Annotated in this window: 69 protein-coding genes (1 of these 69 only partly in view); 31 read left to right on the top strand and 38 right to left on the bottom strand. The window is 57.5% G+C overall.

Annotated elements, in window-relative coordinates:
• Positions 1-491: 491 nt before the first annotated feature.
• Positions 492-599: a hypothetical protein gene (locus ACR0EL_RS18485; RefSeq protein WP_480501517.1), complete on the top strand. Its 108-nt coding sequence runs from the start codon at positions 492-494 to the stop codon at positions 597-599.
• 1 nt (position 600) lies between these two features.
• On the opposite strand, the gene ACR0EL_RS18490 is transcribed toward ACR0EL_RS18485, so the two are convergent.
• On the bottom strand, positions 601-2,229 hold the full coding sequence (locus ACR0EL_RS18490; protein WP_480501518.1) for an acyl-CoA synthetase: 1,629 nt from the start codon (positions 2,227-2,229) through the stop codon (positions 601-603).
• Positions 2,230-2,451: 222 nt separating this feature from the next.
• On the opposite strand from ACR0EL_RS18490, the gene ACR0EL_RS18495 reads away from it, so the two are divergent.
• A complete protein-coding gene (locus ACR0EL_RS18495) occupies positions 2,452-3,843 on the top strand; it encodes an aminotransferase family protein (RefSeq protein WP_480501519.1) in 1,392 nt (463 codons plus the stop codon).
• Between the two features lie 113 nt (positions 3,844-3,956).
• Here ACR0EL_RS18495 and ACR0EL_RS18500 read toward each other — a convergent pair whose 3' ends face one another.
• Complete coding sequence (locus ACR0EL_RS18500) at positions 3,957-4,349, bottom strand: GFA family protein (protein WP_480501520.1); 393 nt, start codon at positions 4,347-4,349, stop codon at positions 3,957-3,959.
• A 186-nt stretch (positions 4,350-4,535) separates the two neighbouring features.
• On the opposite strand from ACR0EL_RS18500, the gene ACR0EL_RS18505 reads away from it, so the two are divergent.
• The gene (locus ACR0EL_RS18505; protein ID WP_480501521.1) at positions 4,536-4,994 is read left to right on the top strand and encodes a hypothetical protein; all 459 of its coding nucleotides are present in this window, start codon (positions 4,536-4,538) and stop codon (positions 4,992-4,994) included.
• Positions 4,995-5,115: 121 nt separating this feature from the next.
• Here the strand turns inward: ACR0EL_RS18505 and maiA are convergent, their stop codons facing one another.
• The 4 genes from maiA to hmgA are packed head-to-tail and all read right to left on the bottom strand — an operon-like array spanning position 5,116 to position 9,061.
• Positions 5,116-5,751, bottom strand: coding sequence for a maleylacetoacetate isomerase (maiA, locus tag ACR0EL_RS18510; RefSeq protein WP_480501522.1), 636 nt, complete (start codon positions 5,749-5,751; stop codon positions 5,116-5,118).
• 44 nt (positions 5,752-5,795) lie between these two features.
• The gene (gene fahA / locus ACR0EL_RS18515; RefSeq protein WP_480501523.1) at positions 5,796-7,052 is read right to left on the bottom strand and encodes a fumarylacetoacetase; all 1,257 of its coding nucleotides are present in this window, start codon (positions 7,050-7,052) and stop codon (positions 5,796-5,798) included.
• A gap of 22 nt (positions 7,053-7,074) precedes the next feature.
• Positions 7,075-7,698, bottom strand: coding sequence for a LysE family translocator (locus ACR0EL_RS18520; RefSeq protein ID WP_480501524.1), 624 nt, complete (start codon positions 7,696-7,698; stop codon positions 7,075-7,077).
• A 7-nt stretch (positions 7,699-7,705) separates the two neighbouring features.
• Positions 7,706-9,061 carry a homogentisate 1,2-dioxygenase gene (hmgA, locus tag ACR0EL_RS18525; RefSeq protein WP_480501525.1) on the bottom strand — a complete coding sequence of 452 codons (1,356 nt, stop codon included), beginning with the start codon at positions 9,059-9,061 and terminating at the stop codon, positions 7,706-7,708.
• Between the two features lie 56 nt (positions 9,062-9,117).
• Here hmgA and ACR0EL_RS18530 point away from each other — a divergent pair, with 56 nt between their 5' ends.
• The 4 genes from ACR0EL_RS18530 to ACR0EL_RS18545 all read left to right on the top strand — a co-directional run bounded on the left by ACR0EL_RS18530 (position 9,118) and on the right by ACR0EL_RS18545 (position 12,874).
• Positions 9,118-9,570, top strand: a complete 453-nt coding sequence (locus ACR0EL_RS18530) for a MarR family winged helix-turn-helix transcriptional regulator (RefSeq protein ID WP_480501526.1) — start codon at positions 9,118-9,120, stop codon at positions 9,568-9,570.
• Positions 9,571-9,630: 60 nt separating this feature from the next.
• Positions 9,631-10,866, top strand: a complete 1,236-nt coding sequence (locus tag ACR0EL_RS18535) for an adenylate/guanylate cyclase domain-containing protein (protein ID WP_480501527.1) — start codon at positions 9,631-9,633, stop codon at positions 10,864-10,866.
• Positions 10,867-11,012: 146 nt separating this feature from the next.
• Positions 11,013-12,224, top strand: a complete 1,212-nt coding sequence (locus ACR0EL_RS18540; protein WP_480501528.1) for a GTP-binding protein — start codon at positions 11,013-11,015, stop codon at positions 12,222-12,224.
• Complete coding sequence (locus ACR0EL_RS18545; protein ID WP_480501529.1) at positions 12,221-12,874, top strand: DUF1826 domain-containing protein; 654 nt, start codon at positions 12,221-12,223, stop codon at positions 12,872-12,874. The genes ACR0EL_RS18540 and ACR0EL_RS18545 overlap by 4 nt, the downstream gene beginning before the upstream one ends.
• 29 nt (positions 12,875-12,903) lie before the next feature.
• Here ACR0EL_RS18545 and ACR0EL_RS18550 read toward each other — a convergent pair whose 3' ends face one another.
• Entirely contained in the window at positions 12,904-13,713 is an 810-nt protein-coding gene (locus tag ACR0EL_RS18550; protein WP_480501530.1) for a division plane positioning ATPase MipZ, read from the bottom strand.
• A 218-nt stretch (positions 13,714-13,931) separates the two neighbouring features.
• Here ACR0EL_RS18550 and ACR0EL_RS18555 point away from each other — a divergent pair, with 218 nt between their 5' ends.
• Positions 13,932-14,819: an AEC family transporter gene (locus ACR0EL_RS18555; RefSeq protein WP_480501531.1), complete on the top strand. Its 888-nt coding sequence runs from the start codon at positions 13,932-13,934 to the stop codon at positions 14,817-14,819.
• Positions 14,820-14,882: 63 nt separating this feature from the next.
• On the opposite strand, the gene ACR0EL_RS18560 is transcribed toward ACR0EL_RS18555, so the two are convergent.
• The 3 genes from ACR0EL_RS18560 to rplS form a co-directional block, all read right to left on the bottom strand.
• The gene (locus ACR0EL_RS18560; RefSeq protein ID WP_480501532.1) at positions 14,883-15,104 is read right to left on the bottom strand and encodes a hypothetical protein; all 222 of its coding nucleotides are present in this window, start codon (positions 15,102-15,104) and stop codon (positions 14,883-14,885) included.
• Between the two features lie 161 nt (positions 15,105-15,265).
• Positions 15,266-15,487, bottom strand: coding sequence for a 50S ribosomal protein L31 (gene rpmE / locus ACR0EL_RS18565; protein ID WP_267366773.1), 222 nt, complete (start codon positions 15,485-15,487; stop codon positions 15,266-15,268).
• A gap of 11 nt (positions 15,488-15,498) precedes the next feature.
• A complete protein-coding gene (rplS, locus tag ACR0EL_RS18570) occupies positions 15,499-15,882 on the bottom strand; it encodes a 50S ribosomal protein L19 (protein ID WP_170531453.1) in 384 nt (127 codons plus the stop codon).
• 373 nt (positions 15,883-16,255) lie between these two features.
• On the opposite strand from rplS, the gene ACR0EL_RS18575 reads away from it, so the two are divergent.
• On the top strand, positions 16,256-17,059 hold the full coding sequence (locus ACR0EL_RS18575) for a glycoside hydrolase family 25 protein (protein WP_480501533.1): 804 nt from the start codon (positions 16,256-16,258) through the stop codon (positions 17,057-17,059).
• 59 nt (positions 17,060-17,118) lie between these two features.
• On the opposite strand, the gene trmD is transcribed toward ACR0EL_RS18575, so the two are convergent.
• From trmD to ACR0EL_RS18635, 12 genes are all read right to left on the bottom strand, one after another.
• Positions 17,119-17,928, bottom strand: a complete 810-nt coding sequence (trmD, locus tag ACR0EL_RS18580) for a tRNA (guanosine(37)-N1)-methyltransferase TrmD (protein WP_480501534.1) — start codon at positions 17,926-17,928, stop codon at positions 17,119-17,121.
• Positions 17,925-18,740 carry a hypothetical protein gene (locus ACR0EL_RS18585; protein ID WP_480501535.1) on the bottom strand — a complete coding sequence of 272 codons (816 nt, stop codon included), beginning with the start codon at positions 18,738-18,740 and terminating at the stop codon, positions 17,925-17,927. The genes trmD and ACR0EL_RS18585 overlap by 4 nt, the downstream gene beginning before the upstream one ends.
• On the bottom strand, positions 18,740-19,243 hold the full coding sequence (gene rimM, locus ACR0EL_RS18590; RefSeq protein WP_480501536.1) for a ribosome maturation factor RimM: 504 nt from the start codon (positions 19,241-19,243) through the stop codon (positions 18,740-18,742). Before rimM ends, ACR0EL_RS18585 begins: the two co-directional genes overlap by 1 nt.
• Complete coding sequence (locus ACR0EL_RS18595; RefSeq protein WP_480501537.1) at positions 19,236-19,385, bottom strand: hypothetical protein; 150 nt, start codon at positions 19,383-19,385, stop codon at positions 19,236-19,238. The genes rimM and ACR0EL_RS18595 overlap by 8 nt, the downstream gene beginning before the upstream one ends.
• A gap of 3 nt (positions 19,386-19,388) precedes the next feature.
• Positions 19,389-20,024, bottom strand: a complete 636-nt coding sequence (gene bluB / locus ACR0EL_RS18600) for a 5,6-dimethylbenzimidazole synthase (RefSeq protein ID WP_480501538.1) — start codon at positions 20,022-20,024, stop codon at positions 19,389-19,391.
• Between the two features lie 12 nt (positions 20,025-20,036).
• Positions 20,037-20,432, bottom strand: coding sequence for a 30S ribosomal protein S16 (rpsP, locus tag ACR0EL_RS18605; protein WP_480501539.1), 396 nt, complete (start codon positions 20,430-20,432; stop codon positions 20,037-20,039).
• Between the two features lie 42 nt (positions 20,433-20,474).
• Positions 20,475-20,771 (bottom strand): chorismate mutase, encoded by a 297-nt coding sequence (locus ACR0EL_RS18610; RefSeq protein ID WP_039541590.1) that lies wholly within the window; start codon positions 20,769-20,771, stop codon positions 20,475-20,477.
• Complete coding sequence (locus ACR0EL_RS18615; protein WP_353013289.1) at positions 20,768-21,307, bottom strand: GNAT family N-acetyltransferase; 540 nt, start codon at positions 21,305-21,307, stop codon at positions 20,768-20,770. Before ACR0EL_RS18615 ends, ACR0EL_RS18610 begins: the two co-directional genes overlap by 4 nt.
• Positions 21,304-21,894, bottom strand: coding sequence for a GNAT family N-acetyltransferase (locus tag ACR0EL_RS18620; RefSeq protein WP_480501540.1), 591 nt, complete (start codon positions 21,892-21,894; stop codon positions 21,304-21,306). The genes ACR0EL_RS18615 and ACR0EL_RS18620 overlap by 4 nt, the downstream gene beginning before the upstream one ends.
• Positions 21,891-22,427, bottom strand: coding sequence for a GNAT family N-acetyltransferase (locus ACR0EL_RS18625; protein WP_480501541.1), 537 nt, complete (start codon positions 22,425-22,427; stop codon positions 21,891-21,893). The genes ACR0EL_RS18620 and ACR0EL_RS18625 overlap by 4 nt, the downstream gene beginning before the upstream one ends.
• Position 22,428: 1 nt before the next feature.
• Positions 22,429-23,931: a signal recognition particle protein gene (gene ffh / locus ACR0EL_RS18630; RefSeq protein WP_480501542.1), complete on the bottom strand. Its 1,503-nt coding sequence runs from the start codon at positions 23,929-23,931 to the stop codon at positions 22,429-22,431.
• A gap of 160 nt (positions 23,932-24,091) precedes the next feature.
• On the bottom strand, positions 24,092-24,610 hold the full coding sequence (locus ACR0EL_RS18635; protein WP_480501543.1) for a hypothetical protein: 519 nt from the start codon (positions 24,608-24,610) through the stop codon (positions 24,092-24,094).
• A gap of 89 nt (positions 24,611-24,699) precedes the next feature.
• On the opposite strand from ACR0EL_RS18635, the gene ACR0EL_RS18640 reads away from it, so the two are divergent.
• Entirely contained in the window at positions 24,700-25,230 is a 531-nt protein-coding gene (locus ACR0EL_RS18640) for a prolyl-tRNA synthetase associated domain-containing protein (RefSeq protein WP_480501544.1), read from the top strand.
• Here ACR0EL_RS18640 and ACR0EL_RS18645 read toward each other — a convergent pair whose 3' ends face one another.
• Positions 25,231-25,971: an aspartate/glutamate racemase family protein gene (locus tag ACR0EL_RS18645; protein ID WP_480501545.1), complete on the bottom strand. Its 741-nt coding sequence runs from the start codon at positions 25,969-25,971 to the stop codon at positions 25,231-25,233.
• A 69-nt stretch (positions 25,972-26,040) separates the two neighbouring features.
• On the bottom strand, positions 26,041-26,622 hold the full coding sequence (locus ACR0EL_RS18650; RefSeq protein WP_480501546.1) for an FMN-dependent NADH-azoreductase: 582 nt from the start codon (positions 26,620-26,622) through the stop codon (positions 26,041-26,043).
• A 117-nt stretch (positions 26,623-26,739) separates the two neighbouring features.
• Here ACR0EL_RS18650 and ACR0EL_RS18655 point away from each other — a divergent pair, with 117 nt between their 5' ends.
• From ACR0EL_RS18655 to ACR0EL_RS18670, 4 genes are all read left to right on the top strand, one after another.
• Positions 26,740-27,621 (top strand): LysR family transcriptional regulator, encoded by an 882-nt coding sequence (locus tag ACR0EL_RS18655; RefSeq protein WP_480501547.1) that lies wholly within the window; start codon positions 26,740-26,742, stop codon positions 27,619-27,621.
• Positions 27,614-28,528, top strand: coding sequence for a DMT family transporter (locus ACR0EL_RS18660; protein ID WP_480501548.1), 915 nt, complete (start codon positions 27,614-27,616; stop codon positions 28,526-28,528). Before ACR0EL_RS18655 ends, ACR0EL_RS18660 begins: the two co-directional genes overlap by 8 nt.
• Before the next feature lie 65 nt (positions 28,529-28,593).
• Positions 28,594-28,866, top strand: coding sequence for a hypothetical protein (locus ACR0EL_RS18665; RefSeq protein WP_480501549.1), 273 nt, complete (start codon positions 28,594-28,596; stop codon positions 28,864-28,866).
• An 85-nt stretch (positions 28,867-28,951) separates the two neighbouring features.
• Positions 28,952-29,365, top strand: a complete 414-nt coding sequence (locus ACR0EL_RS18670) for a universal stress protein (RefSeq protein WP_480501550.1) — start codon at positions 28,952-28,954, stop codon at positions 29,363-29,365.
• Here the strand turns inward: ACR0EL_RS18670 and ACR0EL_RS18675 are convergent.
• Positions 29,358-29,699: an ArsR/SmtB family transcription factor gene (locus tag ACR0EL_RS18675; RefSeq protein ID WP_480501551.1), complete on the bottom strand. Its 342-nt coding sequence runs from the start codon at positions 29,697-29,699 to the stop codon at positions 29,358-29,360. The two genes, ACR0EL_RS18670 and ACR0EL_RS18675, sit on opposite strands and share 8 nt — an antisense overlap.
• A 231-nt stretch (positions 29,700-29,930) precedes the next feature.
• On the opposite strand from ACR0EL_RS18675, the gene ACR0EL_RS18680 reads away from it, so the two are divergent.
• From ACR0EL_RS18680 to ACR0EL_RS18700, 5 genes are all read left to right on the top strand, one after another.
• Entirely contained in the window at positions 29,931-30,263 is a 333-nt protein-coding gene (locus ACR0EL_RS18680; RefSeq protein ID WP_170531415.1) for an AtpZ/AtpI family protein, read from the top strand.
• A gap of 2 nt (positions 30,264-30,265) precedes the next feature.
• A complete protein-coding gene (locus ACR0EL_RS18685) occupies positions 30,266-31,024 on the top strand; it encodes a F0F1 ATP synthase subunit A (protein WP_480501552.1) in 759 nt (252 codons plus the stop codon).
• A gap of 69 nt (positions 31,025-31,093) precedes the next feature.
• A complete protein-coding gene (locus tag ACR0EL_RS18690) occupies positions 31,094-31,318 on the top strand; it encodes a F0F1 ATP synthase subunit C (RefSeq protein WP_005981269.1) in 225 nt (74 codons plus the stop codon).
• A gap of 86 nt (positions 31,319-31,404) precedes the next feature.
• Positions 31,405-31,956, top strand: a complete 552-nt coding sequence (locus tag ACR0EL_RS18695; protein WP_480501553.1) for a F0F1 ATP synthase subunit B' — start codon at positions 31,405-31,407, stop codon at positions 31,954-31,956.
• Positions 31,957-31,961: 5 nt separating this feature from the next.
• A complete protein-coding gene (locus tag ACR0EL_RS18700) occupies positions 31,962-32,522 on the top strand; it encodes a F0F1 ATP synthase subunit B (protein ID WP_353013313.1) in 561 nt (186 codons plus the stop codon).
• Positions 32,523-32,596: 74 nt separating this feature from the next.
• Here the strand turns inward: ACR0EL_RS18700 and ACR0EL_RS18705 are convergent, their stop codons facing one another.
• Both ACR0EL_RS18705 and ACR0EL_RS18710 read right to left on the bottom strand, forming a co-directional pair.
• Positions 32,597-33,076, bottom strand: a complete 480-nt coding sequence (locus ACR0EL_RS18705; protein ID WP_480501554.1) for a metal-dependent hydrolase — start codon at positions 33,074-33,076, stop codon at positions 32,597-32,599.
• Positions 33,076-33,846, bottom strand: coding sequence for a FadR/GntR family transcriptional regulator (locus tag ACR0EL_RS18710; RefSeq protein WP_480501555.1), 771 nt, complete (start codon positions 33,844-33,846; stop codon positions 33,076-33,078). The genes ACR0EL_RS18705 and ACR0EL_RS18710 overlap by 1 nt, the downstream gene beginning before the upstream one ends.
• A gap of 146 nt (positions 33,847-33,992) precedes the next feature.
• On the opposite strand from ACR0EL_RS18710, the gene ACR0EL_RS18715 reads away from it, so the two are divergent.
• The 5 genes from ACR0EL_RS18715 to ACR0EL_RS18735 all read left to right on the top strand — a co-directional run bounded on the left by ACR0EL_RS18715 (position 33,993) and on the right by ACR0EL_RS18735 (position 40,556).
• A complete protein-coding gene (locus ACR0EL_RS18715; protein WP_480501556.1) occupies positions 33,993-35,186 on the top strand; it encodes an aminotransferase-like domain-containing protein in 1,194 nt (397 codons plus the stop codon).
• A gap of 44 nt (positions 35,187-35,230) precedes the next feature.
• Entirely contained in the window at positions 35,231-35,626 is a 396-nt protein-coding gene (locus ACR0EL_RS18720; RefSeq protein ID WP_480501557.1) for a hypothetical protein, read from the top strand.
• A 140-nt stretch (positions 35,627-35,766) separates the two neighbouring features.
• Entirely contained in the window at positions 35,767-39,222 is a 3,456-nt protein-coding gene (locus tag ACR0EL_RS18725; RefSeq protein WP_480501558.1) for a chromosome segregation SMC family protein, read from the top strand.
• A 54-nt stretch (positions 39,223-39,276) separates the two neighbouring features.
• Positions 39,277-39,627, top strand: a complete 351-nt coding sequence (locus ACR0EL_RS18730; RefSeq protein ID WP_480501559.1) for a hypothetical protein — start codon at positions 39,277-39,279, stop codon at positions 39,625-39,627.
• A 131-nt stretch (positions 39,628-39,758) separates the two neighbouring features.
• A complete protein-coding gene (locus ACR0EL_RS18735; protein ID WP_480501560.1) occupies positions 39,759-40,556 on the top strand; it encodes a class II glutamine amidotransferase in 798 nt (265 codons plus the stop codon).
• 10 nt (positions 40,557-40,566) lie between these two features.
• Here ACR0EL_RS18735 and ACR0EL_RS18740 read toward each other — a convergent pair whose 3' ends face one another.
• The 3 genes from ACR0EL_RS18740 to ACR0EL_RS18750 are packed head-to-tail and all read right to left on the bottom strand — an operon-like array spanning position 40,567 to position 43,617.
• Positions 40,567-41,730 (bottom strand): lytic murein transglycosylase, encoded by a 1,164-nt coding sequence (locus tag ACR0EL_RS18740; protein WP_480501561.1) that lies wholly within the window; start codon positions 41,728-41,730, stop codon positions 40,567-40,569.
• Positions 41,731-41,740: 10 nt separating this feature from the next.
• The gene (gene cbiB / locus ACR0EL_RS18745) at positions 41,741-42,661 is read right to left on the bottom strand and encodes an adenosylcobinamide-phosphate synthase CbiB (RefSeq protein WP_480501562.1); all 921 of its coding nucleotides are present in this window, start codon (positions 42,659-42,661) and stop codon (positions 41,741-41,743) included.
• Positions 42,658-43,617 (bottom strand): threonine-phosphate decarboxylase, encoded by a 960-nt coding sequence (locus ACR0EL_RS18750; RefSeq protein ID WP_480501563.1) that lies wholly within the window; start codon positions 43,615-43,617, stop codon positions 42,658-42,660. Before ACR0EL_RS18750 ends, cbiB begins: the two co-directional genes overlap by 4 nt.
• Before the next feature lie 183 nt (positions 43,618-43,800).
• Between ACR0EL_RS18750 and ACR0EL_RS18755 the strand changes: the two genes are divergently transcribed.
• Positions 43,801-44,163 (top strand): response regulator transcription factor, encoded by a 363-nt coding sequence (locus tag ACR0EL_RS18755; RefSeq protein WP_353013332.1) that lies wholly within the window; start codon positions 43,801-43,803, stop codon positions 44,161-44,163.
• On the opposite strand, the gene ACR0EL_RS18760 is transcribed toward ACR0EL_RS18755, so the two are convergent.
• Positions 44,145-45,134: a glutathione S-transferase family protein gene (locus ACR0EL_RS18760; RefSeq protein ID WP_480501564.1), complete on the bottom strand. Its 990-nt coding sequence runs from the start codon at positions 45,132-45,134 to the stop codon at positions 44,145-44,147. The genes ACR0EL_RS18755 and ACR0EL_RS18760 overlap by 19 nt on opposite strands.
• Positions 45,135-45,349: 215 nt before the next feature.
• Between ACR0EL_RS18760 and ACR0EL_RS18765 the strand changes: the two genes are divergently transcribed.
• On the top strand, positions 45,350-45,703 hold the full coding sequence (locus ACR0EL_RS18765; RefSeq protein WP_170531387.1) for a hypothetical protein: 354 nt from the start codon (positions 45,350-45,352) through the stop codon (positions 45,701-45,703).
• 80 nt (positions 45,704-45,783) lie between these two features.
• Here ACR0EL_RS18765 and ACR0EL_RS18770 read toward each other — a convergent pair whose 3' ends face one another.
• Positions 45,784-46,956, bottom strand: coding sequence for a MalY/PatB family protein (locus ACR0EL_RS18770; RefSeq protein ID WP_480501565.1), 1,173 nt, complete (start codon positions 46,954-46,956; stop codon positions 45,784-45,786).
• 97 nt (positions 46,957-47,053) lie between these two features.
• On the opposite strand from ACR0EL_RS18770, the gene def (ACR0EL_RS18775) reads away from it, so the two are divergent.
• The 5 genes from def (ACR0EL_RS18775) to ACR0EL_RS18795 are packed head-to-tail and all read left to right on the top strand — an operon-like array spanning position 47,054 to position 49,462.
• On the top strand, positions 47,054-47,572 hold the full coding sequence (def, locus tag ACR0EL_RS18775; protein WP_480501566.1) for a peptide deformylase: 519 nt from the start codon (positions 47,054-47,056) through the stop codon (positions 47,570-47,572).
• Positions 47,569-48,063: a peptide deformylase gene (gene def / locus ACR0EL_RS18780; protein ID WP_353013340.1), complete on the top strand. Its 495-nt coding sequence runs from the start codon at positions 47,569-47,571 to the stop codon at positions 48,061-48,063. Before def (ACR0EL_RS18775) ends, def (ACR0EL_RS18780) begins: the two co-directional genes overlap by 4 nt.
• A 2-nt stretch (positions 48,064-48,065) precedes the next feature.
• Complete coding sequence (gene fmt / locus ACR0EL_RS18785) at positions 48,066-48,980, top strand: methionyl-tRNA formyltransferase (protein WP_480501567.1); 915 nt, start codon at positions 48,066-48,068, stop codon at positions 48,978-48,980.
• A gap of 7 nt (positions 48,981-48,987) precedes the next feature.
• Entirely contained in the window at positions 48,988-49,224 is a 237-nt protein-coding gene (locus ACR0EL_RS18790) for a hypothetical protein (protein ID WP_480501568.1), read from the top strand.
• A 1-nt stretch (position 49,225) separates the two neighbouring features.
• Positions 49,226-49,462, top strand: coding sequence for a GlsB/YeaQ/YmgE family stress response membrane protein (locus tag ACR0EL_RS18795; protein WP_170531376.1), 237 nt, complete (start codon positions 49,226-49,228; stop codon positions 49,460-49,462).
• 46 nt (positions 49,463-49,508) lie between these two features.
• On the opposite strand, the gene ACR0EL_RS18800 is transcribed toward ACR0EL_RS18795, so the two are convergent.
• The 6 genes from ACR0EL_RS18800 to ispH form a co-directional block, all read right to left on the bottom strand.
• Positions 49,509-50,105, bottom strand: coding sequence for a COG3904 family protein (locus tag ACR0EL_RS18800; protein ID WP_480501569.1), 597 nt, complete (start codon positions 50,103-50,105; stop codon positions 49,509-49,511).
• Between the two features lie 65 nt (positions 50,106-50,170).
• Complete coding sequence (locus ACR0EL_RS18805) at positions 50,171-50,794, bottom strand: trimeric intracellular cation channel family protein (RefSeq protein ID WP_353013348.1); 624 nt, start codon at positions 50,792-50,794, stop codon at positions 50,171-50,173.
• Positions 50,791-51,258, bottom strand: a complete 468-nt coding sequence (rnhA, locus tag ACR0EL_RS18810) for a ribonuclease HI (RefSeq protein ID WP_480501570.1) — start codon at positions 51,256-51,258, stop codon at positions 50,791-50,793. Before rnhA ends, ACR0EL_RS18805 begins: the two co-directional genes overlap by 4 nt.
• Positions 51,251-51,844, bottom strand: coding sequence for a class I SAM-dependent methyltransferase (locus tag ACR0EL_RS18815; protein ID WP_480501571.1), 594 nt, complete (start codon positions 51,842-51,844; stop codon positions 51,251-51,253). Before ACR0EL_RS18815 ends, rnhA begins: the two co-directional genes overlap by 8 nt.
• On the bottom strand, positions 51,841-52,293 hold the full coding sequence (locus ACR0EL_RS18820; RefSeq protein WP_353013353.1) for a DUF3429 domain-containing protein: 453 nt from the start codon (positions 52,291-52,293) through the stop codon (positions 51,841-51,843). The genes ACR0EL_RS18815 and ACR0EL_RS18820 overlap by 4 nt, the downstream gene beginning before the upstream one ends.
• Positions 52,290-53,142, bottom strand: partial view of a 4-hydroxy-3-methylbut-2-enyl diphosphate reductase gene (gene ispH / locus ACR0EL_RS18825; RefSeq protein WP_480501572.1) — the 3' portion only. Its footprint extends 98 nt past the window's final position; only the last 853 of its 951 coding nucleotides appear in the window; its start codon lies off the right edge, out of view; the stop codon is at positions 52,290-52,292. Before ispH ends, ACR0EL_RS18820 begins: the two co-directional genes overlap by 4 nt.

Raw genomic sequence — 53,142 nt, forward strand, 5'->3', positions numbered from 1 at the left:
AGACGCGACTTCTGCTCGTCGCTCAACCAGAATAGATTGCTCATGATATACCCCTCAAAACTCAGGAGCTTTGAATCACGCAGCCGAGATGACGGCAACCAAATTAATGGGTCCAGAACCTAGCGGCTAAGTCCGACTGATCGCGAAATATTTTCCCCAAGCGCTTTCCGTTCGATTGATCTCGAAGAGGTTTCGGAATCTTGTATTTTTCGATGAAGTCGTGGAACTTACTTCCAATAGCTTTGTCTGTCCTAGAGTAGCTTATGAAAGCAGTATAAAACAAAACTCACCCCATCAAAAAAGCACCCACACGGCCGCGCTTTGAGGATATGACAGAAAAAAATCCAATTTGAGCATTCTATCAAAAAAGCCAACTCAGGTCTATTGACGGCTGGAACGCCTTTTCGGGCGAAAAAGGAAAACCTTTGGGGGTCGAGCCACCAAGATAGCCATAGAAACAAGTAACTTGGGCAAAATGAAATCGTCATGGATTGACAGTGTTGGCCCAACCTGACAACGGACTTCGCCTTGCTGATCACCGCGATCGCGCCTTGTGGATGGGTGAGGTTTTGCCGTTCAACCTATCGCTCTTTGATTGACCTACTTCAACGCCCGCGCCTGATCACGTAAGATAAATTTCTGGATCTTTCCGGTAGAGGTCTTTGGTAAGGCTCCAAACACAAGCGTTTTGGGTGCTTTGAAATGGGCCATGTTATCCCGACAGAACGCTATCAGTTCCGCTTCGGTCGTGCTGGCATCTGGCTTCAGCTCGACGAAGGCACAGGGTGTTTCACCCCACTTTTTGTCCGGGCGCGCAACGACCGCTGCCTCCATCACCGCAGGGTGCTTGTACAAAACGCCCTCCACCTCGACGGATGAGATATTCTCTCCCCCCGAGATGATGATGTCCTTGGACCGGTCTTTCAGCGCGATGTAGCCGTCTGGATGCATCACTCCCAGATCGCCTGACGCAAACCACCCGCCGTTGAACGCCGCATCAGTGGCATCCGGGTTTTTCAGATACCCTTTCATCACCACATTACCTTGCATGAAGATCTCACCCATGGTTTCGCCATCTGCCGGAACAGGCTCCAGCGTCTCGGGATTGGCTACCATCAGCCCAGATAGCGCCGAATAGGGTACGCCCTGTCGCACCTTCAGCGCCGCCCGATCCTCGGGACCTTGCGCATTCCATTCTTCTTTCCAAGCGCAGACAACTGAAGGACCGTATGTCTCGGTCAAGCCATAGACATGGGTCACCTCAACCCCCATCGCCTCCATCGCTTCGATGACTGCGGCGGGGGGCGGCGCACCTGCTGTCATCACCTTGATCTGATGATCGAACTTTTTCAGATGATCCGGCGCATGTGCCAGCATATTCAAAACAATCGGAGCCCCGCAAAAATGGGTAACCTTCTCATCCCGGAATGCGGCATAGATCGGTTCTGCCCGAACGGCGCGCAGACAGACTGACACCCCCGCATTCGCAGCCATCGCCCAGGGGAAACACCAACCGTTGCAATGGAACATCGGTAGGGTCCACAGATAGACAGAATGGCGCGGCATGTTCCAATCGAGCAGATCAGACTGCGCGTTCAACGCCGCACCGCGGTGGTGATAGACCACTCCTTTAGGGTTACCCGTGGTCCCGGATGTGTAGTTCAGCGTAATCGCGTCCCATTCATCTCCGGGCAACTGCCAATCATAGTCCGGGTCACCTTCTGCCAGCAGCGCCTCGTAGGTTAAATCTGCCAGTCTTTCGCCGCCGTCAAAGCCGGGGTCTTCGATGTCGACAACCAGAATGTCGCGCTCGACCTGCGACAGCGCCTCTTTAACCACCGCTGAAAACTCTGGATCAACCAGCAGAACCTTTGCCTCGGCATGGGTCAGGATAAAGGCAATGATCGGGGCATCCAGCCGTGTGTTGATCGCGTTCAGAACAGCCCCTGCCATCGGCACCCCAAAATGTGCCTCATAAAGTTCGGGGACATTCGCGGCGATGATAGATACTGTGTCGCCTTTTCCAACACCCCGCGTCACCAAGGCCGAGGCCAACCTGCGGCAGCGGCTATAGGTTTGCGCCCAGGTATACCGGCGATCTCCATATACGACGGAGGGGTAATCCGGATAGACGGCCGCCGTCCTTTGAATGAAACTGAGCGGGGACAGGGGCGTATAGTTCGCGCGGGTCTTATCCAGATGACGCTCGTATATGTTGGTTGCTTGCATACGCCAATCCTCCCCATTCGCGTGTTGGCTGACTTGAGCACAAACATGCGCCGCTGACAAACCCGTAGAAATACGCCAAACCTGCGTTCTGGATGTATGCTAACATGCGATCTGGCCCTATATTCCAGCGGTCATTCGCGGTGATCTGAGCCATCTTGAACACATGCTATTGTGGGACCTAACCCCCACCCTACACACCGCACTTGATTGAAAGGACATGTCATGGACGGAACGTTCAGCGAAAACGATCTTTCCCGCGTGGTTGAAGCTGACCGCGCCCATATCTGGCATCACCTGATCCAGCATAAACCCTTTGAAACCAATGATCCCCGCATCATCGTCGAAGGCAAGGGCATGCGTGTCTGGGACCAGAAAGGCAAAGAGCATCTGGATGCGGTCTCCGGTGGCGTGTGGACCGTGAATGTTGGCTATGGTCGCGAATCGATCTGTAAGGCTGTCTATGACCAGCTGATGAAGCTATGCTATTTTGCCAATTCGGCGGGCTCGATTCCCGGTGCGCTGTTTGCGGAAAAACTGATTGAAAAGATGCCGGGCATGAGCCGGGTGTATTACACCAACTCAGGCTCTGAGGCGAACGAGAAAGCCTTTAAGATGATCCGTCAAATTGCGCATAAGCGCTATGGCGGCAAGAAAACCAAAATTCTGTATCGTGACCGCGACTATCACGGCTCGACCCTGGCCGCGATGTCGGCTGGCGGGCAGGATGAGCGCAACGCGCAATACGGACCGTTCGCACCCGATTTCATCCGCGTGCCGCACTGCATGGAGTACCGCAAGCACGAGTTGGACGGCGCGCCCGAAGAGAATTTCGGTGAATGGGCAGCGGATCAGATAGAAGAGGTGATCCTGCGCGAAGGCCCTGACACCGTAGGTGCGCTATGTCTTGAGCCGGTCACCGCCGGGGGTGGCGTGATCGAAGCGCCCGAAGGTTACTGGCAGCGCGTGCAAGAGATCTGCAAGAAGTACGACGTGCTGCTACACATTGACGAGGTCGTCTGCGGCGTTGGTCGGACTGGCACTTGGTTTGGCTACCAGCAATACGGCGTAAAACCCGATTTTGTCACCATGGCTAAGGGTGTTGCTTCGGGCTATGCAGCCATTGCTTGCCTCGTGACCACCGAGAAAGTCTTTGACATGTTCAAGGACGATGCGGCTGACCCCATGAACTACTTCCGTGATATCTCAACCTTCGGGGGCTGCACCGCTGGTCCGGCGGCTGCAATCGAGAACATGCGGATTATCGAGGATGAGAACCTACTTGGCAATTGTGCGGCCATGGGTGACCGGATGACAGGCAACCTTCAGGCGCTGATGGAGAAGCACAAGGTCATCGGCGACGTCCGTGGCAAAGGCCTGTTCCTGGGCGCCGAGCTGGTCGCAGACCGTGGTAGCAAAGAGCCGGTGGACGAAAAACTCGCACAGGCCGTGGTTGCCGATTGCATGGCGCAGGGCGTGATCATCGGCGTCACCAACCGCTCGGTCCCCGGTCGGAACAACACGCTGTGCTTCTCGCCCGCGCTGATTGCGACGGCAGATGATATCGACCAGATCACCGATGCGGTCGATGGCGCATTGGGGCGTGTGTTCGGCTGATATCTCGCCACAGTCGCCTACAGTAAACGCTTAGAAACCGGCGCTTCTGGCGCCGGTTTTTTCGTTCACATTTGTTTCAAATATAACCCTCAAACGACAGTGCGAAAGCTCTGCTAGTCGGCTTTTATGTTGACGTTCCACCACTTTGGACGCGCCCCACGATAGGAGTGTGTGGTAGGGATCAAGTCCTTCCGACCTGGCCTGTCGAAACATCCTGTCAACAGCGCAATTGTCGGCGCATCGTCGATCGCGCCCAAACTGCTTCCGCATTTTGGGCAGAAAGCGCGATTGGAATAGTCAGAGGACCGATAGGCGGTGGGTGCCCCTCCGGGTCCAGTCCAAGCTACTGAGCCCCTGGGAAATTCGACCCACACGGCTGTTAGTGCACCGGTGTGCTGCTGACACATCCTGCAAGAACACGTGTGTGGGTTGAGTGCCGGCCCAAGGGCTTCAAACCGGATGTTCCCGCACAGGCATCCACCGGTGTAAACAACAGCTTTCGGCATCGAACAAATCCCTGAGCCAGAACCACAACGTGAAGCGAGTTCCACCTGAACCTAAGACGATTGGCAGCGGTTCGATAGCCTAAATGACAAGACCAAGCATACCAAGCGATACGCTTAGAAAGCTTGCCAAACGTCTGCACTACGATAGCGTGGGAGCATTCAACCCAGCAATCGGAACCGTTTTCTATGATACAAATTCTTGCTCGTGGCCTCGCCCTTTCCATCGCTTTGATATTCGCAAACCCCGTCTCTGCCGACGATGGCAGCGGCTTCCCTCAGATCGTTGGTACCTGGCACGGCACCTATCTGGTGGCTTTTGCCAAATCGAACCCGAACCACGACAAAGGTCTGCTGCGCACAGAGATGGAGCTGGAGATCACCAAGCTGGACGGCAACCTGATCACCGCCACCAACCGCTGGCGACGTATCGGTGAGACCGAGTGGATCGTCGAAGAAGCCATGGGTACCTTCAGTTTGGATGATCCCACCCAATTTGTGTTGGCTGAGGCCGGTGTATCGGGGGATGATGTGTCATCCGGAATTTTCAATGGCGTCTACCTAGATGATGTAATCATGGTCACCTATGCAGGTCCGGGGACCGGCGTTGCCTTTGCGGCGCAGTTGGTGAAGAAGGACCAAGAGTAACCCAAGAACAGCGGGTCACACAGGCCTTAAGTTCCGGCCTCTTAGTCAGTAGATTGCGATAGCCGTCACAGTGTTTTCTGACAGGCATACTTGTAGCTCTACACAGGTCCTGTGTGCGAGATTATGGCTGATGCCGGTCCGGGTGCGCGTCGGCAAAGGCCGGGTGGTTTGCGCAGGCGGCCTCGACGCTCAGAAGGCAGGGCATATCAGCCAGATCAACCTGATACCGGCGTGCGTTGTATAGCTGTGGGATCAGGCACAGATCAGAAAGGCCCGGCTGTTTGCCGGTGCAGTAGGGGGCCTGTTCGAAACTACCGAGCAGGGTTTCAAAAGCCAGCAGGCCCGGACGGATAAAGCGCTTCATCCAATTCCCGGGCATCCCTTCGGCATCACCGCTCAGATGCGTCGCATATCGGGCCACTGAGAGATTGCAAACCGGGTGGATGTCAATCGCAATAGATTGCGCCAATGCTTGTGCTTTGGCGCGTGCCGCTGGTTCGGTCGGCAGAAGGCCAAGATGTCGAGTCTGATCCAGATAATCGATGATGGCCAATGACTGAGTCAGCTGTAGGCCGTCAATCTCAAGCACGGGCACCAGGCCTTGCGGATTTCGGCCAAGATGCTGGTCAGATTTATGCGCCGCCTTCGTCAGATCGACCGAGACCGAGCGATACGCAATCCCAGCCAGATTAAGCGCAATCCGTACCCGATAGCTGGCCGAAGAACGCCAGTAGTCATACAAGATGGTCTCAGTCATTCTTCACCTCTGATAGGCGCGTCGCGCAAGCTAAGATCAGCGCCTCATCTTTTGTAAGGGTCTTCAAGCGCAGGAAGGATCGTTCCCGAACAGGTGCCAAACCCGATCACATAGCCGTCGCCCTTGGCGTGCCCCTTCAAGGTCAGCGTATCGCCATCCTGAACAAAGCTGCGGGTTTCACGGCTATCCAGCGTCAGAGGCTCTTTGCCCCCCCAGCTGAGTTCCAGCAACGATCCACGGTTTTGCTTTTCAGGGCCAGAGATGGTGCCCGATCCCAGCAGATCCCCGGTGTTCATCGGACAGCCAGATGTCGTGTGATGGGCCAACTGCTGGGCTGCGGAATAATACATCTCGTTATAGTTGGTCCGGGCGATCACTGTCTCTGACTGTCCCGCAGGGGCCATCGTCACTTCGAGATCGATATCGTAGAGCATCGGGCCGCAATCCTTCAGGTGATCGAGCAATTCGAACTCTCTTGCAGGGGTGTCGCAGCGAAACGGCTCCAGTGCGGCTTTGGTGACGATCCAAGGGCTGATAGAAGTGGCGGTGGCCTTTGCCAGGAACGGCCCCAATGGTTGGTATTCCCACGCCTGAATATCTCGGGCCGACCAATCATTCAGCAGCACATAGCCAAAGATGTTATCGTCCGCTTCCTGCACCGAAATCGGACCGTCTGAAGGGGTTCCGACAATGGCGCCCATCTCAAGTTCGATATCAAACCGCTGCGATGGCGCAAAACGGGGCAGGGCGTCGTTGGGTCCCTTCAACTGGCCCCAAGGGCGGCGAATATCCGTACCGGACACCACGACGGATGAGGCGCGCCCGTTATAGCCAATCGGAATGTGCAGCCAGTTGGGTGGCAATGCATTTTCCGGCCCGCGGAACATGGTGCCCACATTTGTGGCATGGTGCCGGCCCGCGTAGAAGTCCGTGTATTCACTGACTGCCAAAGGCATGTGCATCTGCACGTCGTCCTGCGACACCAGCAGAGGTTCGACCTTGTCCTGCTCGTCCGTGCCTTCTGACAGCAGCTCGGTCAGTCTGTTGCGCAATGCGGCCCATACGGCGGGCCCTTGTTCCATCAGAGGATTCCAGAAGGGCAGGTCAAAGAGAGGGTCTTCGCCAAGAACTACTAGCCCAGTTTCTTCGGCTGCCGTGACATCGAGGACCAGGTCACCGATGGCCACGCCGCAACGCAGATCATTCTCCGCAACCGAGAAGACACCATACGGCAGGTTGTTCAGCGGAAAGGGGTGGGCCGGGTCATTGGCCGAAGTTATCCAGGATTTCATCAAAGGCATCTGTGATCCTTGTCTCTAAAGTCTATTGTGCGTCACGCAGGGATTTCAGCCCCAGCAAAAGGGCGGCAAGTATCATGAAAACGCCGCCAGCCCGATCCAACCATAGCCGTGCCGAGCCCTTTAGCCGTGCGGCCAGCCAGCTGGCGCTGCCGCCATAGGCTGTCAGAAAAAGCCCGTCTATGACCAGATAAGTGGCGGAGAGGATCGCGAATTGAGGCCAGAATGGCAGCGCACCGTCGATGAACAACGGGAACAGAGCCGCGAAGAATATCACGGCCTTGGGGTTGGCAGCCGACGTGACAAACCCCTGCATCCATAGCGCCTTGCGGCTGGTGCGTGGCGCGGCTTGTGTGGTTTTGCGTTTTGCCCCCAGGATCATCTTGGCCCCGAGGAATACCAAATAGGCCACACCCAGCCATTTGATGACAGCCAGAGCCGCCCCCGAGGTCGCAATGATGGCAGCCAAACCAAGCCCAGCGGCCAGCATTTGCAGCAAATTGGCTGAAAGGTCTCCGGCCGCCGTGAAAAGCCCGCGACCCAAGCCATTTGTTGCCGAGTTAGACAGCATCAACAATTGGCTGGGCCCCGGAGTGCTCATCAGCAGTAGCACCGTGGCGGCATAAGTGATCCAAACATCAAAGCTCATCTCGGTCTCACTTTTTGCCGGGGGTGCCGTCGAATTTCTTTTCCAGCGAAGTCCAGCAATCGATATAGTCATCCTGCAAGGGCGCCTCACTGGCTGCAAACTCGGTCAGGTGCTGCGGGAAGCGCGTTTCGAACATGAACGACATCGTCCGGTCCAGCTTGTCGGGCCCGAGATTGGCGTTCGAGGCATTTTCGAACGCATCGCGATCTGGCCCATGCGGGATCATCATGTTGTGCAGGCTCATCCCGCCGGGGACAAAGCCCTGCGGCTTTGCATCATACTGGCCGTAGATGTTGCCCATCAGCTCAGACATGATGTTCTTGTGATACCAAGGTGGGCGGAACGTATCCTCTGCCACCATCCAGCGTTCGCGGAACAGGACAAAGTCGATATTGGCCGTGCCGGGTTGGCCCGATGGCGCTGTCAGGACGGTGAAGATCGACGGGTCCGGGTGGTCGAACAGAATGGCTCCAACCGGGCAGTAGGTGCGCAGATCATATTTGTACGGTGCATAGTTGCCGTGCCATGCAACCACATCCAGCGGGCTGTGACCGATCTTGGTCACGTGGAATTGGCCGCACCATTTGATGGTCACGGTCGAGGGCACTTCGCGGTCTTCAAACGCAGCAACCGGGGCCTTGAAGTCGCGTGGGTTGGCCATGCAGTTTGCCCCGATTGGACCACGGCCCGGCAGTTCGAATTTCTGTCCGTAATTTTCGCACACAAACCCACGTGCCGGCCCTTCCAGCACTTCGACGCGATACAGCAGCCCGCGCGGCAGGATGGCGATTTCCTTAGGTTCCAGATCGATGATACCAAGTTCGGTGATGAATCTCAGCCGACCTTCCTGTGGCACGACCAACAGCTCGGAATCGGCCGAGAAAAAGTAGTCATCAACCATCGACTCGGTGACAAGATAGATATGGCTGGCCATTCCGACCTGCGTGTTCACATCCCCTGCCGTGGTCATCGTGCGCATACCGGTTAGCCAGGTCAGACCAGCTTCGGAATGTGGAACCGGATCCCAACGGTACTGACCTAAAGAAATCACATCCGGATCAATACAGGGGGCTGATTTCCAATAAGGCAGATCGATCTTCTCATACCGGTGCGAGTGTTTGACCGAGGGGCGAATGCGATAGCACCAGGTTCGTTCAGGCGGGTTTGCGGTGAAGGCGGTGCCGCTGAGTTGCTCACCATACAGGCCATAGTTGCAGCGCTGCGGGCTGTTCATACCCTGGGGCAGGGCACCTGGCAGCGCCTCGGTTTCAAAATCATTGCCAAAGCCGGGCATATAGCCGGAATGGGTTCCAACGGGCGTGCTGGCCTGCGTCAGACTGTGCGGTTCTACCGGACGATTCATTGGGGTTCCTCCGTTTGCTGCTTGTCGGATAATAGTTGTTTTTGTAACTAACAAGCATGAGATACGATAAATCCCCCGATACTGACGGTTTTGACCTTCAGAACTTTCTGCCGTTCCTGCTGAATCAGGCGGCAGAATCCGCCTCGATGGACTTTCAGAAAGTCTACAAGGACCGCTATGGGATGCTACGCACTGAATGGCGTGTTCTGTTTCATCTGGGGCTCTTCGGCAGCATGACGGCCAAGCAGATCGGACATCGGGCGAAGACGCACAAGACCAAGATCAGCCGCGCTGTGCATCAGCTGGAAAATCGCCGTTTTTTGAAACGCACGCGGGATGATCAAGACCGGCGCGTGGAATGGTTGGCGCTGACACCGATGGGTGAGTCGGCTTATCGTGAGTTGCGAGACATTGCCGTGCAATATGACGCGAAACTGGCGGGTCAGTTTGATGCAGACGAGATTGCGATCCTGCGAAAAATGCTAAGACGGCTGGCTGGATTCGAGTAACCTCTGGTAGAACGGTGCCTCCGTCCCCATTTGTTGCAAAGAATTTACATGGACGCTCAAATGATCCCTTCTGACCGCCTTCCGCCCGCATTTTTTGACCTGATTGATTGGTTGGTCCGGAAGGGACTGGAAGGTGCCGGGCAAGAAGAACTGCTAGAGGGTTTCTGTTCCACTTTGGTGGATCAGGGTATCCCTTTGATGCGGTTCCATGCAGCACAGTCGACCCTGCACCCGGCCTATGGCGGCTTTGGATACAGTTGGTATCGGGCCAGTGGCGGAACATCTGAGAAATTCGAGAACACGGACACACCAAGCGAGCAATGGTTGCGCAGCCCCTTGTATGCTTTGCTGAACGAAGATTTGGACGATATCCGTGTCAAACTGGTGGATCAGAATGAACCAAGCCGATTTCCGCTGCTGAATGAGCTGCGAGAGGAAGGTGCGACGGATTACTACGCGACCGGCATCCCCTTTGATCTGTCCGAACAGGTGCGTCACGCCGGGCCTGACAAGGTCAGCGATGGGGTGCTAATGTCTTGGACCAGCGATGCGCCAACGGGTTTCGAAGATAGTGACTTGGCGCGGATCAATGCGGTTTTGCCGCATCTTGGGTTGGCGCTGAAATCTGCGAAGAACCAGGTGATGTCAAAGGATCTGTTGCGGGTTTATCTGGGGCGCGATGCCGGCGATCGGGTGTTGTCGGGCGAAATACGACGCGGGTCTTTGCAGCAGATTGATGCGGTGATCTGGACCTTCGATCTGGAAGGGTTCACCAATATGTCCGAGGATCTGCCCGGAGATCAGATCATCGAAATGCTGAATGACTATTTGGCGGTCGCAGTCAGTGTGGTTCACGACTGCGGTGGAAATATCCTCAAGTTCATGGGCGACGGGCTGATGGCCATGTTCGATGTCGGTGAAATTGACGCTGATGCTCGTGCTGCGTTATCGGCAATACCCCTGCTGCAAACGCGGATGCACGAGCTCAATACGCGGCGTGAGGATGAAGGGCTACCGGTGTCAAACTACACGCTGGCCCTGCATTCGGGTGAAATTTTGTATGGCAATATCGGGTCGGAAACCCGGTTGGACTTTACAGTGATTGGCCCGGCAGTAAATCAGGCCGCACGGATTGCGGGGATGCACAAATCTCTGGGTCAGAGAATCCTTGTGTCAGACGACGTCGCACGCGCGGCAGATCCGTGTGAGCCCGAACTGATTTCAGTCGGACGATACATGCTGCGTGGCGTGAATGAGCCGAAAGAGCTATTTACGGTCTACAACCCGAACAGCTGATACAGGCCTTAGGGGCGATACCGGAAAAAGACCTCTTGCCAAAACAAATGTAATTACATAACAAAAACAGCTATGCTCGGTGCACCCCGGATCGGTTCGGTCTGACGCACCAAACCATCCAGATGTAACAGAACAGGTAGCATGCTATGACCGATACCCGGCTTCCCGTAACAGTTCTTTCAGGTTTTCTCGGCGCCGGCAAAACCACGCTGCTGAACCGTGTTCTGAACAATCGCGATGGCCGCCGGGTGGCGGTGATCGTCAATGACATGTCCGAAGTGAACATAGACGCCGATCTTGTGCGTGCCGATACCGAACTGTCGCGCACTGATGAGACATTGGTCGAAATGTCGAACGGGTGCATCTGTTGCACGCTGCGTGACGACCTTTTGGACGAGGTTCGCCGTTTGGCCGGTGAAGGCCGGTTTGACTATCTGTTGATCGAGTCGACCGGAATTTCCGAACCTTTGCCTGTCGCCGCTACATTCGATTTCCGCGATGAGCTTGGGCAAAGCCTGTCCGATGTATCGCGGCTGGACACTATGGTCACAGTTGTTGACGCGGTGAACCTGCTCCAAGACTATTCCAGCCATGATTTCCTGAGCGATCGAGGTGAGACACTGGGCGAAGAGGATGAGCGTACTCTGGTACATTTGCTGACCGACCAGATCGAGTTTGCGGATGTGGTGATCCTAAACAAGGTTGATGATGCAGGGCCCGAGCGTGTGGATGCGGCGCGTAAGATCATTCGTAGCCTGAATGCAGATGCAAAAATTATCGAAACGAACCATTCCGATGTCGCGGCTGATGCCATTCTCGATACTGGGATGTTCGATTTTGAGAAGGCTCATGAGCATCCGATGTGGGCCAAAGAGCTCTATGGGTTTGCGGATCACGTGCCGGAAACCGAAGAATATGGCGTTACCAGCTTTGTCTATCGTGCTCGGCAGCCCTTCGTGCCCGAGAATATCCTTGAGGTGCTGAACGGGGACTTGCCCGGCGTGATCCGTGCCAAAGGGCATTTCTGGATCGCCACGCGCCCGGATTGGGTGGCCGAGTTCTCGCTGGCTGGTGCGTTGTCCTCGGTTCAGCCACTGGGCACCTGGTGGGCAACGGTTCCTGAAGATCGCCGCCCGGATCACGAAAGCGCTCGGGCCTATATGCAGGCACATTGGCAGGAGCCATGGGGTGATCGCCGACAAGAGATTGTGTTTATCGGCAGCGGTATCGACTGGCCGACGCTCAAAGCGAGGCTCGATGCAGCGTTGCTGCCAGCGATGGCTGTGGCCCGTGTCGAAGACCTGCCGGATCTTCCTGATCCCTTCCCGCTGTGGCGGCGCGCCGAGGCTGCAGCATGAGCTTTGTACGGGAGGTTGTGAAGGATGCCGCCATAGGTGTCGGAGTCGCCTTGAACCCCGAAGATCTAAGCGCGATTCATCACCCAGGCTGTGCTGCTGCGATCTGGCGCAGGGCTCCTTTGACCCGTTTTCAGGGCTGGCTGGGTGCACTTGAACCAGAAGAACTGCCGAAGGCACGTATGATCCTTCGGCCGGACACGGTGCGCGATGCGTTGGGCAAGATTTGTCAAACTTCGGGCACCCCGGACTGTGTCGAGCGGGACCGGCTGATCGACGATGTTGCCGCGTTGTGCGCATTGTTTTCCGATGTAATGCAGGCAACATGGGTGCGGTTGCGCCTGGATGTTGTGGCGACAAATGCTTGTCGACGGTTCCACATTGACGCTGTCACAGCCAGGCTTGTTTGCACATACCGTGGGACGGGAACGCAATATGGTATCTCCTCCAATGGAGAAGATCCAAGGCGGGTATTCACTGTCCCGACCGGATCGCCAATCCTGCTGCGCGGAACCCGTTGGCCAGAGACACCGAAATCAGGCCTTCTGCATCGATCACCACCAATTGAAGGCACGGGCGAAACCCGGTTGCTGTTGGTTCTTGATCCAATCGTTGATCCGGCGGGTGAAGCTGATCCGGTTCTGTATCAATAATAGGCTGCCCGTGCTCGGGCGTCGAGCGATCAGAAATCGATTTCCACACCCGGCAAGTTCAGCTCGCGCATCATGTCGCGCAGCTCTTGCCGGGCGGCGATGTTTGAGATGTTCAGCTGTTTAACCCCGATGTCCTTGAGGTCCAGCAAGGTCAGCCCGCGGGGAAACAACTCGCGGAAAATCACACGTTCTGAGAAGCCCGAAGCAACGCGGAAGCCGATGCGCTGCGATAGCAGCTCAATCGCGCGCTGCATCTTTTCCTTGTTGACCATGCGCTGGGTCCCGACCCTGTTTCGCACGACCACCCAATCGATGGGTTTCAGACCGGCCTGTGCCCGCAGCTGTCGCGCGTTCCAGACCATTTCGGAATAGACCGAGGGTCCAAGAATCTTTTCACCCTTTGAATCGATCCGCGCCAGCAGGTCGAAGTCGATGAAACTGTCGTTCAACGGTGTGATCAACGTATCTGCCAGCGAATGCGCCACCTGGCTGAGCCGTGTATGCGATCCCGGGCAATCGATCAGAATGAAATCACTGTCGCTTTCCAGTTCGGCCACAGCGGCGGACAGACGGTGATCATAGATATTCTCACCGGGTTTCAGCGTGCTCGCGTCGATCTCAGGCAGGTCGTGGTGCAACGGGCTGGGTAGTGTTAGATCGCTGCTTTTCAGAAAATTGCTGCGGTTCTCAAAATAGCGGCCAAGGCTGCGCTGGCGCAGGTCCAGATCCAAGGTGCTGACCTTATTGCCCAGACGGGCCAGTGCCGTTGCTACATGCATCGAGACGGTCGATTTCCCGGCGCCGCCCTTTTCATTCCCGACTACAATGATATGTGCCATGCTTGTATTCCCAAGTCCCGCCGTGCTTGTCTACACGTTGTTAGAACCCACTATATGTTGTGTCTGAGGGGATGAAAAGAACCTCTGACCGTGGTTTGTGGCGATATCCAAGACAATTTTGGAAAACTCAACACCCTTCGCGGGTTAACACGGGGTGCTTGCTAAACTGGTGCGGCTAATTCACGGTCCAATCAAAGGCCGGGCAGGGAGTTTTGGGTTTGGAGCATCTGTTTCTGAACGTTTTCAACGTCGTTTTACCGGTGCTGATCTGCGCAGGCATCGGGTACGGATTGGCGCTGACCAAAACGCCGTTCGACAATAAGGTGATTGGGGGGATTGTCTCGAAAGTCGGCTATCCAACACTGATCATATCTCATCTGGCGGCCACCAATCTGGATGTGAGTAGGTTTCTGGACATGATGAGTGCTGCGGCTTTGGCCGTGGCGGGATTTGGCGTTTTGGGATTTGTCGCACTTAAGATGCTGCGCCTGCCGGTGCGCGCTTTTTTGACGCCATTGATGCATGGCAATGTAGGCAATATCGGCCTGCCGATCACGCTCCTGGCGTTGGGGGACGCGGGTATGGCTTATACGATGGCGTTTGTCGTTGTGGTGTTGATCAGTATCTTCACGGTGGGTATGTGGATCCCCGCCGGAGAATTCTCACCCAAAAAGTTAGCGACTTCGCCGATCATCTATGCGGTGGCGGCATCGCTGATCCTGATGAGTACAGGCACAAGCTTGCCGCAACCAATTGCCAAGTCGTTCGATATCTTGGGTGGATTGTCTATCCCGTTGATGCTCCTGACGCTGGGCCACACGCTTGCTACGTTGAAGATATCTAGCCTTGGGCGCGCTGTTTTGTTGACCGGGCTGCATCTTGTCATGGCCGTCGGGATCGCCAGCGCGCTGATCTGGTTCTTTGGCTTCACCGGCACAGAACGTGGGGCGCTGATCCTGTGCTGTCTGATGCCGTCTTCGGTTGCGACCTATCTGTTCATTGACCAGCACTTGCCGGAATATGGGCCCGATGTAGCCGGGTTCATTCTCGTGTCGACACTCACGACCATCCTTGTGCTGCCAGTAGCACTTTCCATTTGGGTATGAGTCTATGGCGCGATTGATCTGGTGCTGTGACTTCTGTCCGCAAAACTGAAGACAACTTTGTTTCTAGACCATCGTCGGTGGCGCGGGCTGACTGCTGTCCCAGTTCTCGATCAGCAAGGACAGTGGGAAATCTGGTGTGAACGGGCCCCAAAGGGGCATACCTTCCACTAAGTTCTCCTCCTGCGGAGAAACGTCAGTGTCGTGATCCATTGGGCCTGCAACAGCAGCGTGGGACAGTAGAGCCGCAGTTGCTGTGACGGCGAGCAATTTGGTTGGCGATAGCATTGCAACCTCCTGGGTAACACTTTGGCACCCTTTAAATGTTTATGCGATCTGTCTTCCTCATGGGCAGTAGATTACGATTTCTTAATTCAAACACGCAGCGGACGTTCCAAAGAAAAAGGCCGCCCTAAGGGACGGCCTCTCGCATTCGAACCGGGTCAGACTTAGAAGCCCAAACCTTCGTATTTCTTTTTGAATTTCGACACGCGACCGCCAGCGTCCAACAGGCGCGACGAGCCACCGGTCCATGCGGGATGCACGGAGGGGTCGATTTCCAGAGCCAACTGATCGCCTTCGCTGCCCCAGGTGGATTTCATCTGAACAACGGTGCCATCGGTCATTTTGACGTCGATGACGTGATAATCGGGATGGATGTCTTTTTTCATCTTTCCGTTCCTTACGCTTCGGCGCCAGCTTTGGGCTTGTAATTGGTGACTTCTGCGATACGTGCGGATTTACCGCGACGGGTGCGCAGGTAGTACAGTTTGGCGCGACGGACGCGGCCGCGGCGGACAACGGTGATGCTGTCGATGTTGGTCGAATGCAGTGGGAACACACGCTCCACGCCTTCGCCAAACGAAATCTTGCGAACGGTGAACGAACCGGCGATCCCTTCGCCGCCCTTGCGCGCGATGCAGACGCCTTCGTAGTTCTGCACACGGGTGCGCGACCCTTCGGTCACCTTATAACCGACACGAATGGTGTCGCCGGCTTTGAAATCGGGGATGTCTTTCCCCAGGGCGGCAATCTGTTCCGCCTCTAGCTGTGCGATCAGGTCCATCGCATTTACTCCTATCTGCTCGTGGTTGGTCCACGAAGTTTGGGCACGGGCTGAGAGCTCTTGGTCTTCACCGGGTCCTGCGAACAGCCCGCCAGAGGTCAGATCGAATGTTCCTTTTGCCTGGTCCGCTCCTGTCGCGCCTTGGCTGAAGAAAGCCGGGCGTCACGTCAGACAACAAACCAAAACACCGGAGTCGCATCTCGCGGCACCGGATTGCGCTGCTTTAGGGGGTTTGACGGCAGGGATCAAGCCTAAATTGCAGGCGTCGCCGGTAAGATTTCGCCGCTTTGAAACTGCGCCGTTGCCTTGGCGGGTGGTTCAGGCATTCTGGGGCCAATTCAACGAGCAGTTATTTCAAAAACAGGACAATGTCATGCGGTTTCCCGTTTTGCTGGCGTTTGTGGGCCTTACCGTGATCTCATGCGGGCGACCGGGGCCGCCACCGCAAGTTGTCGAGCAGGTTCCAGGCGTGGATCGAACCGCCCCGTCGGTGATCTATCCGGATTTCGGTGACGCCGACCCGCACGATTGGGAGGGGCGGCATCCTGGGCTTTATCCTGTGCATGGGTTGGATGTGTCCCGCTGGCAGGGGCCGATTGATTGGCGCCAGGCCAAAGCCTCAGGTGTCAGCTTCGCCTTCCTTAAGGCGACCGAAGGCGGTGACGTTGCAGATCCGCTGTTCGAGGATCATCGCCGGGGCGCGCAGGCAGCGGGCGTGCCGTGGGGAGCGTACCACTATTACTATTTCTGTCGGTCTGCGCGGGAACAGGCGCGTTGGTTCATACAGAATGTGCCTAAAGGCGCAGACCTGCCGCACGTGCTGGATATGGAATGGACGCCACATTCAAAGACCTGCACCTTACGCCCCGATGGCCGCACCGTCCGGGCCGAGGCGCAGCGCTTTCTGGACATCCTTGAACGCCACTATGGCCGCAGGCCCGTCGTCTATACCACCGTGGATTTTTACGAAGACACTCAGATCGGACGCCTGCCCAAAACCGATTTCTGGCTAAGGTCGGTTGCCGGGCATCCCAGCAAGGTCTACCCGCAGGCTGTTTGGCGCTTTTGGCAATACACCGGCACCGGGTTGGTGCCGGGAGTTCAGGGCAAGGTGGATATCAATGTCTTTCACGGAACGCCCGAGACCTGGACCTATTGGAAGGCAGGTACACCCTGAGGCCTTGCGCGCCGCATTGCTGGTTCTGAAGTCGAACCCTGACGGCGAAAATCGCCGGGTTAGTCGGAGTCCTCATCGGAGGGCCGGTTGTAGTCTTCCCAGATGTCCGGACGTCGTTCGCGAGTGATCTGTTCGGCCATCTGATGCCGCCATTCGGCGATGCGTCCGTGATGTCCGGACATCAGAATCTCGGGAATCGGGCGGCCCTTCCATTCGGCTGGACGGGTGTATTGCGGATGTTCCAACAGGCCTGACGAAAAGCTCTCTTCTTCGGTCGAGGCCTGATTTCCCAGAACGCCAGGGATCAACCGCACCGTGGCGTCGATCAAAGCCTGAGCGGCAATCTCGCCCCCGGTCATCACGAAGTCGCCCAAGGATACTTCCTGAACGCCATAATGCTCCAATACGCGCTCGTCCACACCTTCGAACCGACCGCAGAGCAATGTCATCCCATCGCAGCGGGCCAGGTTCTGCATCATCCGTTGATCCATGCGCTTGCCGCGCGGGCTGAGGTAAATCAGCGGCCAGTTTCCCCGGATACCGGCCATCGTATGTTCGATGGCAGGCCCCAGTACGTCGGCGCGCAGGACCATGCCCGCGCCCCCACCTGCGGGTGTGTCATCGACGTTTCGATGTTTGCCGATCCCGAACTGTCGCAAGTCCAGGGTTTCCAGCTGCCACAAACCGTCCTGTAGTGCTTTGCCCGTCAGGCTTTCACCCAAGACGCCGGGAAATGCGGCCGGGAACAAGGTTATGATCTTGGCCTTCCACACCCCATGCAAATCCGGTGTGGGCATCATCAACTCACGTGGTTTCAAGGTGGGGCGGATGGCTTTGCGTCCGTGGGATTTGCTTGGTTTCTCGGTCATGTCTGATCCGCTAACGCGCGCCGGGCGCTTTTGATAAGGGCTTTCTTCCGCGCAACCAGCGCTGTGTCCTCCAACGAGGAGCGATTGAGTGCCAGCAATTCGGTCAGTGCATCCTGCGGCAGACTGGTGTTGGACTTTGACGGCGGTTCAAGCTTGGACGCTTTGTCTTGCGGCAGCCCCAAAAACTCTGCGAAGGGGGTGCCGGGGCCAAAGCGGGTTTCTTGCAAATGCTCCAGCCATCTTGTCTGCACATGCACTTCGGGAAGTCTTTCCTGGATTCTGTCGGCGACAGTCGGCAAATCTGGAAGATGATCCAGCGCCGCGCAAAATGCATCGAAATCCTCAACCAGGCGTCGTCGCTGCAGATCATGGGCCCAAAGGCTGCGCAGCCATTCAGAGCGTTCGCGCAGCGACAGATAAATGGTGATGTCGACCTCGTCCCCGATCAGTTGGCGGCGAATGGTGCCCACCAATGTCGATGCAAGCTCGGGTGTGGCGGCGTAGCCTTCGGCGCGGTTTCTGCTTGGCCGCAGGCCGCCAAAGTTTTCCTCGCTGAGGATCAGACCCCGGCGGGTTCCAAAATCGATCTGCTCCAAAAACGTGTTCATCTTGCTGCCGAATGTGGCCAGAGTGTCGTCCAGCCGGTAGACCGAATGGCGCGTCGCCGCATTTGCCAGGCCCGATTTCCGAGTTTTGTATGGCAAAACCAGTGAAAAATGCGGCCAGATCAGCTCGCGATTTTCATAGAGAAAGGATTGTGCCGCAGTGGTGCCGGTTTTGTGCAGCCCAAGATGCAGCAGAACGCGCCGCATCAGATCAGCCCCTCGGGCGGGTCTGCAACGATGCGGCCCTTGTCCAGATCGACTGTCGGCACCGCCTCAAGCGTGAAGGGCAGCAGGACAGTTGATTTCAGCCCCGGCCCGTGCAGTTCCAACAGGTCGGCTGCACCATGGTTCTGAACAGATTTCACCTGTCCCAGCAGGGTGCCGCCGGTGTCAAAAACCTCAAGTCCGATCAGGTCGGCATGGTAAAACTCGTCATCGGGCAAAGATGGCAATTGATCGCGGCGTGCAAACACGCGCAGGCCCTTCAAATCGTCTGCCTGTTCCTTGGTCTCTACTCCGCCCAATCGTGCGGCGAAACCGTTCTTGATAGTGCGGGTCAGAACCAAAGGATAGCGTTCTTTGCCAGCTTCGTCGGTCAGGGGGGAATAGCTCTCGATATCCGATGGTTCAGCGCAATAGCTTTTCAGCCGCACTTCGCCGCGCACCCCGTAAGAGCCCGCGATGGTGCCGACACAGATCAGATCACTCATTTGCACCACCCGAAGTTACGCATATGCCGCTTTTCCACTCTCCCAGACCCTCGCAGGCTTCGCGTTGATTGCTGCGTTCATAGAACACACCGACAATAAAGGCGATCACCAGCAGGATGGGAAGGCGTAACAATCCAAACATCAGCTATCGTACCTCGATGGCAAGAGCATCATCCCGGCATTCCCAACCCGTCCGTTCCAGTTCTGGCGTGTCCGAGGGTTCTTCCGGCCAGCCGATGCAGAAATACCCAATCAGACGCCATGAGTCTGGCGCGTTAAGATCCCGGCTCAGCAGATCGGGGTCCAGAATGGATACCCAACCCAGGCCAAGCCCATAGCTGCGCAGGGTCAGCCAGAACAGGGTAACGGCTGAGACGACAGAATAGCGTCGCATCTCGGGCATGGACGCAGCCCCCAGCCCAAGCCCCTTATCGGTGCTGTCATCGCAGAATACCGCCAGTTGCACCGGGGCCTCTTGCATACCTGAAAGCTTCAATTGGCTGTAAAGCCGCGCTTTTTCACCGGTATAGCCTTTAAGGGCCTCGGCGTTTGCGGCTTGGAAATTTTTCAAAGCCGCATCGCGTGCGGCTTGGCTTTCGACGCGGATGACGCGCCAGGGCTCGCTGAGCCCCACCGAAGGGGCCAGTCGAAACGCGTCGAGGCAGCGCGTCAGCACCGCCTCGTCAATCGCGTCAGTGCGGAACCGGCGCACATCGCGCCGGAGCCGCATCAACAGATCGAACTGCGTGCGAAAATCGTCGGGAAAAGCCTGATCCTGCACGCGCCCGCCTGCTTATTCTTCTGCTGTTGCAGCTTCTTCTTCAGCCGGTGCCTCTGCAGCTTCGGTTGCCTCAGCAGCCTTGGCAGCTTTCTCTTCCGCGCGTTCCTGAGCTTTCTTGCCCGGGGCCCCCTTGTTGGGGTTGTTGCGCTCGGCCTTGTCGCGTGCGCCGGCTGCTTCCAACATACGCGCAATACGGTCGGTGGGCTGTGCGCCCTGATCCAGCCAGTACTGGATGCGCTCCATGTTCATTTTCACGCGCTCTTCGCTGTCTTTCGGCAGCAGCGGGTTGTAGGTGCCCAGTTTCTCGATGAAACGGCCGTCGCGCGGCATGCGGCTGTCAGCAGCCACGATGCGGTAGAAGGGACGTTTTTTCGAGCCGCCGCGGGCGAGACGAATTTTCATTGCCATGGTGGTATCTCCTTTAGATGGCGTATCCGGCGTAGGTGCCGGTTAGTTCTGATGTTTCTTGTGGTGTCGGATGACTTCCTGAATGATGAAATTCAGGAAAGCCTTGGCGAAATCGGGGTCCAGATCGGCCTCTTTCGCCAGGTCTTCGAGCCGTGCGATCTGCGCTGCCTCGCGCGAAGGATCGGACGGGGGAAGGTCGTGTGCGGCCTTGAGCTTGCCAACAGCCTGCGTGTGCTTGAACCGCTCGCCCAGCGTGTAGACAAGGATCGCGTCCAGCCGATCAATGCTTTCGCGATGGTCTTTCAACAACGCGGCAGCTTGTGTCACGGGGTTGGTCATTGGCCGGTCCTTTCGGTGGTCAAGTCAATCTGCGGGTGGCGCCAGATCTGAGCGTGTTTGCCCAAAAGCTCAGCTCTCTCAATCTCAAGCGTTGCGCCAAGCCGTTCAGCCAAAGCGCGCGAGCGGTCGTTTGCGTGGGCGATGTAAGAGATCACACCATTCAAGCCCTGATGCCGCGCCGCATAGTCGCGCGCTGCTTCCGCAGCCTCGAAGCCCAGTCCTTTGCCTTCGGCTTCAGCCATCAGCGTCCAACCCAGCTCGGGCTCGGCCCAGCCGGGGGCGTCGATCATGCCGGCCCAGCCTACGAATGCGCCGCTGGTCTTTTCGGTCAGGTGCCACAAGCCAAAGCCTTTTAGCGCCCAGTGTCCAAGGCGTTTCACCAGCGAGTCCCAGCTGCCCTGCTCATCCTTTGGCCCGCCAACCATATGGCTGCGTTCAGTTGCGAAAAACGCGGTCATCGCAGGCAGGTCGTCCTGATGCGGCGCACGCAGGATCAGACGCTCGGTTTCAACGGTCGGAATAGTGAACGAGGTCATGTGTAGGCCTCCATCCCGCCATCGCCATCGGTGGCGAGGTGGCGATACACCAAGGTAACGCCGTCCTCTTCAACGATCTCGCGTTCAACAAAGGCGCCAAGCCGTTCTGCCAGACGTTGAGAGCGTTCGTTCCCTTTGACGACAAAACTCGCCAAAGTGTCCCAACCAAGTTGCTCGAACGCAAAGCCGCGTGCAGCGCCTGCGGCCTCAAACGCATAGCCGTGGCCTTCACCTTCCTCAGTGAAAATGAAACCAAGTTCTGGCTCTGGGTCTTCCGGCTCGAAGCCGAGAACGACAAAGCCCAGCAGTTGACCGCCTGCCTTCGCTTCAACCGACCAAAGGCCATGGCCACGCAGCGACCAGATGGCGACCATCTGAGCGAAATCATACCACGCGTCTTCACGCGACATGACTGTTAGGTACCGCGCGCGCGGACTGGCCACGATCTGGGCGTAGGTGTCGAAATCCGACAACTGCGGCGCGCGCAGAACCAGACGCTCGGTTTCGAGCGTTGGAAGCGCACCCGCCACCCGAGCCGCCAGCTCAGCCCCTTGCGCATTTGGAGCGGCTTCAAATCGGAAGGTCATGCGCAGGCCTCCGATCTGCCTTGCCGCTCATCCGGGTGAGAGTGGCGATAGACGACATCTTCGGGAGACGGGCGCGCTGCGCTTGGGTCTTCAATTGCCCCAAGCCGCTTGGCCAGTGCGATTGAATGGGTGTTAGGCGCGTCGATATAGCTGACCAGAGTCGTCAGCCCGGTGTTCTGAAACGCCCAATCACGCGCGGCACAGGCGGCTTCAAATGCATAGCCCTTGCCTTCAAATCCGGGGAAAATGCACCAACCGATTTCGGTTTCCGGGAATTTCGGGGGCTTGTTGATCCCGACCTGACCAATGAATTCACCGGTTTCCGTCAGATCGACGGCCCAAGCGCCAAATCCGAGAAACTGCCAACTGGCCACGTCCGAGCCCAGCATCGACCACAGGTCCTGCGCCGAGTACGGCCCATCCATGTATTTCGCCCAATCGGTCGCAAACAGCTTCGCCATCGGCTCGAAATCCTCAAGCCGGTGGTGGCGCAATGTCAGGCGCGTGGTGGATATGGTGGGCGCAAGGGTCACGTTACTTTTTCTTCCCAAAGCCGCTGAGGCCCGGTGGCAGGGCCATACCGCCGCTCATACCAGGCAGGCCGCCGCGTCCACCCATCGCCTTCGCCGCCTGTTCCAGCGCCTTGGGGTCCATGCCGGCGGCCATGTCTTCGGGTGAGGGGCCGCCTTTGCCGAACATGCCTTTCATGGCCTGTTTCAACATCTTGCCTTTGCCCATCTTGCCCATCTTCTTCATCATGTCCGACATCTGCCGGTGCATCTTGAGCAGTTTGTTGAGGTCGCTGACCTCCATCCCTGAACCCGCAGCGATGCGTTTCTTGCGGCTGGCTTGCAGCAATTGCGGGTTGGCGCGTTCGCGTTTGGTCATCGACTGGATCAGGGCGATCTGACGCTTAAGCACCTTGTCATCCATGCCCGCTTCTTCGACCTGTTTGGCCATCTTGCCCATGCCCGGCATCATGCCCATCATGCCCTGCATGCCGCCCATCTGGATCATCTGCTCCAGCTGCATTTTCAGGTCGTTCATATTGAACTGACCTTTGACCATGCGCTTCATCATGCGCTCGGTCTGTTCCATCTCCATCGTTTCCTGGGCCTTTTCGACCAGGGCCACGATGTCGCCCATGCCCAGAATACGACCGGCGATCCGGTCCGGCTCGAAGGTTTCGAGCGCGTCCATCTTCTCGCCCAGACCGACAAAGCGGATGGGCTTGCCGGTGACCGCGCGCATCGAAAGCGCTGCGCCACCGCGCCCGTCACCGTCCATCCGGGTTAGAACCACGCCCGAGATGCCCACCTTGGCGTCGAACTCCTCGGCGACCTCAACGGCGACCTGACCGGTCAGGCCGTCAACGACCAGAAGGGTCTCGCGCGGGTCGACGACGTTGCGGACTTGTTCCACCTCGTCCATCAGCACTTGGTCGATGTGCAGACGGCCCGCGGTGTCGAGCATGTAGACGTCATAGCCACCCAGCGTGGCCTGCTGCTTGGCGCGCTTGGCGATATCAACCGGCGATTGGCCCGGCACAATCGGCAGCGTGTCTACACCAACCTGCGCGCCCAGAACCGCCAACTGATCCATCGCCGCCGGGCGATAGACGTCCAGCGAGGCCATCAGGACCTTTTTGCCCTCTTTCTCTTTCAGGCGTTTTGCCAGCTTACCGGTGGTGGTGGTCTTACCGGAACCCTGCAGACCGACCATCAGGATCGGGGCAGGCGGGTTGTCGATCTTCAGCGCGCCGGGGTCTTCCTCGCCACGCAGGGTATCGACCAGAGCGTCGTGCACGATCTTGACGACCTGCTGGCCGGGCGTGATCGATTTCGTCACCGCCTGACCGGTGGCCTGTTCCTGCACCTTTTTGACGAATTCGCGCGCCACCGGCAGCGAGACGTCGGCCTCAAGCAGGGCAACGCGAACCTCGCGCAGGGCGGTCTTAACGTCTTCTTCGGACAGAGCGCCTTGTTTCGTCAGCCGGTCAAAGACGCCGGAAAGGCGTTCGGATAGATTTTCAAACATGCCTTCGGCCTCCTTAGCCGGTTATCTGGTGGCGCTTCTCAGATAAGAAACACCGGTTAAATACACAATTGCCCCCACGGGCGAAACTCGCTGGTGGGGGGCGATCCCTGAACGACTCAAGGGACCGGAAGATCATACGCTTCCGGATGTTGGTGGCGACTTAGGCCGATTGGCTGGCAGAGTCAACCTTGCGAGCCGGAAGCCAGTCATTGATCGCATCAACCAGCCTTTGCGCGCCGCGCCCGCTGGAATAAGCCTCAACAATGGGATGGCGTCCGGCGCTCATGCCTTCATCCAGTATTAGGACAGGGCGATAGAGGGTCGATGTACCATTGTCGCTACGCGAGGTCGTGCTTTCGGTTTCCGCGTGCGAGAGGTGCGAGAGCTCATGTTCCACCGCATCATACCCAAACACAGACTGTCTGCGGATCAGGATGCTGTTTTTATTGCGATCCAGTATGACTTGCACGCGGCGGACAAAGGCGCAAAATGCGCCAAAGCCCATGCCTCCGCCAAATAGCGCGAAGAAAATGCCGAAGAAGATACCTTCGCCACCATCACTAGCCATGAAGACGCCCGCACCGACAAAGGCCAGAATGAAAAAGACAAGCGTGATGCCGATGAACCATGGCGTATTGGACAGGATCAGTTGGCTCGGAGTGTTGCGCGTGACTTTCATGGCGGCACGCTAGCATCGAAAACTGAGCCTGTCGTGGCTTGAATTTAGCTCTCGGTTGAGCGATGAGCGCGTCATACGAGGAGGTTCCGATGGTCGCATCATCAGCTTTTCAGGATACGTTGCCGCTTAGCTCGGATGCGTTTTTGGCACAGCTGGATGAATGGGGGCTGTCCTATCGGCTGCATACGCACATCCCGCTGCGCACCGTTGAAGATGCCAAAGGGGTCGAGGGCCAGTTCATGGTGCCGGGTGAAAACACGCTGCGGCTTAAGAACCTGTATCTGCGCGACAAGAAAAAGCGGAACTATCTGGTGACGCTGGAACAGAGCCGCGAAATCGACCTTAAGGCGTTGGGCGCGGAGTTGGGGATAGGTAACCTGTCCTTCGGCTCGGCGGATCGGTTGTTTCAGAATCTGGGCATTCGCCCAGGCGCGGTTAGTCCGCTGGCGATGATCAACGGGGTTGAGAACAACGTTAAGTTCTTTATGGACGCAGCCGCCAAGCAGGCCGATGTCATCAACATGCACCCTTTGGTCAACGACCGAACCGTCGTTTTGTCGCGCGAAGATCTGATGGCGTTCTTTGATAAGATCGGGTGCGAGGTGACCTGGCTGCCCTGATCACTCCTCAAGCGCTTCGTTCAAAGCGGCAGCGACATGGGCGGCAGAGGGATTGACAAACAAATGGCCATCCGCCTCGAACACCGGATCGTCCAGATGGTCAGGGAAGGCCAGAGGCAACTCGGTACAGGCCAACAGCACTGCGGTGCCGGGTTCAGCATGCCGGTTGCAGAAGGCCACCAATCGCGCGCGTGCCGTATCTGACGCGCCGCCGTAGAAATCACTGTCGATCATGGCCTGCATCTCAGCGATGTCTGCCTCCGGCAGTGTGTCATTTGCCGAAATACTTTCTTGGGCCAGACGATCTGCGTAGTTTCGGGCCTGCATTGTGACGCTTGTCCCTAGCACCAGCGCTGTCTTGCAACCGGTGGCTTTCGTCACCTCCGCGGTCGCGTCGAAAATGCTCAGGATCGGCATCGTCACACCCTGGCGGATTGCATGAAGTCGTGCATGGGGGGTGTTCGACGCAATGATGCCAAAGTCACAGCCAGCGCGCTGGAGCGTCATCAAAGCGTCACGGAATACCGCATCAAAATCTTGCCAACTGCTTTCATCGCCAGCGACTCCGCGCAAGGCGCGGGTTTTGGCTTGCGTCACCGACTCGATTGTCATTGGTGGCACAGGCAGCGGCGACCCGTGGCCACGTGCTGCGAAATGTCGGGCAGAGCCTTCTGCAATGGCCCGATAATAGTCGACGGTCGAAGCCCAGCCAACGCCGCCAAGTATTCCGATCTTCTTCATGGTCTATGCCCAACCCGCAGCCAGTCCGAGCTTCAGATTGGACATTTCTGATTAGATTGGCCAGACCGATTAAGCCGCCAGTTCCAAGACTGCTTTATGCGCGTTCTGAACTGAAGTGTCCGGGTCGATTGCCAGCTGGTGAGCGGCAACCACATCGACATCATGAATGCCAATAAAGCCCAAAACATGTTTTGCGTAGCCAGTTGCGAAATCGACCTCGGATCCAATGGCGGTACCGCCAGAAGCAATGGCCAGAACGGCGCGCTTGCCCTCTAGCAGGCCTTTGGGACCGTTTTCACTGTAGGAAAAGGTCAGGCCAGCCCGCGCCACCAGGTCGATCCAAGCCTTGAATGCTGCGGGTACCGAGAAGTTGTAGATTGGCAAACCAATGACAATTGTATCAGCTTGCTGAAGCTCTTCAACCAGTTGATCTGATAAGGCCAGTTGATCCCTTTGCACCGCATCGCGCTGATCGGCGGGAGTGAAGTTGGCCGCGATCCAGTCTTCAGTTAACAGTGGCAGCGGTGATGCCAGATCACGCCGGATAATCCGGCTCGCCCCCAGGTGCTTGACGATGCGGTCAGACAGGTCTCGGGTCGCAGACCCGCTGCGGCGGGCCGAGGCGTCAATGTGCAGGATGGTCTTGGTCATTTTCATGTCCTTTGGTCGAGAGTTATCTTACGACCGATGATATGAATATTGTTTTTTCGAACAAAACTCGAATATACCAACATCTAATGTTAGAAATTGCACAATAGTGAAAGCGCTATGGACAACTGGGACGAAGTGAGAACGGCCTATCAGGTAGCTCGGATGGGTACTGTCAGCGGTGCTGCCGATGTATTGGGTGTACACCATGCGACCGTCATTCGGCATATCGATGCGATTGAGGCTCGGTTAGGGGTGAAGCTGTTTCAACGTCACGCCCGCGGGTACACGCCGACCGAAGCAGGTGAGGATCTGCTGAGGGTGGCCCAGGCGACCGAGGATCAGTTCAACCAGCTTGTCGGGCGGATGAAGGGCCGTGGCGACGATGTCTCGGGCGAGTTGGTGGTGACGTCGTTGTCATCGCTCGTACCTTTATTGGCTCCTGCGCTGAGCGAGTTCCAGCAAGCCCACCCGGACCTGATTGTGCGCTATCTGACCGGAGATCGCTTGTTTCGGCTGGAATATGGCGAGGCGCATGTTGCCATCCGTGCCGGGTCAGCGCCGGATCAGCCGGACAACGTGGTCCAGCCTTTTGTGACGCAGGATGTGGGGCTATATGCGAGCAAGGACTACATCGCCCGCCGGGGCAAGCCGGAGAGTATTGAAGAATTTCCGCAGCACGCTTTTGTCGGCAATGATGACGAAAACAGCCGCGCGCCTTTTTCGCAGTGGTTGCGAGCCAATGCCCCGGCCGAGGCGCTGACATTTCGTTGCTCGAACAATTTCACTGTGGCCGAGGCGGTCAGGGCCGGGGCCGGGATCGGGTTTATGGCCCGCTGGGAAGCCGCCAGATACCCGGATCTGGAAGAAGTGATGAAGAGCCTGCCGGAATGGGCTGGAAAGCTGTGGCTGGTGACCCATGTCGATCTGCACCGCACCACCAAGGTCCAGGCTTTTCTGAAATTCCTAAAGGCGAAGTCCAAGGAATGGATCTGTGACTGAGCAAACCCGTGGCCATCTGGCCATGCTGGTCTTTTCGGCGCTGGTGGCGGGCAGCTTTTCGCTGGGTTCGATGATCGCGAATGAGATTGCGCCAGCTGCGCTGAATGCCGTGCGCTTTGGGATCGCCGCGGTCGTGATCGGTGTCGCTGCCTTTGTGACGACCGGTGTATCACGCGCGGCGCTGCAAGCGCCCTGGCGCTATCTGGTGCTAGGAGGTTTGTTTGCCACCTATTTCGTATTGATGTTCTATGGCCTGCAGACGGCCCCACCGGTCAGCGCAGCGGCTGTGTTTACTCTCACCCCTGTCTTGTCGGCTATTGCCGGATGGGTCTTGTTGCGTCAGGTCACAACCCCAAGGATGGCGCTTGCGCTTTCTGTGGGGGCCACCGGCGCGCTATGGGTGATCTTTCGCGCCGATTGGCAGCTTTTCCGTGCCTTTCAGATTGGCCAGGGGGAAGTCATCTATTTTGTTGGCTGTGTCGCTCATGCGATCTACACGCCAATGGTGCGCAAGCTGAACCGTGGTGAACCTGCGGTCGTGTTTGCCTTTGGCACTTTGGTTGCGGGGTGCGTCTTATTGGTGGCATTTGGCTGGTCAGATTTGGTTAGCACCGATTGGTCGCGCTTGCCGACCATTTTCTGGATCGGTCTTTTGTATGTCTCCTTCTTCGCCACGGCGGTCAGCTTTGTGCTGGTACAGTTCGCGGCGCTCAGGCTGCCCTCGGCAAAGGTTATGGCCTATACTTATCTGGTGCCCAGCTGGGTCATCCTGTGGGAAATCGCCCTTGGCAACGGCGCCCCAACAGGGTTGATCATCATCGGCATCGCGCTGACCGTCTTGGCCTTGCTTTTGCTGTTGAAGGAAGAAACGCCCAGCACAAGCGCTGTTCAATACAGTGCGGATTGAGGCTTGCGTTTGCACCCAAGTTTGACACCATTCTACCGATGAAAAATGACTATGGGAGCAGTGGAATGAAATCCACCCTATCGGGGGTAGTCTTGGTGCTGCTGGCCGCTTGCGGCCAAGGCGGTTTGCAGGGCTCAGGCGACGAGACAACCATGCAAGCCAGTTGCGAGGCATTAGTTTCGGCTGAAAGCGGTGTGCGTATTGACGCTGTCAAAGCGCAAGAAACCCAAAAGAACCCGACCGGGTCTGTCACAACGGTTCTGGCCGAAGGCCAAAGCGACCCGTGGTCATGTTCCGCTGACCAAACAGGTGTCATCACCAGCATGATACAGGGCTAAACTGGCGCCAAAACCTCTGTTGAGGCAGATCAAGGCCCCGAAATGACCAGGTGTCTATGCTTTTCCGTAAGGAGAGGAGGACACCATGTTTCAACATATCATGATCCCAGTAGACCTTCATTTGCCGCCCGAGGTCCATAAGGCGATTGCCGTGGCCGGTGACATCGCCAAATGGCAGAACGCACGGGTGACCCTTGTCAGTGTGACCGGAACCCAGCCTGGGGATGTGCCGGTGTCCGAAGACTCGGTTACCGAGGGGCTAGCTGCGCTTTCCAAGGATCTGACGGCGAAAGCTGGTGTGCAGGTCGAAACCCGAAATATCCATTCCGTCGATGTCGCGGCAGAGGTGGATGGCGATTTAGCGCGCGCGGCTGAGGATTTAGGGGCCGATCTGATCGTCGTGGGCACCCATGCACCGCGCATAACAGACTATATCTTCTCAAGTCATGCCGGGTATCTGGCGAAACACGCCAAGGTGTCGGTCTTTGTGGTCAGGTAGGACCATCCTCCGACGTGGGCAGTTCCGTTTCCAAAAACCGTTCAAACGCATCCAGGTTGACCGGCTCGAACTGCCCGAAGCCCTGCATCCAGACCGAGGCGGCTCGTAGTGCGTCTGGCTCCAGCTTGCACCACTTAACCCGGCCGCGTTTTTCCTGAGAGATCAGCCCGGCTTTGGTCAGAATGACCAGGTGCTTCGAGATGGCCGCCAGCGACATCTCGAACGGCTCGGCCACATCCGTCACGGCCATATCATCCTCAAGCAGCATCGCAAGGATGGCGCGCCGGGTCGGATCGGCAAGCGCCGCGAACACGGTATCCAGATCATTAGACATGGCCCGCTGAACCATACTGCCTGGGTTTGGTCAACCGATTGGTTGAATATCGGATTTTGCTTTGATTTCCGGTGGCAGTGGGCATCCGCGTCGATTTGCTTGCGAAGTAAGGTGTGAAAATCATATATAAAACAATAGGTTAATATGCGGCAATTCGGGCATTCTATAGCGTTGACTCTGTGCCTCTTCGCCCTTAGCACCTAGCCTCAAGACTGTGCGAGGAAAACGCCTTTGACCGATGATGACCAAAAGCAGCGTATGGCGCAGCTGGAGGCCAAGATCGACGCGGCGAAAAAGGCCAAAGCGCCCAAGCCCCGCGCAGATGCTGACGTGTCCGGGGGCGAGCTTGCCTGGAGGATGGTCATCGAAATGGTATCCGGTCTGGGGATCGGATTTGGCATCGGATACGGGCTGGACAGCCTGCTCGGGACGATCCCGATCTTTCTGGTGCTGTTCACATTGTTGGGCCTTGTCGCGGGCGTGAAGGTTATGCTCCGCAGCGCGAAAGAGGTTCAAGAGAAGCAAGCGGCGGCTGAGGCGGCCGAGAAGGACGAGAGGGACTGAACGTGGCAACTGAGACCACCGCAGCAGAAGGCAGCAGCCTGGTTTTCCACCCGATGGATCAGTTCATCGTTAAGCCGTTGTTCGGCGACGGTGCGGTTGGCATGTTCACGATCACCAACGTGACGCTGTGGCTGTTCCTTGCGATCGTGGCGATCATTCTGCTGCTGATCGTGCCGACCTCGAAGCGCGCGATTGTTCCGACCCGGATGCAGTCGGTCGCAGAACTGGCCTATGGCTTCATCTACAAGATGCTGGAAGACATCTGCGGCAAGGAAGGCGTCAAATACTTCCCCTATGTCATGACCCTGTTCATGTTCATTGTATGCGCAAACTTCCTGGGCATGATCCCAATGTCCTTTACCACGACATCGCATTTTGCGGTGACCATCCCGCTGGCGTTGGCCGTGTTCCTGACTGTGACCGTTTTGGGTTTCGTCAAGAACGGAGCGGGCTTCCTGAGCCTGTTCTGGGTCTCTAGCGCCCCTCTGGCGCTGCGCCCGATCCTGGCGATCATCGAGCTGATCTCGTACTTCGTGCGCCCGGTTAGCCACTCTATTCGTCTTGCCGGTAACGTCATGGCAGGCCACGCTGTGATCAAAGTATTCGCAGGCTTTGCCGCGATTGCCGTGATCTCGCCCGTGTCCGTTCTGGCGATCACCGCAATGTATGGCCTTGAGGTCCTCGTGTCCTTCATCCAGGCCTACGTCTTCACCATTCTGACCTGTGTTTACCTGAAGGACGCTTTGCATCCGCATCACTGATCAGGGGTAACCCTGAGCACAGGAACGATAACCCAACATCGAAACTTCCAATTCGTAAGGAGAAACATCATGGAAGGCGATCTCGCACACATCGGCGCAGGCCTGGCAGCAATCGGTTCCGGCGCAGCCGCAATCGGGGTGGGCAACGTTGCAGGCAACTTCCTGGCCGGCGCCCTGCGCAACCCTTCGGCGGCTGCTTCGCAGACCGCAACCCTGTTCATCGGTATCGCGTTCGCAGAAGCCCTGGGGATCTTCGCATTCCTGGTCTCGCTGCTGCTGATGTTCGCCGTATAATCTGCGGAACCTGATCCTTACGCGCAGGTGGGTCCAAGCCATAGCGGCCCACCTGTTGTAAAGACAAGTTTCCGACGGAGGATATCATGGCGACTGAACCCATTACAAAAGAGGTAGCCGGCTCGTGCGTCGACTCCTATGGCTCTGCCATCGGGATGCCGCAGCTCTGCTTCGATTGGTTCCCCAACCAGATTTTCTGGCTGGTCATTACGCTGGTCGTCATCTTTTTGGTCCTGTCTCGCGTGGCCCTGCCGCGTATCGCGGCAATCCTGGCCGAACGTCAGGGGACCATTACAAATGACCTGGCTGCGGCCGAAGATCTGAAGGCCAAAGCGGTCGAGGCCGAAGAGGCCTATAACAAGGCGCTGGCCGATGCCCGTGCCGAGGCGCAGCGGATCGCTGCCGAAGCACGCGCAGAAATTCAGGCTGATCTGGATGACGCAATTGCCACGGCGGATGCGGAAATCGCTGCCAAAGCGGCTGAATCGGAAAAGGCAATTGCTGAAATCCGTGCCGGCGCGCTGGAAAGCATTCAAGTGGTTGCCAAAGATACGGCGGCTGAATTGGTGACAGCACTGGGCGGCGAGGCGGATGCCAAAGCCATCGACGGTGCGATCGACGCGCAGATGAAAGGATAAGTGACATGCGGAACACTCTTGCCCTTATCTTGACTTTCGGCGCTGCCAGCCCAGCCTTGGCGGCCAAAGGCCCGTTCTTCTCGTTGGGTAACACGGACTTTGTTGTCCTGCTGGGCTTCATCGTCTTCATCGCGGTTTTGTTCTACTTCAAGGTCCCCGGTATGATCGGCGGCGCTTTGGACAATCGTGCCGAGGGCATCAAGTCGGAACTGGACGAAGCCCGCGCACTGCACGAAGAAGCCCGCAGCCTGCTAGCCTCGTACGAGCGTAAGCAGCGCGAAGTGCAGACGCAGGCAGACGCCATTGTGGCCGCCGCCAAGGAAGACGCAGTCCGTGCTGCTGAACAGGCAAAGGTCGATCTGGAAAACTCAATTGAGCGTCGTCTGGCGGCTGCTCAGGACCAGATTGCATCGGCGGAAGCCTCGGCTGTGAAAGAAGTCCGCGATCAGGCGATTTCTGTGGCAGTCTCGGCAGCCAGCGCGGTTCTGGCCAAGCAAATGAGCGCGGCGCAAGCCAACAAGCTGATTGACGCGTCCATTGCGGATGTGGGTGAAAAACTGCACTGATCACCCGGATCACATGATCTGAAAAAACCCGAGGGCTGCGAAGCACTCGGGTTTTTTTGTCCGGAATATGATTTTCACAGTGATCTGCGCCACCTCGCCACAAGCACGATCAGAGCGACCACGGTGATCAGGATCTCAACCTTGAACGTCCAATGATTGAGAAAAGACAATATCCAATGAGAATGTGTCGTCTGTACCGTTACCAATGGGTAAGTGGCGTTCGAAAACGGCCACAACCAGGTAACTTCACCCGTGATTGAATCCAGCAGCAGGTGAACCAGACCGCCGGCGCCGAGGAAGGTTAGAAATGTCCCGACCCAATATTGCCATTGTCGGATCAGCAGACCCGCCAGCAGAAAGCCCGCCCAGATGATCGGGCGGTGGGTCAGATAGGAATGATGGTGATGCCCTCGATCATCGATAAGATAGAACCAAAGCATGTCGATATCGGGTGCGACGGCCCCGATCATTGCGGCTGTGAAAGCAAGTTTGCCAAGGTTTGGCGCAGTAGCCCGGAAGATCAGATAAGCCCCCGGCAGATGCCCGATGAACATCAAGCCTCTCCAGTCTCGTGCTTCAACCTCTGCTGGGCGATCTCTTCGTTGCGTAGGGCCTTCTGCTGATCCTGCATGCAGCGCTCGACAAAATCCAGATGCAGTTCGACTGCAACGCGCGCTGCATCCGGGTCACGGCTTTGAAGGGCTGCATTGATCGCCCTGTGCTGATCCAGCAAAGCATCGCGCGTGGCGCGTTGCTGGAACATCATCTGGCGATTGTAGAATACGCCTTGGCGCAGCAGATCATACATCGATCGCATCATATGCAGCATAACCACGTTGTGGCTGGCCTCGATGATCGCCATGTGAAATTCAGCATCCAGTTGTGCCTCGTCCTCGGGGGCGTTGCGATCATGTGCGGATTGCATCCGGTTGAAAATCGTCTGAACTACTTTCAGATCACTGTCGGACCCCAAGCGCGCCGCACGTTCCGCAGCCAAACCCTCCATGTCACGTCGAAAGGACAGGTAGTCGAACACAGCCTCGTCATGGCTGCTGAACAGACGGATCAAGGCCGGTGAAAATGCCGACCCCAGCACTTCGGCCACATATATCCCTGACCCGGCTTTGGGTGTCAGTAACCCCTGTTCCTGCAAGTTGGAAATGGCGTCTCGCAACGACGGGCGTGATACGCCCATTCGGTCTGCCAGCTCGCGCTCGGACGGCAGTCGCTCACCTGGGCGCAGGATGCCGCGCAAGATCAGCAACTCGATCTGGCGAACGACGGCCAGAGATAGTTTTTCGGTCTGAACTTTTTGAAAAGGCATAGACGTTCCAAAATTGGTCAAGACAATTGACCACGATTGGTGGCGGCGTTCAAGCCGATCACGGTGTTTGAAACAATAGGTCAGTATTATTGACTTAGAAGGTGAAGTGCCTAGTCTGCGCGCTGGGGCAGAGGAGGCCCGGATAGATGGATCAGCTATACGCCACCCGCACATCAAGGATGAAAGCATCCGAAATCCGTGAGTTGCTGAAGCTGCTGGGCCAACCGGGCATTATTTCTTTTGCGGGGGGCATTCCAGATCCGGACCTGTTTCCGGGGGACGCATTTGCAGAGGCGTTCCAGAACGCTCTCGGGCGTGAGAAGCAGGCGCAGGCGCTGCAATATTCGGTCAGCGAAGGGTATGCCCCGTTGCGTGAATGGCTGGCGGATCATATGCGCGGGATCGGTGTGGAGTGTGATGTTGACAACATCCTGATCACCTCTGGTTCGCAGCAAGCGCTGGATTATCTGGGCAAGCTGTTCCTGTCTCCTGGTGATACGGCGTTGGTTGGCTGGCCGACCTATCTGGGAGCGATTAACGCCTTTGACGCCTATGAACCACGTTTTGACCGGCTTGACCCTCAAGGCAATCGCGGCGCGGTGGAATATCGGGATGCTGCCGGCGATGGGGCCGTGAAGTTCGCCTATCTGTCGCCCGACTTTTCAAACCCGACGGGGGAAACCGTTGATCTGCGCGGCCGCGAGGCGTTGCTTGATCAGGCAGAGGAGCTTGATTGTGCGATCATCGAGGACGGGGCCTATCAAGCGTTGCGCTATGACGGGGAGGCCATACCGTCAATCCTGGCGCTGGAGCTTGCGCGCAAAGGAACGATTGAAGCGTGCCGCACGATTTACTGCGGCAGTTTCTCAAAAACACTATCACCGGGGCTGCGTATGGGTTGGGTCGTCGCGGCCAAACCGATCATTTCTCAGATGGTGCTGTTGAAACAAGCCGCCGATCTGCACTCGGCAACCATCAACCAGATGGCGGTGCACCATGTGGCTGAGACCTGTTTCGACACGCATATCCCCAAGGTCCGTGCGGCCTATCAGGCACGCCGCGACGCGATGCTGGCGGCGCTGGAACAGCATATGCCAGATGGTGTTCAGTGGACCCGGCCCGAAGGTGGTATGTTCGTTTGGCTGACTTTGCCGTCAGATATCGATGGCGCCACATTGTTAGAGAGAGCATTGGAGACGGAGAAGGTCGCTTTTGTTCCCGGGCGGGCCTTTTTTCCTGACGGAAGCGGTGCCAATACGATCCGGCTGAGTTTTTCGAATTCCGACGAAGACACGATCCGTGAGGGTATTCGCCGCTTGGGTGTCGTGCTGCGCGCTTGAGTGCGGAAAGGTTCTGTTAACCAATACTCTGCAATCCTACGGGCATGATCCGGTATGTTACCCCTTTGCTGCTGGCGGCCTGTTCGGCTGGCACGCCTCATTTCCGCGATCTGCCTGCGACGCGCATATCAGTCAATGGCAGCGTGTTCGATGTGCGTGTGCGCGGGGAACTGGCCGAAGCGGTCCGCCTGAACGCTCAATATGCGCCTCGGTTGGGACCAATCCGGGATCGGGCTGCCCTTGCCATGGCGCAGGTGTCTGGTTGTCCTATTTTGGATGTGCTGGGCGATGCCGCTGTCACGGTTGGAGTGCTGGGCTGTGACCGTGAGGCAGGTGAGCGTTTGCTGCTGACTGCAATCTCACGCCCCAACTACGAATGTGTAAATTACGGCGCATCCAGTGGCTATGCCTACGAATTGTTCGAGTGCACGCCTTATTGAAACACGGGTTTCACCTCGTATTTTGGCAAGATATTGTGGATAACTTGCCGCAATATGCCATATCCTGCGCATTCACGTTGACACCTCTGTGATCCGTTGCGCAGACTTCTTATCCATAGGAATCATCCAAAGAGCAGCCATTGCGCTTTAGCAAACTCAAACTGACCGGCTTCAAAAGCTTCGTTGACCCGACCGATTTGATTATCGCGGACGGGTTGACTGGTGTGGTGGGTCCGAATGGCTGTGGCAAGTCCAACCTTCTGGAAGCCTTGCGCTGGGTGATGGGCGAAAACCGCCCCAAATCCATGCGCGGCGGCGCGATGGAAGATGTGATCTTTGCCGGGGCCGCCACGCGGCCTGCACGCAATTTTGCCGAGGTTGTTCTGACCATGGACAATTCGGAACGCCTCGCGCCGTCGGGTTTCAATGAAAGCGACCAGCTTGAGATTGTGCGCCGCATCACCCGCGATGTAGGCAGCGCCTACAAGACCAATGGGAAAGATGTACGAGCGCGCGATGTACAGATGCTATTTGCGGATGCCTCAACTGGTGCGCATTCGCCAGCGCTGGTGGGGCAGAACCGCATTGCCGAACTGATCAACGCGAAACCTCGGGCGCGCCGTCGTATCCTGGAAGAGGCGGCCGGGATCTCGGGCCTCTATCAACGTCGTCACGAGGCCGAGCTGAAGCTGAAAGGCACCGAGGCCAACCTGACCCGCGTCGATGATGTGCTGGAACAGCTGGGCGGCCAATTGGCGCAGCTGGCCCGTCAAGCTCGGCAGGCAGCACGCTATCGCGAGATCGGAGAGTTGCTGCGTCAGGCCGAAGGCATGCTGTTGTATCGCCGCTGGAAAGAGGCTGACATGGCCCGTCAGCAGGCCGAAGAAAAGCTGCGCGAGCGGATCACCGAAGCCTCTCGCGCCGAAGCGGCGGCCCGAGAGGCCGGAGTAAGGCGGGCCCAGATCGAAGACACGTTGCCGCCCTTGCGAGAAGAGGAAGCTATCGCAGCCGCGGTGTTGCAACGCCAACAGGTTCAGCGCGATCAGCTGTCCGATCAGGAAACGCGCGCGCGTCAAACGATTGAGACGCTGACCAACCGGATCAAGCAGTTGGGCAATGATATCGAACGCGAATCCGGTCTGAATCGCGACGCGGGCGAGATGATCGAGCGGCTGGAATGGGAGGCCCGCGAGCTTTCCAAAGCCGCCGAAGGTTACGATGACAAAGTGTCTCAAGCTGCTGAGGTTGCCCGCGAAGCTGCCGCCGTTTTGCAACAGCGCGAAGATCACTTGTCGCAGGAAACCGAAGATATGGCCCGGCTGGTGGCCCGTCACCAATCAGCGCAGCGTTTGGTCGAGGACAGCCGGAAAACCTTGGCCCGTTCGGAAGGCGAAGAGGAAAAAGCCCGCGCTGCAGTGGACGATGCGAAGCAGGCCCTGACCCGGGCTAGCGACGCCTTCGCAACGGCGCAGGTCGGTGAGGAAGAGGCCCGCGTGGCGGCGGATGCGGCTGAACAGGCGCTGACGGCGGCGGATGAGAAACGCGCAGACACCCAGGCGCGCGAGGCCGAAGCGCGGGCACAGCGGTCCGAGGCCGAAGGCGAATTGGGTGCAATCCGCGCTGAAACCATGGCGCTGGCCAAGCTGGTCGAACGCGACACGGCTGAGGGCGGTCAAGTGTTGGATCTACTGCGGGTGGCACCGGGTTATGAGAAAGCTCTGGGCGCTGCGCTGGCCGACGATTTGCGTGCGCCACTGGTCGAAGGCGATGGACCATCCGGCTGGGTTCCGATGGCGGGGTACGATAGTGACCAGCCACTGCCCGGCGGGGCAGAACCCTTGGCCTTGCATATCAACGGCCCGGATCGCTTGAGCCGACGGATCACGCAGATCGGGCTGGTGGATGCGGATCAGGGCGCGCGTTTGCAGGCCCAGTTGAAACCCGGCCAGCGATTGGTTTCTCGGTCGGGCGATCTGTGGCGTTGGGACGGGTTCCGCGCCTGGGCTGAGGATGCTCCAAGCGCGGCGGCCTTGCGGTTGGAACAGCTTAACAAGCTGGAAGCGCTTAAGCAGGAGCTTGCGCGGATCGAAGCACGAGCCGATGGCGCGCGTGCGGCACATGAGGCCCTGTCAAAACAACTTGCAGAGGTGACCGAAGCCGACCGCCGTGCGCGCGAGGCGCGCCGGGCAGCCGATCAGCTTATGGCCGAAACCGCCCGACAGCTCAGCCGGGCAGAGGCAGACCGCAACCTGGCGCAAGGCAAGCTTGAGACTCTTACACTGGCTGTGGATCGCCATAAAGAGGACGCCATGGCCGCTCGCGCGCAACTGCGCGAGGCCGAAGGCGCCCTGACTGGGTTGGGTAATCTTGATAGCGCGCGGGCGCAGGTTGAAGACATCAAACAGACGGTCGAGGCGGCGCGGATTACCATGCTGACTCATCGTTCGTCCCATGATGAACTTCGCCGCGAAGGCGACGCCCGGACGCGGCGCTCGCAGGAGGTCACCAAGGACCTTAGCGGATGGCGGCATCGTCTGGAAACGGCCGAGAAACGCATTTCCGAACTGGCTGAGCGCAAGGAAAGCTCTGAGCTAGAACTGAGTGAGGCTACCGCCGCGCCGAGTGAAATCGCCGAGGCGCGCGAAGAACTGAATACACTGATCGAAACCGCCGAGGCGCGACGGGCCGAAGCTGCCGACAAACTGGCCGCAGCCGAGACCCAACAGCGCGAAGTTGTCATGGCCGAGCGTGAGGCGGAGCGACTGGCCTCGGAAGCGCGCGAAAGCCGTGCGGCAGCCGAGGCGCGCTGTGACGCGGCCAAGGAGAGCGTTGTTGCCGCAGCGGAGCGGATTGCGGAGGATCAGCAACTCACCCCAAATCAGTTGCTGAACCAGTTGGACGTGAACCCCGACCAGATGCCCGCAGCCGACGCGCTTGAGGCCGAAGTGAACCGCCACAAACGCCAGCGCGACGCGATGGGGGCGGTGAACCTGCGGGCAGAAGAAGACAGCAAGGAGGTTCAGGAAGAGTTCGACACGCTGAACTCGGAAAAGGCCGATCTGGAAGAGGCGATCAAGGCGCTGCGCAGTGGTATCGCCAGCCTCAACCGTGAAGGGCGCGAGCGTCTGCTGACCGCGTTTGAACAAGTGAACTCGAACTTCGCCATGCTGTTCAAGCATCTGTTTGGCGGAGGCGAGGCCAACCTGGTCATGGTCGAAAGCGACGATCCGCTGGATGCCGGGCTTGAGATCATGTGCCAGCCGCCGGGCAAGAAGCTGTCGACCCTCAGCCTGCTTTCGGGTGGTGAACAGACCCTGACCGCGACGGCGCTGATCTTTGGTGTCTTCCTTGCCAACCCCGCGCCGATCTGCGTGCTGGACGAGGTCGACGCGCCGCTGGACGATGCCAACGTCACCCGTTTCTGCGACCTGCTGGACGAGATGTGCCGCCAGACCGATACACGCTTCCTGATCATCACCCACCACGCGGTGACCATGGCCCGGATGGACCGTCTGTTCGGTGTGACCATGCAGGAACAGGGCGTCAGCCAGTTGGTCTCGGTCGATCTGAAGAAGGCCGAGCAGATGGTCGCGTAGACCCCTCACCGGATCGTTACGATCATGTCGAGATTATCGCGCTAACTTTGGCCTATGAAACGCATTCTGATCCCCGCCCTTATCGCTGCCAGCCCGATCTTTGCCGCTGATTGGCCCATCAAATCTGGTGACATTCCTTTGTCCTCTGGCGAATTGGACGCTTTGGCAGGCCAAACACTGACATTCTATGACGACGGTCAGGCCAGATTTTCGGCAGGTGGGGCGTATTCCTACACCTATTCCAGCGGCGATGCGGCCTTTGGGACATATACCATTGCTGAAGATGGCAGCGTCTGTATCGTTTATCGCAACGGGTTTGACCGTTGTGACCTGTATGTGCGCAATGGCGAGCGATTGATCCTGATTGATCAAAAAGGCGATCGATATCCGGTTCGACCGAAGTAATTGACCCACTTTTAACTTCTTGGAAGATCATATGATTGAAGTAAGAGGAAATTCGTAAGGCAAAACCGAAAAAAATCTGCGTAATGCTTTGATAATCTTCCCTCAACTCGAATGGTGAAGAAAGTGATCAGATGTGTCGGTTTTTGGCTTGGGTCGGCAAGCAGCGATATCTTGATGAACTGGTGCTGGAGCAAGAACAATCTCTTGTCATCCAAAGCCGCAATGCACTGATCGGAAAGACGCCGATCAATGCGGATGGCTTTGGCCTTGCTTGGTATTCAGACCGAAAAGTGCCTTGCTTTTACAAAGACACGCACCCGGCCTGGTCGGACGCCAACCTGAAACAGCTGGCGCATCACACACAGTCACGGCTTTTTCTGGCCCATGTACGCGCCTCTACTGGCACAGCCACGTCCCGGAACAACTGCCACCCTTTTGGTGTCGGTCGCTGGAGCTTTATGCATAACGGTCAGGCGGGTGGGCATGATCTGATACGGCAGGAACTGGATGCGATGATTCCGGCGCATCTATACGGGCAGCGGTTTGGGGCTACAGAAAGCGAAGCCATTTTCTTGATCGCGCATGGTGAAGGGCTGGAAACGGATCCGATTGGTGCGATGGCAAGCGCCGTTGCGCGGGTGGAACAGGTATCCAGTCAGCAAAAAGTGTTGCCGTACATGAGGTTCGCTGCATGCTGGTCAGATGGCGAACGCGTTTATGCCGCGCGTTATGCGTCAGACAAATATGCGCCCAGTCTGCACTACCGAACATGTAAGGATGGCATCATCATCTCATCCGAGCCGTTGGATGGAAACAATGAGGGTTGGATCGAAATCCAACCCAATAAGGCGATTGAAACCGAGGGGTCCTTGGTCAGGACACACTCGTTCAGGCCGTTCGAGGCCTTAGATCAGGTCGAGGTTGCCTAAGGCTAGCCTGTTACAGCCGGTTCAGTAGGTCTACGGTTGGCCACGCATCCGCGGGTAGCCCTAACCGCTTTTGTTCAGCCTGTACCGCGGCGCGCGTACCCGCGCCTAGAATGCCGTCGATCTTGCCGACGTCATACCCTTTGGCCTGCAATTTGGTTTGCAGCTGTTTCATCTGCGCGCCCGACAACCCCGCAGGAGGGTTGCCTGCGTCATAGATTTGACCGCCTTCAAGTCGGGTGCCAAAATACGCGGCGGTCAGCACATAGACAAAGCTCTGATTCCATTCGAAATAGACGTCGAAATTCGGATAGGCGAGGAAGGCAGGCCCTTTGTGCCCCTGCGGCAGGATCAGCGAGGCGGGCAGGTTGGCCAGCGACCCAGTGCGCGCCTGAACGCCCATCGCCTGCCAATCCGCGACCGAACGTGGTTTGCCAGGGCCAGACAAAGACCACTCCATCTGAGCAGGCACAGTCACTTCTTGCAGCCAGGGCTGGCCCGGTTGCCACCCCAGATGTGACAGCATCTTGCCACCGGACACCAACGCATCGGGGGCCGATGTTTTTAGGGAAACCTTGCCATCGCCATCGCCGTCGACGCCATTGTCCAGAATGTCTTGCGGCAGCATTTGCACCATGCCGATTTCACCTGCCCAGGCCCCGGTGGTGCGGGTTGGGTCGAAATTGCCTTGGCTGAATAGCTCGATTGCCGCAAAAACTTGTGGCCGGAACAAATCGGGGCGACGACAATCATGGGCCAGGGTGACCAGCGCGTTGCGGGTGTTGAAATCACCCTGAACCGCGCCGTAGTCGGTCTCGAATGCCCAGAAAGCCAGCAAAACGCCCCGTGAAACGCCGTAGTCACGCTCGATCTGGTCAAACACCGTGTCATACTTGCGGGACATGGATTGCCCCCGGTCGATCCGGTTTTGCGAAATCAGCCGGCGTGAGAAATCTATGAAAGGTTTCTGAAACACCCCCTGAGCCCGGTCAGCGCGTAGCACTGCTGGGTCCTGCTGGACGCCTTGAAAGAAGGCATTCACCGTGGCCTGATCAAAGCCCTTTTGTGCCGCTTCGGATTTCAACCCGTTTACGAACTGGTTGAAACCGCCGCCGCATTGAGCAAAAGCAGGTGCCGCAAACAGGGCGGCAGCGAACAGAGAGGGCAACAAACGCATCGGATATCCTTCAGAAAATAAATGTGATCCCAACCCACACCGACAGAAGGCCGAGTGCAAGCCCCCAGACCCGCCATAGCACCCTACATGCGCGGAAAATCTCCTCCGCTCCGATCTCACGCTCGGCGTTTCCATTCACCCAAGCCAGCTCGCGGAGCTGTCCGTCATAGCTGCGCGGCCCGGCCAATGCGATGTTCAGCGCCCGCGCCATTGCGGCCTCAGGCCATCCCGCATTGGGTGAGATATGGCGACGCGCATCTGCGATAATCTCAGCCCAGCGGGACCATTGGCCGGAAAGCGCGACGATCATCAGACAGGTCAGCCGTGCCGGGATCAGGTTCAGCAGATCGTCGAACCGGGCCGAGGCCCATCCGAATGCGCGATGCCGTTCAGTGCGGTAGCCGATCATGCTGTCGGCGGTGTTGACGACCTTGTAGATCAACAACCCAGGCAATCCGCCAATCAAGAACCAGAAGGCAGGGGCGATGACCCCGTCACTCAGGTTTTCTGCCGCGCTTTCGATGGCCGAGCGGGCGATTTGAGCCTCTGTCATATCCGTCGTGTCGCGGGATACGATCATGGCGACCTTGGCTCGACCTGCCTCCACTGACTGTTGAAGCCCGTTACCTACGGCTCGCACATGCGAAACAAGTGAGTTCTGGGCCAGAAGGATGGCGCAGATGACCCCTTCGGCAACCGGGCCAAGTAAGGCCAGCGCCCAGCCCAACAGGCCAGCTAGGCCGATCAGTAGGATCAAAGCACCTACGCCCTTCAAGCGTTGGTATGGCTCTTGGTTCAGGGTCTTATCAAGCGTGCCAACCGCTTTCCCCATGATCACCGCAGGGTGACGCACGCGGGACCAGAGCCAATCGGGTTCGCCCAGTGCCGCGTCCAGCAGCATGGCGCAAGCCAGCACAAAGGCCGTGCTCATAACGCGTTTTCCAGCCGGCTCCACCCGTCTGATGGGGGCAGTCCAAGGCGCAGATAGGTGTCGGAATAGGGGAAGATGCGGCTCCAGATGTGTGCGCTGGCCAGACGGTCCCGCCAACCTCGTGCGTTGTCGACCTTATACAGCCGAAACAGCCTGGTGCCGCCGACCAGCTGCGCGCCGCTGTCCAGTAGCAAAGTGTCCAGACGATCGGCGTTGGTTGCCAGTTTCGCGCGCGTCTCTTCGGCCCAGTTCCTGTCTTGCAAAGCGGCGGTTCCCGTTCGCAATGCGGGGCCGGAAACGGCCCAAGGACCGGTTAGGTCGTTTAGTTTAGAAATAACGTCAGGCTGACCAATCGCAAAGCCCAGCCGCAGCCCAGCCAGGCCCCAGAATTTGCCAAAGCTCTTTAGGGCGACGACACCTGGGCGGGCGGATAACCGGATCAGAGACGCCTCTGGGCTCACGTCGCAGAAGCTTTCATCAATCACGGTCAAGGGCGCATTGGCATCCTCTTCGCGCCAGAGGCGTCCGTCTGGGTTGTTCGGGTGCACCAGAACGCGCGCATCGGCCGACCCGTCTTCCTGGACCTGCCAGCCTTGCGCGGCAAAGGCAGCAGCATGCTCGTTATAGGTAGGCGTCGTGATTTGCACCCGCCCAAAGGGCGCAAGCGCGGGTAGGCGTGCAATCACAGCGGATGCACCGGGGGCAGGCAGTATGTGTGCAGTTTCAGGCACATTCCAAAAGCTCCGCGCTGCCTCACAGAGCCGTTCAAAAGCGCCATGATCGGGCAATTGGGCCCAATCTTCGGCATGGAAGGCTGGCAGGTCATATGGGTGTGGGTTGATACCGGTCGACAGGTCTATCCAATCACTGCGGGTGCCGCCATAGTGCTTGATCGCCTGATCCAGCCCGCCGCCATGGTCGCGTTCGGCGCGCGGATTCAATATGTTTTCAGTCATCGCGCCTTAAGCCTCAAACGCCAAATTCGCCTTGCTTCAAGCGGATTTTTGCCGTTTTGACAAGCAAATCCGCGTGATCAGCGCACGTAGCTGGCGTCGTTAACACTTTGTTAAGGAAATAACGGGATCACAGACCACGGGGGTCGGCACCACTCACCATACCAAGTGCCGAGGTTGTTGCAAATGAAAGTTCTGATTGTTGAGAGTAACCCCGACCTTGGTCGGGTCTGGAAAAGGCATCTTGAAAGACAAGGTGCAGATGTTGAACTGGTCACAGGGCAAGAGGCAGCGATCCTCGCGCTCTATGGTACGGCGTTTGACATTATCGTGCTGGATCTGGTGCTGGAGAGCGGCAGTGCGTTGGCTGTGGCTGACTTTGCCAGCTATCGCCGCCCCGAGGCGCGGGTGATCTTTGTCACCAACACAACGTTCTTCTCAGACGGTTCGATCTTTGCCCATAGCCCCAATGCCTGTGCTTATGTGCAAAGTGGCACGCCGCCAGAGGATCTGGCGGCGATGGTGGAACATTACGCAGCAGGTCGCTGATCTCGGCCATGCGGTTCCATGTAGTCCAGCACCGGGTTCACCGGGATGATCCGGTGCGGATTGATGCTGTCGTGGCTATAGTGATAGTGCCGTACGATGTGGTTCATATTCACCGTCTGTGCGACTCCGGGCCATTGGTATAGCTCGCGGGTATAGGCCCAAAGATTCGGGTAATCGACCAGCCGGCGCTTGTTGCACTTGAAATGCAAGTGATAGACTGGATCGAACCGTATCAGGGTTGTGAATAAGCGCCAGTCCGCCTCGGTCACGCGATCCCCCATCAAATAGCGATTTCGGCTCAGGCGCTCTTCGAGCCAATCCAGTGTGTCGAACAACGGACCTACGGCGGCATCGTAAGCCTCTTGTGAGGTTGCAAAACCGGATTTGTAGACGCCATTGTTGATGTCGGAATAGATGCGAGCGTTGACCTCTTCGATCTGATCGCGCATCTCTTCGGGCCAATAATCATCTGTGTTGCCGGTGATCCCGTCGAAAGCGGCGTTGAACATGCGGATGATTTCCGAGCTTTCGTTCGACACGATTGTCTCTTGTTGTTTGTCCCAAAGGATCGGCACGGTAACGCGACCGGAATAGGCGGGATCGGCCTTGCTATAGATCTGATGGGCGAATTCGAGGCCATAGAGGTCATCACCCGTTGCGCCGTGATTGTCCGTTTCGAACGTCCAACCTTTGTCCAGCATGTCCGGATGCACGACTGAGACGGGGATCAGATCACGCAGCCCTTTGAGTTCGCGGAAGATCAATGTGCGATGGGCCCAAGGGCAGGCGTAAGAGACATAGAGATGATACCGACCTGGTTCCGCCGTGAATCCGGCCCTACCCGATGGTCCAGCGCTGCCATCAGCCGTTAGCCAGTTGCGAAATTGCGCGGCGCTGCGTTTGAACGCCCCGCCGGTGGACTTAGTATCGTACCAAGTATCGTGCCATGTCCCATCGACTAGCAAACCCATTGGTCATCCTCCGCATTTTGAGTCTGCAGCAAAGATAGGAGGGCAGGGATAGCCACGCCACATCAGCCTATGCGCATCTGGCCTGCGCCTTTGCACAGTCATGCTTGCGATGGCTGCGCAATATTTTGCCACCCGGTCTGGTGTATGTGACGAAGTTCACTGGATTTTTACGCTCGCATGCCCACAATAATAGATACAAGAGGGGGAATAGTTTGATGAGTACTTATGTTTCCAAGGAGATTCGCGCCGAATTAGACGCCGCACGAATCGCCGCCCTTAAAAAATCCAGCCGTTTGCGGGTTGAGATGGGCGACAATACCTACAAAATTCTGAAATTGTGGAAAGACGGTTTTACGGTCGAGGCCGCGACAACGCCACGCCTGCGTGGGTTGGTCGATATCTATGACGGGGCGAACCATTTGTACCAATGCCTGATCATCGCGGATGAGGATGAAGGCGGTGAGATGCGGTACGAGTTCAAACGCAGCACAGCGGCGCATGATAAGGCACCGCTGGATTTCTACCGTGCGCCGGACGCGCCAATTGCGTTGTTGGGGCACGAGGACTAAGGCCTTAAGACTGGATCAAAGCCGGGTGCTCCGAAAGGAAGTTCGCCCGGCTTTGTCTTTCTCACGCAAAAGCGGATCGCTTACTGCAAATCCGAGAAGGCCTGTTTCAACCGTGCACAGGCGTCCTCGATCCGCGCGCGTTGGGTGCCCAAATTGAAGCGCAAGAAGTTTTCGCCACCCGAGCCGAAAGTGGTGCCATGATTGACTGCGATTTTTGCGGTCTGTTCGATACGGTTAGTGAATTCGGCACGCTCCATCCCGGTTCCCGAGAAATCGACCCAGGCAAGGTATGTGGCTTCCAGCGGCATCGACCTGAGGCCAGGGATGTTAGCGATGGCGGTATCGAATACTTGGCGGTTCGCGTCGATATACGCGACCTGATCATCCACCCATGCGGCACCTTCTGCCGAATAGGCGGCCGCTGTTGCAAATTGGCCGACCGAGTTCGGGGCGAGTGACAAGGCAGCCATGCGTTTGGCGAATTTGCCGCGCAATTCGGGGTCGGGGATGATCACTTGACCGGTGTGCAGCCCGGCGATGTTGAACGTCTTTGATGGCGCAGTCAGCATCAGCAGGCGGTCGGTAATCTCAGGGGCTGCGTTTTGCATCGGGATGTGAGTGTGACCCGGAAAGACCAGATCGTGGTGGATTTCGTCCGACAGGATCAACAGGTCATGGCGCTTGGCAAAATCGGCAACGGCTTGCAGTTCGTCCTGGCTCCAGACGCGCCCACCGGGATTATGCGGCGAGCACAGGATGACCATCTTCTCGCTTCCGGTCATCTGTTCATCGTAGACTTCGAAATCCATCTCATACCGTCCATCGGTATCGCGCATCTCGCATTCAACAACTTCGCGCCCAGCATTCCGGATGACTTTGGCAAAAGCGTGATAGACCGGGGTGAACAATACGATCCCGTCACCCGGTCTGGTAAAGGTGTCGAGGCACATGCCAACCCCATTGACCAGACCGGTGGTTGTAAAGATCGCATCTGCATCAACAACCCAGTCGTGACGCGTGCGCATCCACCAGCGGATGGCGTCCTTGTAGGGCTGGTCCAGGTTTACGTAGCCAAAAACGCCATGGTCCAATAGCTCGCGCATCTTGTTCAGCACAGGTGGCGGCGCGCGGAAATCAGTATCGGCGACCCACATTGCAAGGCCGTCATCGGCTGGCACGCCGTAGGCCGGCTCCATCATGTCCCACTTGGCGCAATGGGTGCCGTGGCGGTTGATGAGGTCGTCAAAGCTCATGGGTGTCTCCTGTATGATCGTTTCGCAAGCTATCCGGAATTGCAGCATGCGCAAGGGGGGCGTTGCGGCGACGCGCGCGATGTCCTAAATCAGCCCCATGAAACGCACTATTTTGATCCATCCTGATCCCCGTTTGAAAAAGGTCTGCGCGCCTGTGGCTGACCTGACGGATGATTTGCGCAAGCTGGCTGATGATATGCTGGAGACGATGTATGACGCGCCCGGTGTTGGCTTGGCTGCGCCGCAGATTGGTGTACTGGATAGGTTGATCGTATTGGACTGCGTCAAGGAAGAGGGCGAGTCGCCACGTCCGTTGGTCATGTTCAACCCCGAGGTCATTGCCGCCTCCGATGAGACCAATGTCTATGAAGAGGGCTGCCTGTCGATCCCCGAACAATATGCTGAGGTGACGCGCCCCAAGGTTGTGGACGTCGCCTGGATGGATCAGAACGGCAACCTGCAGCAAGAGACGTTCGATGGGCTTTGGGCCACCTGCGTGCAGCATGAGATTGATCATCTGGATGGCAAGCTGTTCATCGACTACCTGAAGCCACTGAAACGGCAGATGATCACGCGCAAGATGCAGAAGCTGAAACGCGAAAAGGCGCGGGCATGAGCGTTCGGACTTGCCTGCCCTGGCCCGACAAGCGCCTGCGCACCAAGGCCGAGGACGTCGCCGAGATCACGGATGAAATCCGCGCCATCTGGGCCGACATGATCGATACGATGGAGGCGATGCCAGGCGTTGGCCTTGCTGCAACCCAGATCGGCGTGATGCTACGCTTGGCGGTTGTTGACGGCTCGACCGAGCGGGGCCGGGCGGTGCGTCTGGCGAACCCGGAAATCCTGCATAGTTCAATCGAGATGCGTGAGCATGATGAGGCCAGTCCCAACCTGCCGGGTGTATCCGCCAAGGTGAAACGCCCACGTGCTGTAACGGTCAAGTTCCTGAACGAAAACGGCATGATCGACCGCCGTGATTTCGTGGGGATCGAAGCCACCAGCGTGCAGCACCAGATCGACCATCTGAACGGCAAGATGTATTTCGACCGGCTCAGCAAGGTCAAACGTGACATGCTGCTGCGCAAAGCCAGGAAACAGGGGTAACGATGCGCGTTATCTTCATGGGTACGCCTGATTTCTCGGTCCCGGTACTGGATGCGCTGGTCGAGGCCGGGCATGAGATTGCCGCCGTTTATTGCCAGCCGCCACGTCCGGCGGGCCGCGGCAAGAAAGATCGCCCGACGCCAGTTCATGCACGCGCTGAGGCGCTGGGCCTGATGGTACGTCATCCGGTGTCGCTGAAATCAGCGGAAGAACAGGCCGCCTTCGCTGCGTTGAACGCCGATGTGGCGGTTGTGGTCGCTTATGGTCTGATCCTTCCACAGGCAATTCTGGATGCACCTGAACAGGGCTGCTTGAACATCCATGCCAGCCTATTGCCGCGCTGGCGCGGGGCGGCCCCGATACATCGTGCGATTATTGCAGGGGATGCAGAAACCGGCGTCTGTATCATGCAGATGGAGGCTGGCTTGGATACTGGTCCCGTCCTGTTGCGCCAAGCCACACCGATACAGACCGAAGAGACAACGGCCCAACTGCACGACCGCCTGTCATTCATGGGTGCGGCGCTGATCGTTGAGGCGCTGAACCGTCTGTCTGATCTGACGCCCGAGCCGCAAGCCGATGAAGGCGTCACTTATGCCTCGAAGGTCGACAAGGCCGAGGCTCGGATCGATTGGATGCGCAGCGCTGCTGAGGTTGATCGCCAGATACGCGGCCTGTCGCCATTTCCCGGTGCCTGGACCAAGATCGATGGAGAGCGGATCAAGATGCTGGCCTCACGTTTGGCAGAGGGGCAGGGCGCGCCCGGTGAAGTTTTGAACGATGATCTGCAGGTGGCCTGCGGGCAGGGCGCGGTCGAACTGCTGCGCTTGCAAAGGGCAGGCAAAGGTGCGCAGGATCGGGAAACCTTCCTGCGGGGCTGGCCGATCCCACCCGGCACACGATTGGTATCGGAGTAGCGCATACATGTTCATGGTCTTGATGGGTACTGTGGTGATCGCCGGGATCGTTGGATACCTGTCCGAGAAAACCGGCTTCACTCACAATGGCTATTTGCAATCTATCATCATCTGCGTAGGCGGGGCGTTTCTGTTCTACTTTGTGCGCATCATGTTCGGCATCAGCTTTGGCCCTCCGGGGTTGGATGCGGTTTTGTCCTCTGTCGGGGCGCTGATCATCGTGCCAACCCATTGGAGGAAGTGACATGCCCGTTATCGCCCTGATCATCATCGGAGCCGCTGCGGGCTTTCTAGCGACCCGTTTGATGCGGATCGAATCCGATATCCCGACGACGATGTTGATTGGCATTGTAGGGGCGCTGGTTGGCGGCTTCCTGCTGCGGGCCCTGGCGACGATGATGGGCTGGCTATCTGGATTTGTGGGGGCTGTGCTGGGGGCGTTGCTGGTGATCTGGATTTGGCAGGCAATTCGTCGTCGATAGCAAGCTTCGTTAGCCCTGAGTCGTCTGAGCAAATGCTATGCGCGTCTTAGCGCTCGTCGCACACCGTTGCTGAGCCCAGACGTGGTGCGGCGCGATCGGTCATGTCGAACCGGTTCGCCTCGGCCGCGGTCATCCAGTGCATGTCGTCTGCCGGGGCAGCTTCGAGCGTGAACCAGTAGAATTCTTCGTCCACGCCAATATCTTCGAAGTAATCGAGATAGCGGTCATGTTCGGGGTCGTCCTCTGGCAATTCTGTCGCAACCAGTCCCCCACCGCCCCAGCTGTGGACACCGACGCACGCGCCGGGTTGCAGAACACGGGTGTTCCCGGCCAGAAAAAGATCGGTCCCGCCCGATGCGACCAACCCGTCAGAGGGCACTACCGTAGTCATCCCGTTCTCATGAACAACGCGGCTGAAGATGACATTCGCATCGTCATCGACCGATCCTTCGATTTGCTGCAATACCAGCGTTTTGGCTTGAGGGTTCTGCGCAATCACCTCTTCAAACGCATCCAGCGTTGTGTGGTCAATGGTGCCGGTCGCAATGATCTGATCCCCTTGGGCGACAAAGCTGACAGGCGTGTATTGCTCGGCGCAGGCGGTCAGGACGGTTAAACCCGTCAAAATCGCATATACTTTCATCAGTTTTTGATCTCCAAAGCTTAGCAGACTGCAAACAGCCAACAGGTGGTGCGCCAGTGTCAAGCTTATTGTCGCGGTGGTCGGGCCTTGTAAACCGGCAATTGCCAGCCAAACAGCAAAGAGCCAGCTCTGAGAACCCAGCAAACAAGAGCACATAACCCAAGAGCCAGCAGGCCCTCTAGCCCGAACTTGGTGGCCAAAACCGCGCTTAACGCTCCTGCTAAGGCGCAGGAGACATATAGCTCACCCTGTTTCAGCACCAGAGGCACCTCATTGCAAACCACATCGCGCATCAGGCCGCCCAGACATCCGGTTGTAACACCCATTAACACCACGATGATCCCGGATTGGCCCAGTGACAGCGCGGCGCCTGTTCCGGCAGCAACAGCGATGGATAGGGCGAAACTGTCAAGCCAGACCAGCCAGTTATATCTGCTCTCAACCAGATGAGCGGTGAAGAACACCAGAACGGCGGCGCTGACTGCGATCAGGATGTAATCGGGCTGGCCGACCCAAAACACAGGGTGACGATCCAGCAACAGGTCCCGAACGGTGCCGCCGCCCACTGCTGTCAGGCAGGCCATGAATGCAAACCCCACAAGGTCAAGCTGCGCCCGGCTCGCAACAAGCGCGCCGGTCAATGCAAAGACTAAGACCGAGGCATAGTCGAGCAGTGCAAGCCCGTTCACGCCTGCGCCTTTTTGGGTTTGAACGGGGCCATGCCGGCGCGGGCCAGTTCATCGGCTTTTTCATTTTCGGGATGGCCAGCATGGCCTTTGACCCATTCCCAGGTCACATCATGGCGTTCTTGCGCGGTATCCAGACGTTGCCACAGGTCCACGTTTTTGACGGGCTTTTTGTTCGACGTTTTCCAACCGTTCCGCTTCCACCCGAAAATCCAACCGGTGACGCCGTTTTTGACATAGGCGCTGTCGGTCACGATGGTGATACGGGATGCGCGCTCTAGCGTTTCCAAGGCGCTGATTGCGGCCAGCAATTCCATTCGGTTGTTCGTGGTCTCGGCTTCACCGCCGTTTAACTCACGCTCTTTCAGGACCTTCTCACCCTCCATCGCGCGCAGCAGCACGCCCCAACCACCGGGGCCGGGATTGCCAGAGCAGGCCCCGTCGGTATAGGCGAACAGGTCAGGCATGGGCGGCCAGCGCGATGTATTCCGAGACCGAGCCGTCAAGGCCAGTACCGCTGCCTCGTCTTCGGCTTGTGATGGTGAAGCCCGCATCTTCCAGATAAGTCTTCAATTCGTCCTCGGAGTAGTAACTATAAAAGCGACCCAAACGGTCGGGCCCGTCGCCTTCGCCCAGTTTCATGGCGATAAAGAACGCACCACCGGGTTTCAGTGCGCGGTGAATGGCGCTCAGGTGTTTGGGAAATTCTGCCCGCGTGGCGTGCAGCAGGCTAAAATTGGCCCAGATGCCGTCATAGATGCCTTTGACCGTAAGATCAGAAAATGTGGCTTGCCGGGCCGAAACACCGGAATGTTCTGAGGCCAGTTTTACCATTTCTTCCGACGCATCCATTGCGTCGACTTGTAATCCTGCCTTGACCATGATTGCAGAGGATGCGCCCGGTCCACACCCGAAATCCAGCACTTTGCCACCGGCGGGCACGGCTTGAATGAACCGGCTTAGATGAGGGTCGCCCGTGTTGTCTTCATTCGTCAGCTCGGCGTAGCGCGTCGCCTGAGCGTCATATACGGATATGGTGTTGCTGTCGCTCATAGGTAAACTCCTACTGCCAGGCAAAGCAGTACAATCACGGTCAGCAGAATGCGCAGTCGCATCCACCAGTTGGGTGCCAAACCCCAGTACCAAAAGATGGCATCCAAGACCAAAAGTCCCGCAAAGCCAGCAATCAGGTTGTTGCCCGCATTCACCGGCCCGCCACCTGTCATGAAAAAGGCCCAGAGCGCGGGTAGAACCGACAGGGTATACCCCACTGTTGCTCGGCTACCTGATGCTTTGGTTGCAAAACCCCAAAGCACCCCAGACATGAAACTCAGAATGACCGAGCCGTAAAACAGTTGGATGTATGGCCCGACGAAACGCGCGCCAAACTGCCGCGAACCCCATGCGTTCAGATCACTGTTCAGATAAGTCAAAGCACCCCAGATGAACGGGATCAACCCCGCCAGACCCAAGTACAGCGCAGCCTTGGGCACGCCATTCATGCCGGCTGCCTAAGCACACGGGGCACTTTGAATTCCACGTTTTCCACGGCGTTTTCAGCCAGCTCAACTGTCACATCATACCGTTCACGGAAAGCGTCGACGACCTCGTTCACCAGTTGCTCGGGGGCCGAGGCCCCGGCTGTGATGGCCACGCTGGCAATACCCTCAAGGGCGCGCCAGTCGATATCGGGTGCGCGCTGAACCAGTTGTGCATAGCTGCATCCGGCGCGTGAGGCGACCTCGACCAGACGTTTCGAGTTTGACGAGTTCGGTGCACCGACCACCAGCAAGGCGTCTGACTTTGGGGCCACGGCTTTGACAGCTTCTTGCCGGTTTGTGGTGGCGTAGCAGATGTCTTCCTTATGCGGCCCCACGATGGCTGGAAAGCGGTCCTGCAAGGCGGCGATCACGTCTTTCGTGTCATCAATCGACAGCGTGGTCTGGGTCACAAACGCCAGCTTGTCCGGGTTCCTCACCTCGATACCGGCCACGTCTTCGAGGGTTTCGACCAGCAGCACTTCGCCTTCGGGCAATTGCCCCATCGTGCCAATCGTTTCCGGGTGTCCTTTATGGCCGATCATCACCATCTGCAGACCGGCATCGAAATGGCGTTGCGCCTCGATATGCACCTTTGACACCAGCGGGCAGGTCGCATCTACAAACAGCATCTCGCGCCTGGATGCCTCAGCCGGGACAGATTTTGGCACGCCATGAGCCGAGAAGATCACAGGGCGATCATCCGGGCATTCGTCCAACTCGGCCACGAAAACAGCACCTTTGTCGCGCAAGCCGTCGACGACGAACTTGTTGTGAACGATTTCGTGGCGCACGTAGACAGGCGCCCCCCAC

Source organism: Ruegeria sp. AH12 (assembly GCF_056541465.1).

Coding starts and splice junctions, on each gene's coding strand:
- ACR0EL_RS18645 (WP_480501545.1), bottom strand. CDS start 25,971: ATGAAGAAGATCGGAATACTTGGCGGCGTTGGCTGGGCTTCGACCGTC.
- ACR0EL_RS18650 (WP_480501546.1), bottom strand. CDS start 26,622: ATGACCAAGACCATCCTGCACATTGACGCCTCGGCCCGCCGCAGCGGG.
- ACR0EL_RS18815 (WP_480501571.1), bottom strand. CDS start 51,844: ATGAGCGACAGCAACACCATATCCGTATATGACGCTCAGGCGACGCGC.
- trmD (WP_480501534.1), bottom strand. CDS start 17,928: ATGACCGAGAAACCAAGCAAATCCCACGGACGCAAAGCCATCCGCCCC.
- rnhA (WP_480501570.1), bottom strand. CDS start 51,258: ATGCCTGACCTGTTCGCCTATACCGACGGGGCCTGCTCTGGCAATCCC.
- def (WP_480501566.1), top strand. CDS start 47,054: ATGAAACGCACTATTTTGATCCATCCTGATCCCCGTTTGAAAAAGGTC.
- ACR0EL_RS18540 (WP_480501528.1), top strand. CDS start 11,013: ATGACCGATACCCGGCTTCCCGTAACAGTTCTTTCAGGTTTTCTCGGC.
- maiA (WP_480501522.1), bottom strand. CDS start 5,751: ATGACTGAGACCATCTTGTATGACTACTGGCGTTCTTCGGCCAGCTAT.
- cbiB (WP_480501562.1), bottom strand. CDS start 42,661: ATGAGCACGGCCTTTGTGCTGGCTTGCGCCATGCTGCTGGACGCGGCA.
- ACR0EL_RS18655 (WP_480501547.1), top strand. CDS start 26,740: ATGGACAACTGGGACGAAGTGAGAACGGCCTATCAGGTAGCTCGGATG.
- ACR0EL_RS18620 (WP_480501540.1), bottom strand. CDS start 21,894: ATGACCTTCCGATTTGAAGCCGCTCCAAATGCGCAAGGGGCTGAGCTG.
- ACR0EL_RS18520 (WP_480501524.1), bottom strand. CDS start 7,698: ATGAGCTTTGATGTTTGGATCACTTATGCCGCCACGGTGCTACTGCTG.
- ACR0EL_RS18500 (WP_480501520.1), bottom strand. CDS start 4,349: ATGCCGAAAGCTGTTGTTTACACCGGTGGATGCCTGTGCGGGAACATC.
- ACR0EL_RS18750 (WP_480501563.1), bottom strand. CDS start 43,617: ATGACTGAAAACATATTGAATCCGCGCGCCGAACGCGACCATGGCGGC.
- ACR0EL_RS18615 (WP_353013289.1), bottom strand. CDS start 21,307: ATGACCTCGTTCACTATTCCGACCGTTGAAACCGAGCGTCTGATCCTG.
- rimM (WP_480501536.1), bottom strand. CDS start 19,243: ATGAGTGATCTGATCTGTGTCGGCACCATCGCGGGCTCTTACGGGGTG.
- ACR0EL_RS18795 (WP_170531376.1), top strand. CDS start 49,226: ATGCCCGTTATCGCCCTGATCATCATCGGAGCCGCTGCGGGCTTTCTA.
- ACR0EL_RS18720 (WP_480501557.1), top strand. CDS start 35,231: ATGATCCGGTATGTTACCCCTTTGCTGCTGGCGGCCTGTTCGGCTGGC.
- ACR0EL_RS18690 (WP_005981269.1), top strand. CDS start 31,094: ATGGAAGGCGATCTCGCACACATCGGCGCAGGCCTGGCAGCAATCGGT.
- ACR0EL_RS18770 (WP_480501565.1), bottom strand. CDS start 46,956: ATGAGCTTTGACGACCTCATCAACCGCCACGGCACCCATTGCGCCAAG.
- ACR0EL_RS18635 (WP_480501543.1), bottom strand. CDS start 24,610: ATGAAAGTCACGCGCAACACTCCGAGCCAACTGATCCTGTCCAATACG.
- ACR0EL_RS18715 (WP_480501556.1), top strand. CDS start 33,993: ATGGATCAGCTATACGCCACCCGCACATCAAGGATGAAAGCATCCGAA.
- ACR0EL_RS18530 (WP_480501526.1), top strand. CDS start 9,118: ATGAGATACGATAAATCCCCCGATACTGACGGTTTTGACCTTCAGAAC.
- ACR0EL_RS18735 (WP_480501560.1), top strand. CDS start 39,759: ATGTGTCGGTTTTTGGCTTGGGTCGGCAAGCAGCGATATCTTGATGAA.
- ffh (WP_480501542.1), bottom strand. CDS start 23,931: ATGTTTGAAAATCTATCCGAACGCCTTTCCGGCGTCTTTGACCGGCTG.
- ACR0EL_RS18575 (WP_480501533.1), top strand. CDS start 16,256: ATGCGGTTTCCCGTTTTGCTGGCGTTTGTGGGCCTTACCGTGATCTCA.
- ACR0EL_RS18535 (WP_480501527.1), top strand. CDS start 9,631: ATGATCCCTTCTGACCGCCTTCCGCCCGCATTTTTTGACCTGATTGAT.
- ACR0EL_RS18610 (WP_039541590.1), bottom strand. CDS start 20,771: ATGACCAACCCCGTGACACAAGCTGCCGCGTTGTTGAAAGACCATCGC.
- ACR0EL_RS18740 (WP_480501561.1), bottom strand. CDS start 41,730: ATGCGTTTGTTGCCCTCTCTGTTCGCTGCCGCCCTGTTTGCGGCACCT.
- ACR0EL_RS18760 (WP_480501564.1), bottom strand. CDS start 45,134: ATGGGTTTGCTAGTCGATGGGACATGGCACGATACTTGGTACGATACT.
- ACR0EL_RS18560 (WP_480501532.1), bottom strand. CDS start 15,104: ATGCTATCGCCAACCAAATTGCTCGCCGTCACAGCAACTGCGGCTCTA.
- ACR0EL_RS18550 (WP_480501530.1), bottom strand. CDS start 13,713: ATGGCACATATCATTGTAGTCGGGAATGAAAAGGGCGGCGCCGGGAAA.
- rplS (WP_170531453.1), bottom strand. CDS start 15,882: ATGGACCTGATCGCACAGCTAGAGGCGGAACAGATTGCCGCCCTGGGG.
- hmgA (WP_480501525.1), bottom strand. CDS start 9,061: ATGAATCGTCCGGTAGAACCGCACAGTCTGACGCAGGCCAGCACGCCC.
- ACR0EL_RS18585 (WP_480501535.1), bottom strand. CDS start 18,740: ATGCGGCGCGTTCTGCTGCATCTTGGGCTGCACAAAACCGGCACCACT.
- ACR0EL_RS18695 (WP_480501553.1), top strand. CDS start 31,405: ATGGCGACTGAACCCATTACAAAAGAGGTAGCCGGCTCGTGCGTCGAC.
- ACR0EL_RS18765 (WP_170531387.1), top strand. CDS start 45,350: ATGAGTACTTATGTTTCCAAGGAGATTCGCGCCGAATTAGACGCCGCA.
- fahA (WP_480501523.1), bottom strand. CDS start 7,052: ATGCCTTTGATGAAATCCTGGATAACTTCGGCCAATGACCCGGCCCAC.
- rpmE (WP_267366773.1), bottom strand. CDS start 15,487: ATGAAAAAAGACATCCATCCCGATTATCACGTCATCGACGTCAAAATG.
- ACR0EL_RS18705 (WP_480501554.1), bottom strand. CDS start 33,076: ATGTTCATCGGGCATCTGCCGGGGGCTTATCTGATCTTCCGGGCTACT.
- ACR0EL_RS18505 (WP_480501521.1), top strand. CDS start 4,536: ATGATACAAATTCTTGCTCGTGGCCTCGCCCTTTCCATCGCTTTGATA.
- ACR0EL_RS18595 (WP_480501537.1), bottom strand. CDS start 19,385: ATGTTTGGATTGTTACGCCTTCCCATCCTGCTGGTGATCGCCTTTATT.
- rpsP (WP_480501539.1), bottom strand. CDS start 20,432: ATGGCAATGAAAATTCGTCTCGCCCGCGGCGGCTCGAAAAAACGTCCC.
- def (WP_353013340.1), top strand. CDS start 47,569: ATGAGCGTTCGGACTTGCCTGCCCTGGCCCGACAAGCGCCTGCGCACC.
- ACR0EL_RS18640 (WP_480501544.1), top strand. CDS start 24,700: ATGGTCGCATCATCAGCTTTTCAGGATACGTTGCCGCTTAGCTCGGAT.
- ACR0EL_RS18495 (WP_480501519.1), top strand. CDS start 2,452: ATGGACGGAACGTTCAGCGAAAACGATCTTTCCCGCGTGGTTGAAGCT.
- ACR0EL_RS18755 (WP_353013332.1), top strand. CDS start 43,801: ATGAAAGTTCTGATTGTTGAGAGTAACCCCGACCTTGGTCGGGTCTGG.
- ACR0EL_RS18800 (WP_480501569.1), bottom strand. CDS start 50,105: ATGAAAGTATATGCGATTTTGACGGGTTTAACCGTCCTGACCGCCTGC.
- fmt (WP_480501567.1), top strand. CDS start 48,066: ATGCGCGTTATCTTCATGGGTACGCCTGATTTCTCGGTCCCGGTACTG.
- ACR0EL_RS18665 (WP_480501549.1), top strand. CDS start 28,594: ATGAAATCCACCCTATCGGGGGTAGTCTTGGTGCTGCTGGCCGCTTGC.
- ACR0EL_RS18710 (WP_480501555.1), bottom strand. CDS start 33,846: ATGCCTTTTCAAAAAGTTCAGACCGAAAAACTATCTCTGGCCGTCGTT.
- ACR0EL_RS18545 (WP_480501529.1), top strand. CDS start 12,221: ATGAGCTTTGTACGGGAGGTTGTGAAGGATGCCGCCATAGGTGTCGGA.
- ACR0EL_RS18675 (WP_480501551.1), bottom strand. CDS start 29,699: ATGTCTAATGATCTGGATACCGTGTTCGCGGCGCTTGCCGATCCGACC.
- ACR0EL_RS18790 (WP_480501568.1), top strand. CDS start 48,988: ATGTTCATGGTCTTGATGGGTACTGTGGTGATCGCCGGGATCGTTGGA.
- ACR0EL_RS18490 (WP_480501518.1), bottom strand. CDS start 2,229: ATGCAAGCAACCAACATATACGAGCGTCATCTGGATAAGACCCGCGCG.
- ACR0EL_RS18730 (WP_480501559.1), top strand. CDS start 39,277: ATGAAACGCATTCTGATCCCCGCCCTTATCGCTGCCAGCCCGATCTTT.
- ACR0EL_RS18700 (WP_353013313.1), top strand. CDS start 31,962: ATGCGGAACACTCTTGCCCTTATCTTGACTTTCGGCGCTGCCAGCCCA.
- ACR0EL_RS18670 (WP_480501550.1), top strand. CDS start 28,952: ATGTTTCAACATATCATGATCCCAGTAGACCTTCATTTGCCGCCCGAG.
- ACR0EL_RS18820 (WP_353013353.1), bottom strand. CDS start 52,293: ATGAATGGCGTGCCCAAGGCTGCGCTGTACTTGGGTCTGGCGGGGTTG.